The following is a 57671-nucleotide window of genomic DNA, read 5'->3' as shown; positions in this document are numbered from 1 at the left end:
ATCGTGCGCGCCCACAGCGCCACGCCGTCCGAGCCGCTGAGCGCGAACCGCCCGTGGTGGTGCCGGTACCAGCCCGCGTAGGCGGCCAGCGGCACCAGCCCGGCGAGGGCGAGCGCGACCACCTGCCGCCACCCCGCCCGCCGCAGTACCAGATAGAGCAGGACCAGGACGAGCAGCGGGACCGCGGCCGTGCGGGTGAGCCCGGCCAGCGCCAGCAGCAGGCCCGCCGCGGCGGCTCCCCGCACCGACAGCCGGGCCCGCCACAGCAGGACCGTCAGGGCGGCGACGACGAGGAAGGTGACCTGGGTGTCGGAGAGGATGGAGTGCTCAAGCCTGGCGAACGCCGGATCGAACAGGACGGGCAGGGGGGCCAGTGTCGCGCCCCACGCGGGAAGCGCGTTGCGGCGCAGCACCAGATAGATCATCAGGCCCATGCCGAGTCCCATGACGTGCTGCACGCCCACGACGAGCTCGACGCTGTGGAAGGGCCACAGCAGCCGGAGGAACGCGGAGTACCCGGCCGGGTGGAACGCGCCGGCGGGCTTGAGGTGGACGGCCGTGTCCAGATAGGTGAAGGAGTCGTACCAGTAGAGCTGGGCCGTGTCGTAGCCGAGCATGACGAGGCCGCGCAGCGCCGCGGCCAGGGCGAGCACGACGGCGAAGAGCGTGTGACCGGTGCGCAGGGCCCGGATCAGGGCGTGCCGTACGGCCCGGCGACCGCCGTGCGGCGCGTGGCCGTCGGGCGGTGCGGAGGGCGGTGCGGCGGGTGCGGTCCGGACGTCGCCGGGTGAAGCGGTCATGGACGGTCCCCCGGTTCGGGGCCGGGGCCGGGCGGTTCCCGGCTCGGTGGGGAGCAGTCCAGCGACTGATCGATAACCTCGCCGTCACCGCATCCGGTTATGCCTGCGTTATGCCTTCCGTGGCATGCTGGCGAACTCGAAGATCATGGAGGGGTTTTGCGAGTGCTGGTCACCGAGGACGAGCGGATGCTCGCCGACTCGATCGCGGAGGGGCTGCGCGGGGAGGCGTTCGCCGTGGACGTCGCCTACGACGGGGAGGCGGCGCTGGAACGGCTCCGGGTCCACGACTACGACGTCCTCGTCCTGGACCGGGACCTGCCGGGCGTGCACGGCGACGAGGTGTGCCGGACCGCGGTCGCCGACGGCCTTCTCGTGCGCGTCCTGATGCTCACCGCCGCGGGCGACGTGCGCTCCCGGGTCGAGGGGCTGTCCCTCGGCGCAGACGACTACCTGCCCAAGCCGTTCGCCTTCGAGGAACTGGTGGCCCGCGTCCACGCCCTGGGCCGCCGGGCGCGTCCGGCCGACCCGCCGATGCTGGAGCGGGCGGGCATCCGCCTGGACCGGGCGCACCGGCAGGTCTTCCGCGACGGGCGGTACGTGCCGCTCTCCCGCAAGGAGTTCGGCGTGCTGGCCGAGCTGCTGCGCGCCGACGGGGCGGTGGTCTCCGCCGAGACGCTGCTGGAGAAGGTCTGGGACGAGCACATCGACCCGTTCACCAACACGGTGCGGACGACGATGACGAAGCTGCGCCGCAAGATCGGGGATCCGCCGGTCATCGAGACCGTCACGGGAGTCGGGTACCGGATCCCGTGAAGCGCAGTGTCCGTCTCCGCGCGGCGGTGGCCTGCGGCGGGATCTTCCTCCTCGTCGGCGCGCTCCTGCTGGTGGTCGTCGCCGTGATCGTCCGGCAGAGCCTGGAACCCCGGGACGGGCTCCGGCAGCCCCAGTGGATCCAGGCGGGAGGAAATCACTACTCGCCCTGGGAGCGGGAGTACTACGTCGCCCAGCAGCGGGTCGCGCAGGTCAGGCGCGTCTACCAGGCTGACGCGATCAAGAACGTGCTCATGGTGGGCGGCGTCGCGCTCCTGGTGACCAGCGGGATCGCGGCCGGGGTCGGCTGGCGGGCCGCCGGATGGACGCTCCGCCCCGTCCGCTCGATGACCGCGGGCGCGCGGCGCGTCGCCGAGAGCCACGACCTGTCCGGGCGCATCGACCATGACGGGCCGGACGCGGAGCTCAAGGAGCTCGCCGGCGTCGTCGATACCATCCTCGGCCGCCTGGCCCGCTCCTTCGACGGCCAGCGGCGCTTCATCGCCAACGCCTCCCACGAGCTGCGCACCCCGCTCACCATCAACCGCACCCTGGTGGACGTGGCGGTGCGGCGGCCCGACGCGACCGAGGACGTCAAACGGCTCGGCGAGTCCCTGCTGCTGGTCAACACCCGGCACGAGCGGCTGATCGACGGCCTGCTGGCGCTGGCCGAGGGCGAGCGGACCGTACTGGACCGGCGGCCCTTCGACCTGACCGACGTGGTCGAGCACGTACTCGACCTGGCCGCGGAGGAGGCGGGGGACCGGGAGGTGACCATCCACCGGCTGCTGGACCCCGCGCCGACCGAGGGCGAGCCGGTGCTGGTCGAGCGACTCGCGCAGAACCTCGTGGAGAACGCGATCCGGCACAACCACGCCGGGGGCCAGGTCTGGGTGTCCACCCGGCAGCGGGCCGACCGGGTGGAGCTGGTGGTGGCCAACACCGGGCTGCCCGTCCCGGCCTACGAGATCGACTCGATCTTCGAGCCGTTCCGGCGGCTCCACGGCGACCGATTGCACTCGGAGCGCGGCAGCGGCCTGGGATTGTCGATCGTCCGGGTCGTCGCCGAGGCGCACGGCGGCACGGTGAGCGCCAGTCCCCGGGAGGAGGGGGGCCTCAGCATCGCGGTGGAACTGCCGCGGGCGGAGGCCTGATCCGGCGGTCCGGATCCGATCATCCGGACCGGCGTGCGAGCACGCGGAGGACACGCGCACGCCGTACGGCCCGCGCTCCGGGTGGAAGCGCGGGCCGTACGGCGTCCCGCGACGGATCAGTGCGCCGGGGAGGCGCCTTCGCGGGCCTTCCTGGGGAGCATGAAGCCGATGACGAAGGCCGCCGAGGTGAGTCCGACGGTCAGCAGCGTGACCAGCCCGGCGGCGTCCAGGAAGCCGTGCAGGTGCGGGTGGTGGCCGACCGTACCGAAGAAGACGGTGCCGAGGGCGGCGACGCCGAGCGAGGCGCCGAGCTGCTCGAAGGAGGACACCAGGCCGGAGGCCGAGCCGATCTCACGCTCGTCGAGGTCGGCCAGGATGATGTCGAACAGCGGGACGAAGATCATGCCCATGCCGATCCCGAAGGCGACCATCGGGGCGGCCAGGTCCCACCCGCCCAGGCCCGCCTCGGCGGTGGAGAAGACCAGGTAGAGGCCGACGAGCCCGGCGGCCATCACGGCCAGGCCGAGGTGCAGGAGGTGCCGGCCGAGCCTGTTCATCATGGTGCCGCCGAAGATGGAGCCGACGAAGGCGCCGGCGGCCCAGGAGATCATCGTCAGGCTGGCGTCCAGCGGCGTGTAGCCCAGGCCGAGCTGGAGGAACAGGCCGACGGCGAGGGAGAAGCCGGTGATCGCACCGAAGAAGATCACGGCGAACGCCACGCCGGAGGTGTAGGAGCGCCTGGCGAGCACGCCCAGCTCGACCAGCGGGGTGCGGCCGGAGCGGGTACGGCGCAGCTGGTGCCGGACGAAGGCGGCGAACACCGGGACCGAGCCGGCGAGCATGATCAGTGACCAGGTGGGCCAGCCCAGCTCGTGGCCCTGGACCAGCGGGTAGACGAGCGTGAACATGCCGGTCGCGGCCAGCAGCGCGCCGATCAGGTCGAGCCGCTGCCCGCGGGCGACGGGCTCGGCCTCGGGCAGGACCTTCCAGCCGACGATCAGGGCGAACGCGCCGAGCGGCAGATTGATCAGGAAGATCATGCGCCAGCCGGTGCCGAGGACGTCGGCCTCGATGAGCAGCCCGGCGACCACCGGTCCGAGGATCGTGGCCATCCCGATGACCGGCCCCAGGGCGGCGAACGCCTTGCCGACCTCGGTTCCGAAAAGGTCGCGGATGAGACCGAAGGACTGCGGCACCATGATTGCGGCGAACACGCCCTGCAGGACGCGGGCGCCGATCAGCATCTCCGGTGACACGGCCAGCGCGCACGCTGCCGAGGTGACGAGGAACCCGGCGATGCCGGTCATCATCATCCGCCGGCGGCCGAACATGTCGCCGAGCCGCCCGCCGGTGAGCAGGCCCACGGCCATCGCCAGGGTGTATCCGGCGGCGACCCACTGCAGGGTGGCGAGCGAGCCGCCGAGGTCGGCGCGGATCACCGGGGCGGCCACGTTGGCCACGGTCGAGTCGAGGAGGTTGAGCAGGTCGGCGGCGAGGATGGCGAAGAGTCCCAGCCAGCGGTGCGGGTGCCGCCCGGCCGGCGCCGGGGGTGCGGTGGCGGGGACCGGAGCGGAAGGAGCGGTGACGGTCATGATGTGCGTCCCTCGGACGATGAAGCGCCGGATCGGAATGTTCTGTTCTGATTTTAACAGAACGGAACGCTTCATTCCATAATGAAAGAAGAATCATGGACCGCTTGCGCCGGGCCGGACGTGACTCCCCGGGCCGGGCGTGACTCCCCGGGCCGGACGTGATTCCCCGGGCCGGACATGGCTCCGCCGCACCGGGACCTTCGGCGGGTGCCGGTACGGCGGGGGGAGAACCGGATCAGCGGGAGGTGCGGAGACCGCGGAAGAACTGGCGGAGGTCGCCGACGAGGAGGTCGGGGGCGTCGTGGGCGGCCCAGTGGCTGCCGCGCTCGAACTCGTTCCAGGAGACGATGTTGCGGTGGTCGCGCTCGGCGAAGCGCCGTACCGGCGTGAAGTCGTGAGCGAAGGCGGCCAGGCCGATCGGGACGGTGGTCGGCCCGCCGGGGTGCTGCTCGGAGTGCTGGTCCTCGTAGTAGAGGCGGGCCGAGGACGCGGCGGTGTTGGTCATCCAGTAGATCGTGGCGTTGGTGAGGACCACGTCCGGATCGACCGCCTCCCCGAGCAGCTGGCCGATCCAGGCGAGCTGGCCCGCGGGCGAGTCGGCCAGGGCGTGCGCCAGGTTCTGCGGCTTGGTCGCCTGGAGCTGGGCGTAGGCCGACATCTCGGTGTTGAACGACTGGAGGAAGGCCAGCTTCTCCATCTCCTCGCCCGACAGGCCCTCGAACTCGGCCGGATCCCCGGAGGGGAACGAGAAGATCTGGTTCACGTGCACGCCGATCACGTGATCCGGATCGACGCGCCCGACCTCGGGGGAGATCAGCGCGCCCGCGTCGTTGCCGTGCGTGCCGTAGCGCTCGTAGCCCAGCCGCCGCATGAGCTCGGCCCAGGCGCGGGCGACGCGGTAGCGGTCCCAGCCCCGCTCCCGGGTGTGCCCGGAGAAGCCGAAGCCGGGGATGGACGGGATGACCACGTGGAAGGCGTCGGCCGGGTCGCCGCCGTGCGAGCGGGGGTCGGTGAGAGGGCCGATCAGGTCCAGGTACTCGACGATCGTGTTGGGCCAGCCGTGGGTGAGGATCAGCGGCGTGGCGTCGGACTCGGGGGAGCGGACGTGCAGGAAGTGCACGGTCTGGCCGTCGATCTCGGTGACGAACTGCGGGTGAGCGTTGATCTTCGCTTCCCAGGCGCGCCAGTCGTAGCCGGTGCGCCAGCGCTCGACGAGCCGCCTGACGTAGGCGACCGGGACGCCGTACTCCCAGCCCGGCGGGACCGGGCCGGGCTGTTCCTTCTTCTCGTCGGGCCCGGCCGGCAGCTCCTCGGCCCACCGGGTGCGGGCCAGCCGGTCCTGGAGGTCGTCGAGGTCGGTCTGGGGGATCTCGATGCGGAAGGGACGGATCTCGGTGCTCACGGCGTTCTCCTCTGCGATCATCGGATCGGAATGATCTGTTCCGATAGTATCAGAACGGAACGATTTATTCCACTACGGTTTCCCTATGCGGATCGCGCGGTCACGGACAAGTCTGGAGCGCCGGCGGGCGTGAAGGGGATCATGACTCGATGCGGTGCGCTCCGGCGTAGACGTTGAAGCGCTCGCCGCGCAGGAAACCGACCAGCGTCATGCCGAACTCCCTGGCCAGATCCACCGCCAGCGAGGAGGGCGCGGAGACCGCGCAGACCACCGGCACGCCCGCGGCCAGGGCCTTCTGCATGATCTCGTAGCTGGTCCGGCCGCTGACCATGAGGATGTGCCCGGCCAGCGGGAGCCGCTCGCCCAGCAGCGCCCAGCCGGTCAGCTTGTCCACCGCGTTGTGCCGTCCCACGTCCTCGCGGAGCGCCATCAGCGCGCCGTCCGGGGTGAACAGCCCGGCCGCGTGCAGGCCGCCGGTCCGGCCGAACACGCCCTGGGCGCTCCTGAGGGCGTCCGGCAGGCCGTACAGGATCTCGGGGGAGACCGCCGGGCCGTCCTGCGCGAGCGGCGCGAGGCACCGCTCGCGCAGGGCGTCCAGGCTCGCGGTGCCGCAGACGCCGCAGGCGCTGGAGGTCACGAAGTGCCGGTCGAGGGCGGGCAGGTCGGGCAGGCGATCGCCGCGCAGCCGTACGGTGATCGTGTTGTGGCGCGCCTCGGGCGGCACCTCCTCGTCCGTGCAGTAGGAGATGGACGCGATGGAGCCGGGCGCCGCGACGCCCTCGCCGTGCAGGAACCCGGCCGCCAGCTCGGTGTCGTGCCCCGGAGTCCGCATGGTGATCGCGACGGTACGGCGCCCGCCGCCCGCCTGGATCCGGATCTCCAGAGGCTCCTCGGTGGCCAGGTCGTCCCGGCGGTCCCGGACGGCCCCGCCGGAGAACTCCCGGATCCGGATCCGGCTGACCGGTCCCGGCCGCCGGACCCCCTCCGCGGGCGTTCCGGGAACGGGGCGCGGACGCGAGGGAGGAGGGTCCGAGGGGCCGGCGGTCATGAGGGCAGTCTCGTGATCGTGACCAGGGCGTTGTAGTCGGGGATGCGCGCGGCCGGGGAACGGCGGCCGGCGTCGAGCAGGACGTTGCCCTCGGGCCAGTGGATCTGCAGGTTGCCCGGGGTCAGCGGGGCGCGCAGCACCCGGCCGCGGAAGGCGCGGTCGCCGGTGACCGAGCGCAGCTCCACCGGGGTGCCGTCGGGCAGTCCGAGGCGGTCGGCGTCGTGCGCGCTCATCAGCACGGCCTCGCGGGTGGCGCCGTTGAAGCCGTCGCGGCGCTCGTGGACCATGCTGTTGAACTGCTTGCCGCGCCGGGTGGCGACCATGAAGGCCCCGTCCGGGCGCTCCAGGACGGGCAGCGGGACCGGCGAGAACCGCCCCAGGCCGTCGGCGGTGGGGAAACGGCCGTCCGGGCACAGGTGCCGCCCGCCGTACTGGACGTTGTCCCCGAACCCCGAGAGCCGGGAGATCCCCTCGTAGAACGGGACCGCCCGCTCGATGTCCGCGCGGATCTCGGCGGTTCCCGCGTAGCGGAGCCGGTCGGCCAGTTCCGGCCGGGCGCGGGCGGCCAGCTCGGTGAAGATCTGCCACTCGGGCCGGGCCTCGCCGATCCGGGGACCGGGGATCTCAGGGGAGAGGATGATGCGCCGCTCGGTGGTGGTCTCGGTGACGCCCCCGGCCATCTCGTAGCGGGTCTGGGCGGGCAGCAGCAGGACGTCGCCCCCGGAGCCGTCGGGACCCTCCGCGGGCACCAGCATCTGCGAGGACAGGACGATGTCGATGTGCACGCGGAGCTTCAGCCGGGACAGGGCCTCGCGGCAGTAGTCCGGATCCGGCAGGACCTCCAGGAAGTTGCCGCCGCTGGAGACCAGGACGTCCAGCTCCCCGCCGTGGGCCGCGTCGATCATGTCGGTCGCGGTCAGGCCGGGGGCGGTGGGCACCTCGAAGCCCCACAGCTCACCGAACCTGCGGGCGTTCTCCTCGGTGACCGGCAGGCCGCCGGGCAGGCCGGTGGCGTAGGCGCCCATCTCGGCGCCGCCCTGCACGCCGCTGTGCCCGCGGATCGGCATCAGGCCGCACTTGTCACGGCCGACGAAGCCCCGGGCCAGCGCCAGGTTCACGATCGAGCGGACGTTGTCCTCGCCGTAGGTGTGCTGGGTGATGCCCATCGACCACACCAGCACCGCCGAGCGCGCCTCGCCCAGCAGCCTGGCCAGCTCGAACATCTGCTCCCGGCTCGCCCCGGACAGCGCCTCCAGCGCCTCCCACGACTGCCCGGCCAGCTCCCGCCGTACGGCGTCGAAGCCCGTCGTGTGCTCCTCCACCCAGGCCTCGTCCACCCAGTCGTTCTCGATCAGGTGCTTGAGCACGCCGTTGAGGAACCCGATGTCGCCGCCGACGTTCACGCCGAAGAAGTGATCGGTGATCTTCGTGCCGAAGAGCGCGGACTCGGCGTTGGACGGCACCCAGTACTTGTCCATGCCGGGCTCGCGGTAGGCGTTGACCATCGCGATCCGGGTCCCGGCCTTCTTGGCGTGGTAGAGGTACTTCATCGCGACCGGCTGGTTGTTCGACGGGTTGGACCCGATGAACACGATCAGGTCCGAGCCGATCCAGTCGGTGTAGGAACAGGTCGTCGCGGCGGCGCCGATGGTCTCCTTCAGCGCGACGGTCGAGGGGGAGTGGCAGATGCGGGCCGCGTTGTCCACGGAGTTGACGCCCAGCGCCCGGACCGCCTTCTGCGCGGCGAAGTAGTTCTCGTTCGGCACGCCCCGGCTGGTCAGGTAGACCCCGAGCCGGGACCCGCGCAGGTGCGGCGCGGCCAGCTCCAGGGCCTCCTCCCAGCCGATCCGGGTGAACCCGGGCTCACCCGCGCGGCGCAGCATCGGGTACGGCAGCCGCCCGAGGTCGCGCAGCTGCGCGCTCCTGCGGCCCGCCAGGGCGGAGACGTCCTTCAGCAGGGAGACGTCCAGGGCGGGCATCGTGTTCAGCGGCAGGAGCCGGAGCCGGATGTTGCACAGGTGGATCTCGTCCATGGTCCAGTCGCGCATGCCCTTGGTGCCCAGCGCGCACCCGTCGCACGTCCCCCGGGTGAGGATCCGCCAGGCGTAACGGCGGTTGCCCTTCACCGAGCGGAACGCCTTGACCAGCTCCAGGTAGTTGTTCGGCTTGCGCTCGCCGATCCCGAAGGGCTTCCAGCTGGCCCAGTTGCGCGGGTCGAGACGTCTCTTCATGTGTCCATTTTCACCCCCCTCCGGGGGATGCGGATAGCCGGAACGCCTCTATCGGCTCAATCGGTGATCGCGGTATTCGCTGGTCATCGCCCTGTTTGTGGGGCAACAGGTCGTAAGGGGAGGGAAGATGGAGGGGTGCTGGACTCCCCCTTCACCGACCTCGACCGCCCGCCGCTCTCCCAGGCGGCCCTCAACCGCGCCCTGGTGCGCCCCGGCGGCCTGTGGTCGGACATCACCGTCGTCGACAGGACCGGTTCGACGAACGCCGACCTCGCGCAGGCCGCACGTGACGGCGCCCGGCAGGGAGCCGTCGTCGTCGCGGAGTCGCAGTTCGCCGGGCGCGGCCGGCTCGGCCGGGCCTGGTCCACGCCGCCGCGCGCCGGGCTGACGTTCTCGATGTTGCTCCGGCCCGATCCGCCACCGGCGCGGCAGGGCTGGCTGCCGCTGCTCGTCGGTCTGGCCGCGGCCTCGGCGGTGCGCCGATTGGCGGAGGTGGACGCCCGGCTGAAATGGCCCAACGACCTGCTGATCGGGGAGCGCAAGCTCGCCGGGGTGCTCGCCGAGCGGGTGGACAGCGCGGTGATCGTCGGCGTCGGGCTCAACGTCAGCCTCCGCGCCGGCGAACTGCCCGTCCCCACCGCCACCTCGCTCGCCGTCGAGAAGGCCGCCTGCACCGACCGCGACCCCCTCCTGCGGGCGGTGCTGCGGGAGGTCGAGACGCACTACCGCGAGTGGTCGGAGGCGGACGGCGACGCGGACGCCTGCGGGCTGCGGGCCGCCTACCTCGCGGCCAGCGGGACGGTCGGACGGCGTGTCCGGGTGGAGCTGCCCGGCGAACGCGTGCTCAACGGCCTGGCCACCGGCGTCGATCCCTCGGGGCACCTGATGGTGGAGGCCGGCGGGCGGGAGCACACGCTCAGCGCGGGTGACGTCGTGCACGTCCGCCCGGACGGCTCCTGACGGGGACGCGCGGACGGCTCCTGACGGAGGACGCGTGGTCGTGCCACGATGTGCCCCATGGGTCTCCCCGATCACCACCTGACGGAGGGGGAGCGGCGCATCCGGTCGTTTCACCCCCACTGGAAGCGCCTCGTCGTCCCCCTCCTGGCGTTGCTCGTCATCATCGCGGTGTCCGTCGCCGCGATGTTCCTCATGCCCGCCTTCCCCTACGAGGGGTACGCGCGCGCCGCGGTGGCCGTGATCGCCGTCGGGCTGCTGCTGGTGTGGTCGCTCGTGCCGTACCTGCAGTGGCGCGCCACCATGTACGTCCTGACCTCGCACCGGTTCACGATCAGCACGGGCGTGCTGAGCACCTCCCACGACGACATCCCGATGAGCAAGGTCAACACGGTCAGCGCCGACCAGACCCTGCTGGAGCGGATCCTCGGCTGCGGCACACTCGTCGTCGAGTCGGCCGGTGATCACGGCCGGATCGTCCTGCGGGACATCCCCGACCTGCAGGAGGTCCGCGCCGAGCTGTTCCGCGCCATCGACGAGGCCGACGACACGCCGGCGTCGCCGCCGTCCCAGGGAAGACGATGAGCGGCGATGAGGCGGTGGAGCGGCCGACCGCCGAGCAGATCGAGCGGCTCTTCGTGGGGCCCGAGCCCCGCTACACCCGGGTCGAGGTGGCCGAGCGCTCGGGGGTCCCCCAGGCGCTGACCGAGCGGATCTGGCGGGCGCTGGGCTTCGCCACGCTGCCCGACGACGCCGTGGCCTTCACCGAGGCCGACATCAACGCGCTGAAGCGGGTCCGGGCGATGATGGAGAGCGACCTGCTCGACGAGCGGACGGTCATCCGGATGACCCGGGCGGTGGGCCAGACCACGGCCAGGCTCGCGCAGTGGCAGGCGGAGATCATCGTCGGTGCCAAGCTCGATCCGGGGCACCCGCCCAGCCCCGCCGACCTGAAGATGATCATGGAGACCGCGCAGCGGCTCCTGCCCGACTTCGAGATGGTGCTGGCCCACGTCTGGCGCTCCCAGTTGGCCGCGGCCGGTACCCGGCTGCTGGCCATGGCCGACATGGCGCAGGAGGTCGTGCCCACCCGGCTGACCCTCGCGGTGGGCTTCGCCGATCTGGTCTCCTTCACCCGGGTCTCCCGGGAGCTCGACGAGAACGGCCTCGCCGAGCTGGTCGAGGGGTTCGAGTCGCGGGCCGCCGACGTGATCGCCGCGAACGGGGGGCGGCTGGTCAAGACGCTCGGCGACGAGGTGCTGTTCACCGCGGCCGAGCCCCGTACGGCCGCCGCGATCGCGCTGGAGCTGGTCGAGGCCATCAGGAAGGACGGGCCCGACGTCAGGGCGGGGCTGGCCTACGGCCCGGTGCTGCCCATGATGGGTGACGTCTTCGGGACCACGGTCAATCTGGCGGCGCGGCTGACGGCCGTGGCCCGTCCGGGGACCATCGTGATCGACGCGGAGATGGCCGGCGCCGTCGCGGCGGAGCCCGCCTTCGCGACGCACCGCATCCGGCGCAGGCCGGTTCGGGGGCTGGGGGTCATCCAGCCGTACGTGCTGCGCGGAGCCTGACACCGGGAACGAGGACGGGATCGAGGACGGGAGCCAGGGCGAGGGTAAGGGTGAGGGCGGGGGTGAGCCCCGCGTTCCCGCGCGGCGGCATTGATGTTTCCCGGGGAAACGGGAATCTAACGTGCCGCGTGTCGCAAGTGGCCTTGCCCCCGAGCTGGGCATATGTGTCCTGCATCACATAGGCAAGCCTTACCAAAGTGCGCTACCTTAGGTATGCCTTACCTATGTGCTACTCTTCTCGAGAGGTCCTTCCTCGCCATGTACGTGTGTGTCTGCCGCGCAGTGACTGAGAACGAGGTGCACGACTGCATCGCCGCTGGGGCGAAGAGCGCGCGGCAAATCCGCGACACCACCGGCGCCGGCGGCGACTGTGCTTCTTGCGTGCGCAAGATCTGTGCGATCCTGAAGCGGTCTGAAGAGTTGGCGACCGCATAGGCAAGGAGCCCGTCGATGCAGGGCGACAAGCAGATCATCGAATTGCTGAACGAGCAGCTCACCGCCGAGCTGACCGCGATCAACCAGTACTTCCTGCACGCCAAGATGCAGCAGAACTGGGGCTACACCAAGCTTGCGAAGTACACCCGCGAAGAGTCCATCGACGAGATGCGCCACGCGGAGAAGCTCACGGATCGGATCCTTTTCCTCGAAGGGCTGCCCAACTACCAGAGGCTGGGCACGCTGCACATCGGGCAGACCGTCACCGAACAGCTCCGTGCCGACCTCACCGTCGAGCTGGAAGTCGTCAACCGCCTGCGGCCGGCGATCGCCATCATGCGCGACAAGGGTGACATCACCTCCGCCCGTCTCTTCGAGGAGATCCTGGAGGACGAGGAGCACCACATCGACTACCTGGAGACCGAGCTCTCGCTCATCGAGAGCCTCGGCGAGCAGCTGTACCTCGCCCGGTACGCGGAGCCGCCGTCGGCCTCCTGAGGGATTCCCGGAAACGCCGAGACACGCCCATCGGATCCGTTCCGATAGGGCGTGTTCTTTTTGTCGATAATGTTCTGAGGACTCTGTCCTTTCGGGAGGCTCGCGAGGCGGGAGCCGTACCCCCTCCTCGTGAACCGGTGCGGGATGACTATCCGGGATTTATCAGTGTTTGCCCAGGTCAATAGATAGGTCAACGGCAAGTCAAACCGCGCGCTATGCCGGGGAAACGATCGCTTAAGGTCCTACTCTCTCAACATGACCTGCGTACTTCTCGCCGAGGATGACACCTCGATTTCCGAGCCGCTGGCGCGTGCGCTGCGCCGTGAGGGCTATCAGGTGGAGGTGAGCCCCGACGGCCCGCAAGCCCTGGAGAGGGCTCTGTCGGGTGGCATCGACTTGATCGTTCTTGACCTGGGGCTGCCGGAGATGGACGGCCTCGAAGTGGCCCGGCGCATCCGGGCCGAGGGGCACGGCACTCCCGTGCTCATCCTCACCGCCCGCGTGGACGAGGTGGACACCGTCGTGGGCCTCGACGCCGGGGCCGACGACTACGTCACCAAGCCGTTCCGCCTGGCCGAGCTGCTGGCCCGGGTCCGCGCCCTGCTGCGGCGCGGCACCTCCGAGACGCCCGTGGTGCAGGGCGTGCGCATCGACGCCGACTCCCGCCGCGCGTGGATGGGGGACAAGGAGCTGCACCTGACCACGAAGGAGTTCGACCTGCTCCGCGTCCTGGTCCGCGACGCCGGGAAAGTGGTCACCCGCGAGCAGATCATGCGCGAGGTGTGGGACACCAACTGGTGGGGTTCCACCAAGACCCTGGACATGCACATCTCGTGGCTGCGCCGCAAGCTCGGCGACGACGCCGCCAAGCCGCGCTACATCACCACGGTTCGAGGGGTCGGCTTCCGTTTCGAACGCGAGTAGGGATGCGCCGCCGTCTGCTCTCCTCCACTCTGCTCGTCGCGGTCATCGCGGTGCTGCTCCTCGGCATCCCGCTGGGCGTGGCGGTCAACCGCCTGATCCATGAGGAGGCGACCCAGGAACTCTCGGGAGAGGCCAAGAGCCTGGTCGGCGACGTGGAGTACGCCCGGGGCCAGGAGCAGCCGATCGATCCCGAGCAACTCGCGAAGAAATATCCCGAGCGCTACATCCAGATCTACGCCAGGGGAACACCCCCCCAAGTGATCACGGTGGGCACCGAACCCCCCATGGACCGCCGGCTCGACGCGAGCGCCCAGTCGGAGAGCGGGGTCTACGTCGTGGTGGTCCGCGACAAGACCCAGGTCGAGCAGCAGGTCCACGCCTGGCTCCTGCTGATCCTCGCGCTCGCCGCGGTGGCCCTCGCGGTGGCGGTGGGGCTCGCCGTCGTGCAGTCGCGCCGCCTGACGCTCCCGCTCCGCGATCTGGCCATGATCGCCGAGCGGCTCGGCTCCGGGGAGGCCCGGCCGAGCAAGCACCGCTACGGCATCCAGGAACTCGACCGGGTGGCCGAGGTGCTGGACCGCAGCGCGACCCGGATCGCCGACCTGCTGGCCAGGGAGCGCGAGTTCGCCACCGATGCCTCCCACCAGCTCCGCACCCCGCTCACCGGCCTGACCATGAGACTGGAGGAGATCGTCGCCGCCGCGGACGACCCCAAGGTCGTCAAGGAGGAGGGCGAGGCCGCGATCGTGCAGGCCGAGCGGCTGACCGCGGTGATCGACGAGCTGCTCGCCGCGGCCCGGCGGCAGCGCCATGCCCAGACCTCGGTGGTCGAGCTCGACGCCCTGCTGGACCAGCAGTTCATCGAGTGGGGCCCGGCGTTCTCCCGGAGCGGGCGCAAGCTGATGCTGAGCGGGACGCGCGGCCTCAAGGCGCTGGGCACCAGCGGGGGGATCAGCCAGGTGATCTCCACTCTGCTGGAGAACTCCCTCAAGCACGGCGGCGGCCCGGTGACGGTGACGACGAGCAGCACGAACAAGTCGATCGTGATCGAGGTGGCGGACCAGGGGAACGGCATCCCCGAGGACATCGCCCCCCGCGTCTTCGAGCGCAACATGAGCGGAGCGGGCGGCACCGGGCTCGGGCTGACCCTCGCACGGGCGCTGGCCGCCGCCGACGGCGGCCGTCTGGAGCTGGTACGGCCCCGCCCCGCGGTGTTCGCCGTCTTCCTGCGCCCGGTCGGCGACTCCGGCCGGTACCGGGTGGTCAGCGGCCCCGCGTGAGGGCGGATCCCGCGTGAGGGCGGATCCCGGGTGGGGACGGGTCTCGCGTGAGGACGGTCAGCGGGTCTTCGTGGTCGTTCCGGGCAGTTCCCTGGGGATCTCCTCGGTGACGGCCGTGGCGGCGAGGAAGACCCACTTCTTGTACGACCAGAACCGGAACAGCGTGCCCAGGGCCGTGCCGACCAGGAGGGCGACGTTGTAGCTGATCGGGTCCTGCAGGTCGAGCGTGTAGGTCACGAAGCCGATCACCAGCATCGAGATGAGCAGGCCGATGCCGTTGAGCAGGAAGAACAGGAAGTACTCGCGGGCGAGCCCGCTCTGCTCCCGGTGCCGGAAGGTCCAGTAGCGGTTGCCCAGGTAGGCGAAGGTCGCCGCGATGACCGTGGCGATGACCTTGGAGGTCAGCGGGCCCCAGCCGAGGCCGAAGCGGAGCAGGTTGGTGGCACCGAAGTCGATCACGAAGGCGACGGCCCCGATGGCCCCGAACTTGGCCAGCTCGTGCACCAGGTCGGCGAACCGTTTGTAGGCGTGTCGGAGGAACTGCACGTCTGCTGCACGGTCCTTTCCGGGTCGGCTGCGGATCCCCCGTCTGGTGGATCTCGGGCGTTCTCCCCAGGCTACCGGGGTGCTCCGCGTCGCCGTGCGGGAGCCGGTCGGATCAGTTCATCACCGGTGCTCAAGAACATTTACATAAATGTCGCACAACGACGGATAAATCCGGGAATCTGACGCTACCCTGATCGGATAGATCGCGGGAAGGTTTCAGGGGAAGCTCACCTTCCGTGATCGGTTCCAGACGGATCGCCGACCAGACGGCCAGAACCCCGGGACCATCGTTTGCCTCGCCGACTGTTCGCCCTGCTCCTCGGCCTGTGCGCCGTGACGGGCTGCGGCGTGCCGAGCGAGGAGCGGGCGGTTCCCGAGACCGGGGCGTCTCCGAAGGCATCCGCCCGCACGATCGAGCGCGCCGAGGCGGTCCAGGCGTTCGAACTGCTCCAGCAGCTCGACGACGCCTGGCGGGACCGGGACTGCGCGGCGGTCGAGCAGCTGACCACCTGGGCGGAGAATACGCTGGGCGGCCGTGCCTGCGAGGCAACCCGGAACGGCCGCCCGGCTCCCACCCGCGAGGAGTACGGCGACCCGGAGTTCTTCCTGCCCGCCGAGGCGGGAGAGGACCGCTGGTTCGTGGCCCTGGCCCGGGAGCCCCGCCCGGCCTACTTCCTCTTCGTCCACGAGGACGAGCGCTGGCGGCTCGCCGCGGGTCCCATCCCGGCGGACGGCGGTGACGCCCCCGAGCCCCGCGGCGGCGCCGTACCCTCCGGCGACCCCTCCACCGGGGTCAAGGCCCGCCTGGTGCCGCAGCGCTACCTGACGTACCTCACCGACCCCGCCGGGGTCAGCGGCGTGAGGTTCCCCAAGGGCGACGTCGCCGCGGAACTGCTCGCGGAGCTGGGCAGGCGGCCGGGGACGGTCCGGCCCGACCGGCTCACCACCGACGTCCGGCTGCTCGTCGGCCCGCAGCGCGCGCTGCTGCTGCCGGGCGGAGGCGCGCTGGTGGTCCACGCCCTGGAGATCGAGTACCGGCAGCGGCCGGGGGCCGGACGGTCCTCCCTCGCCCGCCCGATCTACGGCAAGGACGACCTGCGCGGGTTCACCGGCAGCGTCAGGGCCCCCGAGCTGACCGGGACCGAGATCGTGCTTCTCGTCACCGAGATCACCGGAGAGGGGAAGGTCTCCACCGTCGCCGTCCGCCGCGGCCTCGCCTCCCTGACCACCGGCTGACCCCTCCCTCACCACCGGCTGACGCGGAGGCCCGCCGCTGCCTGCGGCCGTACCGGGGGGCGGTAAGCTCAGCGGACGTGAGCAGCACTTCTCCGGCCGGTCACCCCATCGGCCCCGTCGTCGGCATGATCGGAGCGGGCCAGCTGGCCCGGATGACCCAGCAGGCGGCCATCGCGCTCGGTGTGGAACTGCGGGTGCTGGCCGAGTCCGCCGGTGACAGCGCGGCCCGGGTGGTCGCCGACGCGCGTCTGGGCGACTACCGCGACCTGGCCGACCTGCGCGCGTTCGCCCAGGGCTGCGACGCGATCACCTTCGACCACGAGCACGTCCCCACCGAGCACATCGCCGCACTGGCCGCGGACGGCCACGCCGTGCACCCCGGCGCCCAGGCGCTCGTGCACGCCCAGGACAAGGCCGTGATGCGCGAGCGGCTGACCGCGATCGGCGCCCCCTGCCCGGCCTGGCGGCGCATCGCCGCGGCCGCCGAGGTGGAGGAGTTCGCCGCCGAGCACGGCTGGCCGGTCGTGCTCAAGGCCGTGCGCGGCGGCTACGACGGCCGGGGCGTGTGGGTCTGCCGGTCCGGGGAGGAGGCCGCGGAGGTCCTCGCGAGCGGGGTGCCGCTGATGGCCGAGGCGTTGGTGCCGTTCGAGCGGGAGCTGGCCGTGCTCGTCGCCCGCTCCCCGCACGGGCAGGGCGTCAGCTATCCGGTGGTGGAGACCGTGCAGAAGGACGGCATCTGCGTCGAGGTCCTCGCCCCCGCGCCCGGCCTCGACCCCGAGCGGGCCGCGGTCGCGCAGGGGATCGCCCTCAAGATCGCCACCGAGCTGGGCGTGACCGGGCTGCTGGCGGTGGAGATGTTCGAGACCTCCTCCGGGCTCGTGGTGAACGAGCTGGCCATGCGCCCGCACAACAGCGGCCACTGGACCATCGACGGCGCCCGTACCTCCCAGTTCGAGCAGCACGTGCGTGCCGTCCTGGACCTCCCGCTCGGCTCGCCCGCGCTGGCCGCGCCCGTCGTCGTGATGGCCAACCTCCTCGGCGGCGACGACCCGGACGTCTTCTCCCGGTACGAGCACGTGATGGCCCACGACCCGGGAATCAAGATCCATTTCTATGGCAAGGACGTACGGCCCGGCCGCAAGATCGGGCACGTCACCGCGCTCGGAACGGACCTCGACGAGGTCCGCGCCCGGGCCCGGCACGCCGCCGCCTACCTGGCCGACGGCGTCTACACCTGACCACCACCCGACCGTGCACGGGTGACCGGGCCCGGGACGGTCACGGACGAGAGACGCCCGTCATGACCGGGCACGACACGATCGGGCGAGCGCCCGGTGAAGGAGGGCGCATGGCCACCGTCGGCATCGTGATGGGCAGTGACTCCGACTGGCCGGTGATGCGGCTGGCCGCCGAGGCGCTGGCCGAGTTCGGCGTGCCGTTCGAGGCCGACGTGGTCTCCGCGCACCGCATGCCCCAGGAGATGATCGAGTACGGCACGCGGGCGGCGGAGCGCGGGCTGAAGGTGATCATCGCCGGGGCCGGGGGCGCCGCCCACCTGCCCGGCATGCTCGCCTCGGTGACCCCGCTCCCGGTGATCGGCGTTCCCGTCCCGCTGAAGTACCTCGACGGCATGGACTCCCTGCTGTCCATCGTCCAGATGCCGGCCGGGGTGCCGGTCGCCACCGTCGCCATCGGCGGTGCCCGCAACGCCGGGCTGCTGGCCGTACGGATCCTCGCCGCCGCCGACGCGGAACTGCGGGCGAAGATGGAGGAGTTCCAGTCCGCCCTGCGGGACCAGGCCCACGCCAAGGGCGCCAGGCTCCGGGAGGAGGCGGCCGGTCTCGGCGGCTGAGCCCGGCGGGCTATGGCCCCGGCGGGCCGGCTGGGATAGTTTCACCAGCTGGGACAGTTTCAACGCCCGAACGCCGCCGGGCGCTCCGGATGATCCGAAGGCGATGAACGCCGCGGACGTTCCGGATGCCCTGGGCGATCCCGGTGATCCGGTGATCTCGACGATACCGGCGATCCCGGCGATCCCGGGCGAGGAGAGCCGAAGGAGCCCGCCATGACCGCGACCTCCCTGGAGATCTACCAGCGTTACGTCTGGCTCACGATGGTCCGCGACGCCGACGCGCTGGCCGAGATGTTCACCTCGGACGGCGTCCTGGAGTCGCCGCTCCTCCCTGCCGGTCGCGCGTTCCCCCGGCGGATGGAGGGGCGCGAGGAGATCCGTAAGGGGCTGGCCGCGTACTACGAGCGCCCCCCGGCGCGCACCGACCGCGTGTTGAACGTGGACAGGTCCCGCTATCTGGTCCACACCACCGCAGATCCCGACGTGTTCGTCGTCGAGATCGACACCGCCTTCGACACGCCCGGAGGCGCCACGGTCATGTCGCTCCTGAAGATCTTCCGCATGCGGGACGGGAAGATCGCCCTGCTGCGCGACTACTTCGCGCCGGAGGAAGTGGACTGAGGGAACTCCGCCGTGGTGAACGCGGGGGAACGGCCCGGCCCGCCGATACTGTGTATGCCGACTGCTGACGAAGGTGGTGGTGACGTGGAAGCTGACCTGAGCGAGGCGATCTGGCACCGGGCGGCTCCGGGCGACGACGGCGGGAGCTGCGTCGAGGTGGCCGTGGTGGACAACCCCGGTGACGGCCACAAGGCCGGCCCCGGCCCCCTGTACGTGCTGCGCGACTCCAAGGATCCCGACGGTCCCAAGCTCTTCTTCACCCAGGCCGAGTGGGACGCCTTCGTCGGCGGCGTGAGACTCGGCGAGTTCGACGTCTGACGTCGCCCGTACGGGAAAGAACGCCTGCGGAGAGAGCGGGGACCCCGGCCACGCAGGACCGGGGGCGCGCTACGGGCGGCCGAGGGCGCGGTAGTGCCAGCCGGCGGCGCGCCAGGTCTCGGCGTCGAGGGCGTTGCGGCCGTCGACGATCTTCCGCTGGGCGACGACGGACCCCAGCTCCTCGGGGTCGAGGTCGACGAACTCCTGCCACTCGGTCAGCAGCAGCACGACGTGGGCGTCGCGGGCGGCGTCGAGGGCCGAGGTGCCGTAGGCCAGCTCGGGATGGGCACGGCGGGCGTTGTCCAGCGCGATGGGGTCGTAGACGGTGACCCGCCCGCCCTGGGCCGCGATGCTGGTGGCCACGTCCAGCGCGGGGGAGTCGCGGATGTCGTCGGAGTTGGGCTTGAAGGCCGCCCCCAGCACCGCCACCGTGCAGCCGGCGAAGGAGCCCCCGGTCAGCTCGCGGGCCAGGTCCACCATGCGGGCCCGGCGGCGCATGTTGATGGCGTCCACCTCCCGCAGGAACGTCAGCGCCTGGTCGGCGCCCAGCTCCCCGGCCCGGGCCATGAACGCCCGGATGTCCTTGGGCAGGCAACCTCCGCCGAACCCGAGTCCCGGGTTGAGGAAGCGCCCGCCGATGCGCTCGTCGTACGACAGGGCCTGCGACAGCTGCTTGACATCGGCGTGCGCGGTCTCGCACACCTCGGCCATCGCGTTGATGAAAGAGATCTTCGTGGCCAGGAAGGCGTTGGCGGCGACCTTGACCAGCTCGGCGGTGGGATAGTCGGTGACCACCAGCGGCGTGCCGGCCTCCAGCATGGAGGCGTACACCTCCCGCATGACTTTTTCGGCCTTCTCCGAGCGCACACCCAGCACGATCCGGTCGGGGCTCATGGTGTCGCTCACCGCGAAGCCCTCGCGCAGGAACTCGGGATTCCAGGCCAGCTCGGCGCCTTCGCCGGCGGGCGCCAGGCGGGCCAGCTTGTCGGCCAGGCGGGCGGCGGTGCCGACCGGGACGGTGGATTTACCCACCACCAGGCACTCGCGCTCCAGGTGCGGGGCCAGGGACTCGATCACCGCGTCCAGGTAGGAGACGTCGGCGGCGTACTCGCCCTTCTTCTGCGGGGTGCCCACGCACACGAAGTGCACCTCGCCGAAGGCCGCGGCCTCGGCGTAGGAGGTGGTGAAGCGCAGCCGGCCGTTGGCCAGGTTACGGCGGAGGATCTCCTCCAGGCCGGGCTCGTGGATGGGCAGGTGCCCGGCCTGCAGGCTGGCGACCTTTGCTGCGTCGACGTCCAGGCCGAGCACCTCGAAGCCCAGCTCGGCCATGCAGGCCGCATGCGTGGCGCCCAGGTATCCGGTCCCCAGCACAGTCAGGCGGTAGGCCACTGCGGATCCTTTCGGTTCTCCCAATCCGTCGCGGACAGGGTACCGGCATCCTTGACATTCTCTTTTAGTACCTATGCTTGCGGCCTTTGACAGGAAGATCGGGAGCCGTCCCCGGTCCGCCGTGCGGGCCGCCGCGGAAGACGGATGGAAGGCGGAGGCGACCCGGGCGCGCCGGCAGCGGCCGGTCAGGACGGACCCGGAGGGTCGGGAGGCCGTCCCCGGAGAGCGCACCTTCCCCCGCTCACCTGCGCAAACACGGAGCGGCACATATCACACCCGTGAGTCGGTCCACGGTTTGTTGGACGTCCTACTATTTTCTCATGAGCTTCCCTCTCTACGCGCTGCCCGAGGAGCACCAGATGCTCCGGGAGACCGCCCGCGCCCTCGCCGACGAGAAGATCGCCCCCCGGGCCGCCGAGGCCGACGAGACGGGGGAGTTCCCCTGGGACGTCTACAAGGCGCTCGTCGCCGCCGACCTGCACGCCGTGCACATCCCCGAGGAGTACGGCGGCGCGGGCGCCGACGCGCTCGCGACCGTGATCGTCATCGAGGAGGTGGCGCGGGCCTGCGCGTCGTCCTCGCTGATCCCGGCGGTCAACAAGCTCGGCACCGTGCCGCTGCTGCTGTCGGCGTCGGAGGAGCTCAAGCAGCAGTACCTCGCGCCGGTCGCGCGGGGTGAGGCGATGTTCTCCTATGCCCTGTCCGAGGCCGAGGCGGGCAGCGACGCCGCGTCGATGAAGACCCGCGCGGTGGCGGACGGCGACCACTACGTGCTCAACGGCGCGAAGATGTGGATCACCAACGCCGGGGTGTCGGAGTACTACACGGTGATGGCCGTGACCGAGCCCGGCGTCGGCGCCCGGGGCATCTCCGCGTTCGTCGTGGAGAAGTCCGACGAGGGCGTCAGCTTCGGCCCGAAGGAGAAGAAGCTCGGCATCAAGGGCTCCCCGACCCGCCAGGTCATCCTGGAGGACGTCCGCATCCCGGCGTCCCGGATGATCGGCGAGCCCGGCACCGGTTTCAAGACCGCGCTGGCCACCCTCGACCACACCCGCATCACCATCGCCGCGCAGGCGCTCGGCATCGCCCAGGGCGCGCTGGACTACGCCGTCGGCTACGTCAAGGAGCGCAAGCAGTTCGGCAAGGCCATCGCCGAGTTCCAGGGCGTGCAGTTCATGCTCGCCGACATGGCGATGAAGCTCGAGGCCGCCCGCCAGCTCACCTACGCCGCCGCCGCCAAGTCGGAGCTGGCCGCCCACGGCCAGCCCCAGGCCGACCTGACGTTCTTCTCCAGCGCCGCCAAGTGCGCCGCCTCCGACGCCGCGATGGAGATCACCACCGACGCGGTCCAGCTCCTCGGCGGGTACGGCTACACCAGCGAGTTCCCGGTCGAGCGCATGATGCGCGACGCCAAGATCACCCAGATCTACGAGGGCACCAACCAGATCCAGCGCATGGTGATGGCCCGCCAGCTCCTGAAGTAGGCCGCTGAACAGCGGAGACGCTTTTCCTGCCGAGATCGCCCCGAGGCTCCGCCGTCCTCGGGGCGATCTTCATGAGGGTCCTGTTCCGTCCCTGTTCCGTGAGACGTGGAGCAGGGACGGAACAGAAGGCATCCTGTGCCCCTTGGAGGGAGCCCGCGCGATGGACGAGGTCACCGGAACGGTCGTGTCCTGGGATGGCGAGGAGGGCTGGGGAGTCCTGGCCTCCCCGGGCGTCCCGGGGGAGGTGTGGGTGCACTTCTCCGCGATAGAAGCCCTGCCTGGCCGGTACTGCACGTTGAATGAAGGTGAGGAGGTCCTGTTCACCTGGGAGCACGCCATGCAGGACGGCTTCGCCTGCCGGGCCGTCGCCGTGACGCGACAGGGAACGGCCGCCGGTCCCGGCGCCGGAGAGGTCGAGGAGGACACCGCTGCGTACTCGTCCTCGCTGGAGATCATTTTCGACGGCCCGCATGCGGGAGCCGACACAGAGGAGCGGGGCGGACGACGGCGCCCGTAGGATCGGAGACCGTGCGGCGCCTTGCTCTCTTCGATCTGGACAACACGCTCGTGGACCTGGATGAGGCGTTTCAGGTATGGGCCGGGGAGTTCGCGGCCGAGCAGGGCCTTGGACATGAGGCGGTTGACTGGCTGATCGCTCTCGACAGGGCCGGCTACCCGCACCGCGAAGAGTTCTTCGCCAAGGTCCGCGCTCACTTCGCCCTGTCCGACCCGGTCGACGAGTTGTGGAGGCGGTACCGGGAGCGGATGCCGTATCTCGTCCACTGCCGCCCCGAGGTCATGGACGGCTTGTCGCGGCTGCGCGCGGACGGCTGGAAAGTTGCGATCGTCACCGACGGGACCGCGGACAACCAGTTCGGCGAGATGGACCGCGCCGGGGTCGGTGGAGACGCTTCGGGCGACGGGCTGGGAAGGCCGCTATAGGCGAGTGGGAACTCGTCTGGGTAGGAAACCGGCCATGATCCTCGGGATCGTGAAGCTGTCTGTGCTGGACGACCATGTGGGAAGACCTCGCCGGTCTTGTTGTCCACGCAGCGCTTTCGGGAGGACTGCAGAGAAGCTCCACCGGTTACTCTCTGTAGCAATAAATCGGGAAATCGGATCTTCCCGATACATTTGGGATACACGCCTCATTTCCCTCATATTTGTATCTTGTCGCTCAAGTCTCCCTTGTGTACCTTCTGATCGTTTGCTGTGTTGATCACTCCAAGCCGTTGATTCCTGTCCGTTTCGCAGGAGGTGGCGGGGCGGGGCGGTGCGAGGGCGACAGCCGTTCGCGCCGGCGGTTCGGAGGGTAACGGCGCATGGGTTGGTCTGGCTGGCCGCGGAGAAGCACGCGTCTGCCGCGCTGGATAGCGTTGATCACGGTGCCGCTGGCACTGCCGGGCCTGACGCAGTTGAGTGCGGAGCCTTCTTGGGCGAAGGTGAGTCCTGCGGCGCAAGTTGTACCTGACACGCCGGATCAGCTGACAGGTTCGGCCCAGAGGCTGCCCTCACTGGTCGACACCAAGGCCACTCAGCCGGATGGTGCTGCGACCGAGGGCAAGAAGAGGACTGTCGGGCCGAGGGCGGCCAAGTCCCACAGGCTCAAGGAAGCACTGCCGCTGGACGTGCGTGGGCTTCGTCCGGCCAGGAAGCCGGAGGGGCCCTTGCCGCTCGATGAGCCGTCGGCATCCTCGGAGGCACGGCGGAAGCCTTCGGGCGCGGCACGGGTGCAGTTTTCCAGTTTGCGGACCACCGCTGGCGCAACGACTGCTGCCAGTGCGACTGCCAGCAATATCTGGATCCCCTACTACTACCCTGAAGACCAAGCCCAGGTCGACACTCTCACGCCGGAGCTGAACGCCCACGGCTACAACGCCGGAGCCGGATACGGTCCGTACCAGTACCGCTACAAGGTCTGCCTGCTGTCGGACGACTGGAGCACGGGGTACTGCGAGGAGTCCGGGTGGCGTTGGTGGACCGAGTCCGGGTGGAAAGTGCCCGAAGGTGTACTGGAGTGGGGTAAGCAGTACACCTGGGAGGTGTCGGTGCGCGATACCGGCACCCAGGAAGTCGGAACCATCGAGGACCTGACCTTCACCACCGGTGTGCGCCAACCGCTGGTGAGTTCTCAGCTCGCCGCCCGTGGTGTCAACGGGCAGGAGTTCCATCAGCTCGCGGGCAACTATACGACCGCCTTCATGGACGCCTCGATCGCCACCGCGGGTCCGCCGCTGTCGGTGGTCCGCTCCTACAACAGCCTCGATCCCCGTACTGACGGGATGTTCGGGGCCGGCTGGTCGACGCGCTTCGACATGAAGGTCCAAGCCGGCGGTGACTCCCCGCGGACGCTGCTGGTCACCTATCCCGACGGCCGCAAGCTCCGCTTCGCCGAGAAGCGGGAACGCCCCAACCCGGAGGCTCCACCGCCCACGGACACCACCGTCTACTTCCAGCCCCCGCCCGGTGTGCACGCCACATTGGCCACGGTCGAGGGCGGCGGCTGGCGGCTGATGGACAAGTCGTCGACCTCCTACGTCTTCGACGCGCAGGGCCGCCTGACCAAGCTGACCGACAGCCGGGGCCGTACCCAGGACCTGGTCTACGGGAGCGACGGAAAGCTGTCGAAGGTCACCGCGACCGGCGGCCGGTCGCTCACCTTCACCTGGACGGGCGGGCGCGTCACGGCCGTGGCCACCGACCCGGTCGACGGGCAGCCGCTGACCTGGACCTACCACTACGACGGTCAGCGCCTCAGCCAGGTGTGCTCGCCGGTGGCCGCCCCCAACTGCACCACCTACGGTTACATGACCGGCTCCCGCTACCGGGAGGTCGTGCTGGACGATCGACCCGTCGGCTACTGGCGGATGGGAGATGTCCGCTCTATCAATGACAGCGAGCTCGGTACCTACACCTGCTTGCCCGACGAGACCAACCAGACTGATTGCGCATACCTTCCCTCGGGAGCGCAGACCGGTAGGCCCGGCGCTTTGACCGGTACCTCGAACGCTGCGGTCAACTTCCAGGGCAGCGGCACTTCCTCGGGCATCCAGCAGTGGGGACTCTTTCCCAAGCTGGGCAAGAGTCTGTCCATCGAGTCATGGTTCAAGACCAATGGCTCCGGGTTCATCTTCTGGAGCGGCGGTACCAACGGCTGGGATCCCACCTCGCCGGAAAACGGAGTCCCCGGTCTCTACGTCGGTGTCGACGGCAAGCTCCGCGGGCAGATGGAAGCCCCGTTCGAGATGCCCTACACCCCTGTCACGTCCCAGCGGGCGGTCAACGACGGCCAGTGGCACCACGCGGTGATCACCGTGGCCGACGGCGTCACCAAGCTGTACGTCGACGGTGAGGTTGCGGGCTCGGCCAACGTGGGCGTCGAGCACCTGGACTGGATGGCTTCCAGCGTCATCGGCAGTGGCGGCGCGGATTCGCGTCTGCCTGGGTCGCCCGCCGGACGTTCCGAGCCCGCCGAGTTCGGTTTCACCGGGTTGATCGACGAGTTCGCGGCCTACGACCGGGCTCTGAGCGCGGAGGAGGTCCGGTCTCACTATGAGGCACGTGCCGAGGCGCCCTTCAAACTGAACAAAATCACGCTGCCTTCCGGGCGGGTGTGGATGTCCACTACCTACAACCCGGCAAACGACCGGGTCGTCACCCACACCGACCAGCACGGCGGCACCTGGAAGCTGGGCGAGCCCGTCTACACCGGCATCGGCGAGTCGATCAACGACCGCGGGCTGATGACGATCAGTGTCACCGATCCCCACAACGGCGTGATCAAATACGAGCACGACTCCTGGCGCGGGTATCGCCTCGTGTCGGAGACCGACCAGCTCGGTAAGAAGACCGTCAACGGGTACGACAGCGGCGGGTTCCTCGCCAAGGTGACCGATCGCAACGGCAACGTGGCCCAGAAGTCCTACGACGAGCGCGGGAACGTGATCAGCAGCACGACCTGCCGGGAAACGGGGAAGTGCCAGACGGATTATTTCGATTACTACCGCGACAGCACCAACGAGTTCGACCCGCGCAACGACCAGCTGCTGGCCACCATGGACGCGCCCTTCCCCGATCCTGACGCCTACGCCAGGGCGACCCGCTGGGAGTACAGCGAGTTCGGGGAGATTCTCAAGGAGACGTCGCCGGCGACCCCCGACTTCCCCGACGGCCGGTCCACGACCTACACCTACACCACGGGCGCCGAGCCTGCCGTCGGCGGCGGCACCACGCCCGCCGGCCTGCTCAAGTCGGAGAAGGACCCCAAGGGCAACGAGACGACCTACCGCTACACCGCGGCCGGGGACCTTGCCGAGGAGAAGGACCCGTCCGGCCTGGTGACGAGGTACGGTCACGACGCGCTCGGCCGGGTTGTCTCCCGTACGGAGATCTCGGACGCCCATCCCGACGGCGTGACCACGACCTTCACCTACGACGGCGTGGGCCGGGTGCTGACCCATACGGGAGCCGCGGTGAAGAACGAGGTCACCGGGGTCACCCATACCAGCCAGACCCGCTACGCCTACGACGCGGACGGCCGCAAGCTCACCGACACCGTGGTCGACCTGACCGGCGGAGATCCGGAGCGGAAGATCACCTATACCTACGACGCCTATGGCCGGGTGGAGACCGTCACGGGCCCCGAAGGGGGTGTGGTGCGCTACGCCTGGGACCACACCGGGGCGCGTACCAGCGTCACCGACGAACTGGGCAACGTCTTCCACTACGGCTACACCGCCCGGGGCGAACTGGCCACCCGCACGCTCAAGAACTGGACGGGGAGCCCGCTCAACCCGCAGCCCGCCAAGGACCTGGTCATCGAGTCCTATGCGTATGACCCCGAGGGGCGCCTGGCCTCCGAGGTCGACGCGATGGGCCGCAAGACCTCCTACACCTACTTCGGTGACGACCTGTTGTCGAAGGTGATCGCCGACGACGTGCGGCTCAACGGGTCCACCACACCCCGTGACGTGGTCATGGAGGAGAACACCTACGACGACGCGGGCAACGTGATCAAGCGCGTCCTCGGCGGCGGCACCCAGCAGCTGTTCTACGAGTACGACGCCGCGGACCGGTTGCTCTCCACGGCGCTGGAAGCCCCGTTCACCTCCGAGATCCCGACGTTCTCACGGGGAACGGAGTACGTGTACGACGCCAACGACAACGTGATCAAGGAGACGCACTCGGCCTACGGCACCGACCGCACCGAGGTGACCGAGTACGCCTACAACGCCGACGACATGATGACCCGGCGGACCGTGGAGAACGGCGCGCAGGACATCGTGACCACCTGGACGGTCGATGACCGGGGCCTGGTCGTGGAGATGACCGACCCCCGGGGCAACCTGCCTGGAGCCGACCGCGCCCGTTTCACCACCTCCTACCGCTACGACCTCGCCGATCAGTTGGTCGAGGTCAAGACTCCCGAGGTGACGGTCGAGAAGGCCGGTCAGGCGTCGAACGCGCGTCCCACCGTCCGCTACGGCTACGACAGCGCGGGCCGCAGGACCCACGCGGTGGACGCGGAAGGCCGCACGACCGTGACGGCTTTCGACCGGCTGGGCCGTACCGTCTCGGTGACGGCGGCACCGTACACGCCACCGGGTGGTGGCAGCACTCTCACGCCGAAGAACAGTTACGTCTACGACGCCGCAGGCCGGGTCACCAAGTACACCGATCCGCGCGGATCGGTGTGGACGACCGAGTACGACGCGCTGGGCAACCGGGTGCGGGCCGTCGAGCCTGGGCCGAACGGCCAGCCCGGCGCGCAGTGGACCTACGAGTACGACACCGTGGGTGAACTCCTCAAGACCGTGGACCCCACGGGCGCACAGAGTGAGGCGACCTACGACGACCTGGGCCGGCAGATCACCGCCACGCTCATCGAGCGCAAGCCGACGCCCAGGGCGCTGATCACGAAGATGGAGTACGACGACGCCGGACGCAAGACGAAGGAGGTCTCGCCCGGCAACCGCACCGTCGAGTACACCGTCAACCCGGCCGGTGAGGTCACAGCCATCAAAGACCCGCTGGGCGATGTCACGCAGTACGAGTACGACCTGGCGGGCCGCACCACGAAGTCGACCGACCCGCTGGGCAACGCCACGGTCACCGAGTACGACCTGGCGGGCCGGCAGGTAGCGATCAAAGATCTGGATGCGTCCGGAACGCTGCAGCGCACCTTCCGCACCGCTTACGACGTGGCGGGCAACCCCACCACGGACACCTCCGCCGAGGGCCATGCCGTACGGCGCGCCTACGACGCCACGAACGCGATGGTGGAACTCATCGAGCCGGTCGCGGACGGCAAGACCATCACCACGACCTTCGGCTACGACGCCACCGGCGAACTGACCCGCTCCACCGACGGCCGCGGCAACACCGTCTGGACCACCTACAACAGCCTCGGCCTGCCCGAAGCGGTGGTCGAGCCCGCCACCCAGGCCCATCCGCAGCCGGCCGACCGGACCTGGACCAGCGTCTACGACGCGGGCGGCAACGTCACCGCCGTCATCAACCCCGGCGGGGTACGTGTCGACCGTCAGTACGACCAACTGGGACGCCTGGTCAAGGAGACCGGCTCGGGGGCGCAGGTCGCGACCCCGGAGCGGACCTACGGCTATGACCTGGCCGGCCGCGAGACGGCCATCGGCGACTACACCCTGGAGTACAACGACCGGGGTCTGCTGACCAAGGTGTCGAAGGGATCGAACCAGACGGCCGCGTTCACCTACGACGACATGGGCAACGTGACCCAGCGCGTGGACGCCAGCGGTACCGCGACCTTCGGCTGGGACAACGACGACCGTCTCAAGACGGCGGCCGAGCCGGTGACCGCCCGCTCCTTCACCTACGGCTACGACAAGGCGGATCGGCTCACCTCGCTGAGCTCGGCCAACCCGACCAACGCCCAGTCCTTCACCTACGACGCGATGGACCGGATCACCAGTCACACGCTGAAGAACAGTTCCGGCGCCCAACTCGCGAAGATCACCTACGGCTGGGACAAGGACGACAACCTCATCTCCAAGATCACCGCGGGTACGGCCGGCGCGGGGACGAACACCTACGGCTATGACCGGGCCGGCCGGCTCACCTCGTGGAAGGCCCCGGACGGAAACGTCACGACCTACGAGTGGGACGCCTCGGGCAACCGGACCAGGGCCGGGACGGAGACCTTCACCTACGACGAGCGCAACCGCCTGGTCTCCGGCGGCGGCGTCGACTACACCTACACCCCGCGCGGCACGCTGGCCAGCGAGACCACCGGGGGAGTCACCCGGAACCTGACCTTCGACGCCTTCGACCGTCTGGTGGCCGACGGCGACGCCGCCTACACCTACGACGGGCTGGGCCGCTTGGCCTCCCGGACCCAGGGCGGCTCGGTCGAGAACTTCGCCTACTCCGGTCTGGAGAACGACATCGTCGCCGTCACCGACGGGGCGGGCGCCGTCCAGGCCAGGTACGGCCGGGACCCCTCCGGCGGCCTGCTCGGCCTGAAGGAGGGCACGGGTCCCGCGCTGGGCGTGATGTCGGACCAGCACGGCGACGTGGTGGGGACCTTCTCCGGGACCGCGCTGGTGGACTCCACCGCCTACGATCCGTTCGGCGAGGTCATCACCCGGACCGGGACCCAGCGGAGACTGGGCTTCCAGGGCGAGTACACCGATCCTGTCACCGGCAAGGTCAACATGCTCGCCCGGTGGTACATGCCGGGCACCGGCGGTTTCGCCTCGCGCGACGACGTGACGCTGAGCCCGTACCCGTCGATCAACCTCAACCGCTACACCTACGTGGGCGGAGATCCGCTCTCCCTCACCGACCCGTCGGGCAACTGCCCGTTCTGCATCCCGCTGCTGTTCCATGCCGCCCGGATCGCCGCGCAGGTCATCGCCCGGCAGATCGCCCAGCGTATGGCAGCCGAGGCGGCCAAGCGGCTGGCGGCTGAGGCGGCCAAGCGGCTGGCCACGGAAACCGCCAAGAAACTCGCTCAGCAGACAGCGAAGAAGACGGTGCAGCAGGGCGTCAAACAGGCCGCCAAGCAAGGGGTGAAGCAGGGCACCAAGCAGGGGGCGAAACAGGGCGTCAAGCAAGGGGTGAAGCAGGGCGTCAAACAGGCGGCCAAAAAGGTCGCCAAGCAGGGTGTGAAGAAGACCCTGCGGCAGGCCGGAAAGAAAGTCACGAAGCAGGCCGTCAAGAAGGCCGCGAAACAGACGGTCAAGAACGCCAAGAAGACCGTCAAGAACGCCAAGAAGACGGTGAAGAAGGTCACGAAGAAGGCGACCAAGGAGGTCAAGAAGCAAGCCGGCAAGGTCAAGACGAAGGCCAAGTCCAAGGCCAAGTCCACCAAGTCGACCACGAAGAACGAAATCTCCATGGAGCTGAGCGGCGACGCAATCGGCGATCTCACGGCCGGCCTCGGTGATGCCGCCGGTGTCGAGCCGCCGGACTTCGGCGACTGGGGAATGCCCTGCTTCGGTCTTGCGAAGTGCGCCAAGGACCTGGTCGAGAACTTCGTCGAGAACACCACCGACAAGCTGGTGGACGACCTCATCGACCAGACGGCCCCGGACCTGCCGATGATGGACCCGCCGGGTATGGGCGGTGACGGCTGTGACACCAGCAGGCGCAAGCCCAACAGCTTCGTTCCGGGCACCCGTGTCCTCATGGCGGGCGGTTCCACCAAGGCGATCGAGGACGTCAAGGTCGGCGACTACGTCATGGCCACCGACCCGCAGGCGGGTGTCACCGCGGCCAAGCCGGTCATCACCCTGATCACCGGCGACGGCGTGAAGAACCTCGTTGAGGTCACCGTCGACATCGACGGCGATCGTGGCAAGGCCACCGACCTCATCACTGCCACAGACGAGCACCCGTTCTGGGTCCCGGCCCTACGCAAGTGGCTGACGGCCGGCGAACTCCAGCCCGGCATGTGGCTGCAGACCTCGGCTGGCACCCATGTCCAGATCACCGCTGTCGAGAAGCGGACCGCTACCCAACGCGTCCACAACCTAACAGTCGACGACCTGCACACCTACCATGTGGTAGCAGGCAATCAGGCGATCCTTGTCCACAACGATGATCCTTTTGAGACTAGGCGGGTTTTCGGTCCCTTCCATCGGAAGGAGTCCAAGACTCAGACGGATGAAGTTGCGCGGATGATTGAGGAATCGGGAGAGCTCTGGGGAAGGACTCCCACGGGCGGTTTCACGCCAACTGTACAGGCCCATCGAGGGCCATTGCCTGAAGGGGCGAGAGGGGTGGAATTCTATTCAGATTATCCGCCCAGGCCTAATGATCCTGTATATGCCCAATGGTATGCAGGTGATGACGGTGTTACGGTGGATGGAGACTTCGCAAAGATATCCTGCACTGTGACAAAAAATACCCAACGCTGAATCCGAAGAATCGCCCCTCTTTGAAGGGGGGCGATTCTTCTTTGTGGATGGATGGTCTGAGTATTCTATCCCCATGCTCTGGTCTGGATTTTAGCGATAGATAGCAAATATTATTTTCGTTCCTTCTGTCTGGCGGTTTCGGATCGCAGAGATTGTCTGACAATATATGTGCACTTGCCGTTCTTGATAAAATCCAATAGTCTTGCTATATGGAAGAAATCACCCTCCGACTGGATCGCAGGACTGCGCTGCTCCTCCGTGATCACCTCTATATGGTTGGCGAACACTTCGCTGCAGGCACTCCTGTCGAGAAGTTTCCGCAGGAGGACGAGGAGAGGTTAGCCAGGGTCATGTGTGATCTCGATAAGGCTCTTGGCGGTCCTGGATGCATGGTGTGTGTAATGGGTGGATCGCATCGTTAGGGGGTGGGAGGGTCAGTGGGCCGCCGTAGATTCCCTGATTCGTGTATCCGGCACTGCATGAATAGGCGTTTTCTGGGCGGGTTCGGTGATATCGTAGCTCGTTTTGACTGGCAAGGCCCTAACGGCTCCCTTCGAATTGAACTCGTTATTCCAGTTGGCCGGATGGGAAGGTTTAACGAACTGGCTAAAGGTCGGATGTGGATGCGGTGAGCGGGAGTGGTGGAGGCTGATTAGGGATTCGATATCCTGGCGGTGTGTGACCGATATAGCCCCATGGGGAATCTCTGTGCAGCCGGATACACATCCGTTAGGGGGTGCTGCATTTATCGACAATTTCAAGCTCCCTCAATGGCTCGAGGGTGAAATGTTTCCACCCTTGAGTGCTGTCCTTCTCTCCACCGTTATAGACGCCAGCAGGGAGCCTATTAGATGAGTGCCCTGGATTCAGATATCGCGATAGCGAAAGGGTGCGTTGCTGACGGTCGGTAGTGGCCTCAGGGGTATCGTTTCGATAGATAATTCACGTCCTGCCGCGTAGATATCAAATCCAACCGAAGTCCCGCCGATTTACGCTTGGCGGGGCTTCTTGGGCTCTTCTGACGGCTACAGCAGTCGTGATCGTTTTTTGATGGCTATGGTTCGGGGCCGTCGAGGGCGTCGCCCATGCGTTCGATGGCGTCGCGTTGGAGGTGGAGCCGGACGTGGGCGTAGGTATTAGCGGTGATAGAGATATGGGCGTGGCCGAGCAGCTCCTTGATCACTACCAGGTCCACGCCCTGATCGAGTAGGAGCGAGGCACGCGAGTGCCTCAGGTTGTGGAAGCGGATCGTGCGCTGATCACCCTGATGAGCATCAAACCTGTTCGTAAGAAGCCACCGAGGCCGTACGGCGGTCACACTTCTTCATGGACGCGTCCCGGCAGGTGACGTATGAGGAACTGAGCCAGTTGCACCCCATGAACCTGCGGGGTCAGTTCAGGCGCGACTGCCCAGCCGGTGAGGCACCGTGTTCCGTCGTAGTTCCGTGAGAACGCCGAAAACAGTGAGAAGTGACGCGATGCGATCACAGGCGTAATCCCTGCTCAGCGGCGTGATCGAGCGATTTTCGCAGGTGGCCGGATCCGGGGTCTGAGATCACCCAGATCTACGAGGGCACCAACCAGATCCAGCGCATGGTGATGGCCCGCCAGCTCCTCAAGTAGGCCCCTGCGTGGTGCGGACCCGGCTCGGAGCACGTCTCCGGGCCGGGTCCCATGCGCCGTCACGGCCCTGCCGATCACGGAGCCGAACGGAGCCGAACGGGGCTGAGCTGAGCTGAGCACTACCCGGCCGTCGCGGTCAGTCCTTCGTCTCCTCGGCCGTCCGCGATGAGCGCTTCGATCCTCGCCGCCACCGCCGGGAGCCCGCCGTCGCCGAGTCGCCCGCCGCTCCGGAGCTCGATGAGGTGGCGGACGACCGTGAGGTGCTCGGTGAGGGTGGCGGGGCCCGCGGGGTAGGCGGCCTGGAGCAGTTCCGAGACCGCGGTGGGGATCCCGGTGACCACGTGGCCGAGCTGGGTGGCCGCGGTGTCGGAGAACTCGGCGATGTCGATGCCGGTCTCCCGTACGGTGTCGAGGGCGCGCAGCAGGCCGAGCTGGGCGTCGTACCAGACGCCGAACAGGGCGAGGTCCCAGACGGCGGCCGCCTGCGGCGCCTCTCCCACGAAGCGCGGCCTGCTCAGCAGTTCGAGGGTCGTACGGTGCCGCTCGAAGGCGGACCGGGAGCCGCTGTACAGGATGGTCGCCGCGTCGGTGCCGATCATCTCGGGCGCGGCCTGGATGCCCGCGTCGAGGTAGTGCGCCCCCAGAGCGGTGACCCGCCGGGCGGCCCGTCGGGCGTCGTCGGCGGTCCCGGTGTACATTCCGATGACCGTCCGTTCGGACAGGTCCGTGTCCAGCGCGGCGAGGCACTGCCGCACCGCCGCGTAGTCCGTGAGGGTGAGCAGGATCAGGGTGCCGGAGGACGCGGCCTCCCCGATCGATCCCGCCGGCAGGGCGCCCTCGGCCACCAGTCCGGCTGAGCGGCTCGCCGTACGGTTCCACACCACGACCTCGTGTCCACCGGTGAGCAGCCGGCGCGTCACCGCGCTGCCGACGGCTCCGGTGCCGATCACCGCGACCCGGTGCGCCGGGCTTTCGATCTCCGTCATGCCGACGATCCTCGGACATCAACCAATCTTGAGGTCAAGGCGGCGGTTCCGCCGCCGCCCGCCGGGCGTCCCCGCCGCCTGCGGAACGGCGGCGGAGGGGACTCCCGGCGGGCGGCTCCACGTGAGGGCCAGCGCCATGCTGAGCAGGGGGATGGCGGGCAGCCAGTATCTGCTGTCGTACGAGGTGACGAGCACCGGGGTGACGGTGAGCGCGACGCCCATGACCAGCGGTAGGAACACGACCCGGTGGGTCCGCCTGCGGGAGCGGACGGCACGGACCACCGTATGGATCAGGAGGACGCCGAAGACCGTTCCGGGCAGGAAGACGAAGGACTGGTAGGCGCGCATGATCCCTGCGAACGGCTCGCGGAACCGGGTGGCCGCCGGGCCTCGTTCGTACGCTCTCAGATCCTGCTGGATGGTTCCCCCGGCGATCCGCACGCCGTCGGGCAGCGGGCCGGTGACGTTGGGGAAGACGTAGCGGTTGTAGACGACCGGCGCGGGGTTCGGGCCTCTGCTCCAGGCCAGGGTGCGGCCGAGGTCCCAGTCGGCCAGCCCGAGATAGTCCAGCGGCTGACCGGCGACGGCCCGCCGGGCGAGGGCGCCGGCCCGTCCGTCGATCTCGGGGTGGAACAGGTCGGCGTGGGTCGTGACCGGATGGCCGGGGACCTCGCGCAGGGGCGACCAGTCCGCCCAGATGAAGAAGGGGGAGGTCGGGCGGCGTTCCCGGGGCTGGGGCGGGCACAGGACGGCCTCGTCCGGGGGTGGGCCGATTTTCTGGCAGTCGGCGAACGGCATCACCCGGGCCCAGAGCCATACGCCGCTCCCCCCGGTGATGGCCGGGGATCCGTGCCAGGAGCCGTACCAGAGGGCGTACCCGCCGAGAGGGAGCACCGCGGCCACGAGGGCGGCGGTGACCGCGCGCCGGCCCGAGCGGTTGATCAGGAAGTGGCAGGCGAGCAGGGGAAGCAGGACGAGGCCCACCGAGCGGGTGAGTGTCGCTGCGGCGAGGAGCAGCCCGGCCAGGGCGGCGCGGCGGAGGGAGATCTCCGGAGACCAGAGCGCCAGTGTCACCGCGGCCGTCACCAGGAAGGAGAAGAGGACGTCGCTGAGGACGGTGTGCTCGAAGAAGATCTGGTAGGCGTCGAGAAGGGCCGGAGCGGCGGCGAGCGCCGCCCACCGATGGGACAGCGCGCTCACCCTGCGGCGGATGAGCACGTAGATCATCACACCCGTCGCCAGTCCCATGAGGTGCTGGACGGCCGTGACGGCGGCGAAGCTGTGCAGGGGGCGCAGCGCCCACAGGAGAAAGGAATAGCCGCTGGGGCGGACGGGGTAGGGCTGCATCCGCTCGGCGACGCCCACATAGTCGAAGGAGTCCTCGAACCACACGGCCGGCGAGTAGCCGATCATGGTGAGAACGCGAAACACCGCCGCGACGGTGAGAACGGCGATGAAAAGCCGGTGCGGAATCAGCCGCCGCATGGGCGCGCCCTCCGGAGTCCGCCGGGGTCCCGGGCGAGGTCGTCCGGGTGCCGCGTCGGAGCGTGCGGGTGCCGGCGGGACATGGAGGGGGCCTGATTCTCTGTCGGCGCACCGTCGGCACACCCGGCGGTCGAACGATGATCTTTTTCAGATTACATTCGCGGGGTAAGGGGAATCCGACCGGATCCAGCCCGTTATTTACTTGTTGTGTGGGAAATGTGCCGGGTGTCTCACTCTCCGGAGCGGGACGTGGATTTCCCGCAGGATGCGGAGGCGTCAGGCGGTGGCGTTCTTCAGATCGGGGTGGCGGCGTTCCCCAGGTCGGCCAGCCAGCGTTCGTGGTTGGCGCGGAGCTTGCGCTCGCTGTAGACGAGCGGCGCCAGCGGCCCGGCGAACGACTCCTCGACGGTGACCCTGGTCCGTCCGTCGTCCAGCGGCTCCAGCACGTGCCGGTCCACCGCCCTGTAGGCGAGGAAGACGCCCGTCCAGGTCAGCTCGCGTCCCGGGTCCACCACGGCGAACCGGGACCGGATGGAGACGCCGTTGAGCTTCCACCGGAACGGCGCGCCGGGCCGTACGGCCCCGAGTTCGACGATCTCCAGGTTCGACCAGGACGGCCATGCGGCCAGGTCCGCCATGATCTCCCAGACTCGTTCCGCGGGAGCGTCGACGACGAGCGTGGAGGAGGAGATCAGCTGAGCCTCCCGGTCGATGCGGCCGTGAGCGGCGTACTCGTCGTGCAGGACGGCGAGCGACGGGCCCCGGTAGAACAGCTTGCGCACCATGGGGGCTCCTTCGGGACGATCGAATCAGAGATCGATGCTCTCTATAGAGGACAATGCTCCAGCTTCCCTCCGGGCATGTCAAGAGCACCGCTCTCGTTTTCTGGTCGGTCTGCGTCAGCCGCCCGCGCACGCGGCCGCGCGGTCGAGGAGGACGGCGCGTTCCGGAGCGTTGCGGGTGAGGGCCGCCGCGCGCTCGAACTCCGCGCGGGCCTCCTCCAGACGGCCGAGCCGGGCCAGGAGATCACCGCGTACGGACGGCAGAAGGTGATAGTCCTTGAGCGCGGCGTCCGAGACGAGCGCGTCCACGAGCCTCAGCCCGCGCTCCGGGCCGTACGCCATCCCGACCGCGACCGCGCGGTTGAGCTCCACGACCGGTGACGGGGTCAGCCGGACGAGCAGCTCGTAGAGGGCGGCGATGCGCGTCCAGTCGGTCTCCCCGGCGGTGGGGGCCTGCGCGTGGCAGGCGGCGATCGCGGCCTGCAGCACGTACGGGCCCGGCGGCCCGCCGAGCTTCTCGGCGCGCAGCAGCGCCTCGAAACCGCGCCGGATCAGCAGCCGGTCCCACAGGCCGCGGTCCTGGTCGAGCAGTTGGACGGGCTCACCGGACGGGCCGACGCGCGCCCGGGCACGTGAGGCCTGGATCTCCATCAACGCGACGAGCCCGTGGACCTCGGCCTCCTGCGGGGCGAGCCCGGCCAGGATCCGGCCCAGGCGCAACGCCTCCTGGCACAGGTCCAGGCGCATCCACTCGGTGCCTCCGGTCGCCGCGTACCCCTCGTTGAAGATCAGATAGATGACCTCCAGGACCGAGGCCAGCCGTCCGGCGCGCTCGGGGCCCTCGGGCACCTCGAACGGCACGCCCGCCTCGGCGAGCGTGCGCTTGGCGCGGACGATCCGCTGGGCGACGGTCGGCTCGGGGACCAGGAACGCCCGCGCGATCTCCTCGGTCGTCAGCCCGCCGAGCATCCGCAGAGTGAGCGCGGCGCGTGCCTGCGCGGACAGGACGGGATGGCAGGCGGTGAACACCAGCCGGAGGATGTCGTCCTCGATGGGCTCGGTGTCGAGGGCGTCGAGGACGGCGTCGAACTCCGGGGCCGGATCCGCGCTCTCCAGACCGTGCCCGATCTCCTCCAGTTTGCGTTCCAGCCGCTCCTGCCGGCGGATGCGGTCGACGGCCCGGCGCTTGGCGACGGCCATGAGCCAGGCGCCGGGGTTGTCCGGCACGCCCGACTCCGGCCACTGCTCGAGCGCCGCGACCAGGGCGTCCTGCGCCAGCTCCTCGGCCAGGCCGATGTCGCGCACCAGGCGCGCGAGGCCGGCGATGATGCGGGCCGACTCGATCCGCCAGACCGCATCGATCACGCGGTGGGTGTCAGAGGCCGTCACGCCGACGATGAGAGCATCCGGGCCTCCCCCGACGCAAGCCCGGAGGCTCACGACGCCCGGGTGGACCGCCACCCGGGCGTCGTCCTCCCGGAGCCCGCCGGGATCGGTTCCCCGGAGCCCGCTGCCCGCCTACTGCCCGGCCGCCAGGTCCTCGGGCCCGAACACCTGGTGGATCACGCCCTTGCCGTCACCGACGATCTGCCAGAAGCGCTTGGACAGTTCGATCGCCTCCTCCTTGGTGCGCGTCTCGATGAGCGCGAACCCGACGACGACCTCCTTCGCCTCGGCGTACGGGCCGTCGGTCACGGTGATCTTGCCTCCGGAGGACTCGATCCGGGTGGGAAGAGGGTCCAGCCCGCCCGTCGCCAGCAGCACTCCCGCCTTGCTCATCTCCTCGATGAACCGGCCCATCTCGGCCGCCACCCGCTCGTCCGGAGGGCTGCCCGCGGAGGAGCTGTCGTCCGTGGTCATCATGAGGAACCGCATCGTGGTGATCCTTCCGTTGCCGGCCGGTCCGTCCCGGCCTCCGCTGACGCGTCGAACGGAGGGACATCCGATCGACACGGGCCACAAGATTTTTCTGAATTTTCTTTCCGGGGTCCACTCACGCGGTGCGGCGGGGCGGATGACCGCGGGCGGGCCCGTACGGCCTCCGCCCCGTCACCGCGCCCGGTGGACGCTGAAGTCGTCGAAGGAGACGGTGAGGACGTCGGCACCGCCCTCCGGCACCTGGGCGATCACACCGGCCTGGCTGTTGCCGTCGCCGGGCAGGCCCCGGGCGTCGGTGACGTCGAGCACCCGGGTCCCGTCGACCCAGAAGGTGAGGCGGGTCCCGGCGTCGGTCCGGCGGCACGCGGCCCGCAGACGCACCGTCTGCCCCACACCCGGCGCGTCCGCCCGTACGGCGGGCGTCACGTTCAGGCGGTCGCCCTGCGCGGTCCTGACGACCCGGGCCGTGCCGTCGAACCCGAGGAGGAACTGGTATCCGTTGGGCACGTTCTCGTCCCACCAGCACAGGAGCCCGAGCGCGCCCGTACCGGTCGAACCCTCCCGCACCTGGGCGGTCGCCCCGACCAGCACGTCGCGCTCCGGGGACGACAGGGCGACCGGCGTCTTGGCCGGGATCGGGGAGAGCGCGGGACTGGTCGGGTAGGAGGAGTCGGCCCGGAGCGAGAAGACCCCGCGGCCGATCTCGTGGCCCCGGTAGGTGCGTTCCTCCGGCGGGCCGTCGGGGTTGAAGGTGTAGCCGTCCCACCCGGTCCGCTCGCTGAAGTCGTCGACGTGCAGCGGCGTGCCCGCCACCTCGGACGCGGGGTCACCGGACCCGGACCCGGGCCGCAGGACGAGGACCGCGACCGTGACCACCAGCGCCACGGTGACGGCGGCGGCCCCCCAGATCCATCGCCGCGCCCCCGGACGGCCGGGGGCCGGGTTCTCCGGCGGGACCCGGGTCTCCGGCTGGGCGTGCGGCTCCAGCCGGGCCCGTGTCTCCGGCTGGACCTGGGACTCCAGCCGGGTACGGGTCTCCAGGCGGGTCTGTGCTTCAAGCCGGGGCCGAGGTTCCGGCGGGACCCGGGTCTCTGCCTGGGTCTGCGTCTCCGGCTGGACCGGCGCCTCTGCCCGGACCTGTGCCTCGGACCGGGCTCGCGTCTCCGGCCGTCCCAGGAGAGCCGCGCCGCCGCCTCCGGTGTCATCCCCGATCAGGCGCAGCAGCACCTCCCGCGCGGTCGGGCGCAGCTCCGGATCCCGGGTCAGGCAGGCCGCCACCACCTCCCGCAGGTCGTCCGGGAGCGAGGGGAGCGCGGGGTCGGCGTGCAGGATCCGGTACATGATCGCCGGAACGGTGTCCTGCCCGAAGGGGGCCTCCCCGCCCGCCGCGTAGGCCATCGTGGCGGCCCAGCTGAACATGTCGGAGGCGAAGTCGACACGGGCGCCGGCCACCTGCTCGGGCGACATGTACGCGACGGTGCCGACCACGTGCCCGGTCGTCGTGGCGGCCGTGTCCAGCAGCCGGGCGATCCCGAAGTCGATCACCCGTGGCCCGTCCGGCCCGAGCAGCACGTTGGGCGGCTTGACGTCCCGGTGCACGATCCCGGCCTGGTGGACCGCGGCCAGCGCGGTCACGGTGCCCACCGCCAGGCGCCGCAGGGCGCCTCCCGTCCGCGGCCCGCCGGTCTCCACGGCGGTCTTCAGGGAGGGGCCATCGACGTACTCGCTGACGATGTACGGCCGCTCGCTGTCGAGGTCGGCGTCCAGCACCTCCGCCACGCAGAACGACGACACCTGCCGGATCAGCTCCGCCTCGCCCGCGAAACGCCGCCGCCGGACCGGGTCGGAGCTCGCCGCGGCGTGCAGCGCCTTCACCGCCACGGGCGTCCCGGCACGGTCTTCGGCGAGGTAGACCGTGCCCTGCCCGCCCTCGCCCAGGCGGCCCAGCAGCCGGTAGTCGCCCAGCTGCTCCGGATCACCCGGCTGGAGGGGGTTCATCGCCGCTCCCGTTCATGACATGGAGCGGCACCGTGGACGCTCCATCACGAAGCGTGGCAGGAAACGGTCCCCACGGGAAGCCGGTTGCCCTCTTGCCGGACGTCGGAGTCCGTCCCGAGTGGTGCACCCGCCCTCCCCCCGGCCTTCCCCGCCCTCCGTTCGGTTCTCCGCCGGGCCTCCGCACCGCCGGGTCCGCGGTTGTGCGACAGAGTGTCACCAGATCCTCCCCATCGGTTACTGCCTGCGGATTGTCCGAGACGGCACCGGATCCGCAAGCTGATCGGCAACACGATCAGAAAGGCACCACCCCCCATGCCGCGAACGTCCTCCCTCCGCGCGCTCCAGCGCATCGCCGCCGATCACCACGCCGCCCGCCGTCTCGGCCTCCCCGTCGACGAGCTGCGCGGCCTGCGCGCCGAGGCGGCGGCCGAGCCCGATGGCATCGCCCGGCGCGAACTGCTCAGGCGGGCCGCGCTCCTCGGTCTCGGCGCGGCAGCCTTCGGCGCACAGGCCGCGACTGCCCGTACGGCCCGCGCCGACACCGTCACCCCGCAGGCGGGCCGGCTCAAGCCCGCCCGCGTCGCCGTGATCGGGGCGGGCATCGCCGGGCTCACGGCGGCGCTCACCCTGCGGGACGCCGGGGCGACGCCCGTCGTCTACGAGGCCAACCCCTCCCGAGTCGGCGGCCGGATGTACTCCCAGCGCTCGCTCTGGGCCGGCGGCCAGACCTCCGAGATCGGCGGGGAGCTGATCGACGTCGAGCACAAGAAGATGCTGGAGTTGTGCCGCCGCTTCGACCTGCCCACCCGGAACTTCGCCGGGGCCGGGCCGAACGGGGCCGAGGAGATCCTCCACGTCAACGGCGCCTACTATCCGCGCTCCCAGGCCGACGAGGACTTCAAGGACGTCTACCACGCCCTGCACTCCGACCTGATGGCGGCTGGCGAGGTGATGTGGAACCAGACCACACCCGAGGGTACGGCGCTGGACAACATGTCGATCCGGGAGTGGATCGACTCACGGGTGCCCGGCGGCTACGCCTCCGACCTCGGCCGCTTCCTCGACGTCGCCTACAACGTCGAGTACGGCGCCGAGACGGTGGACCAGTCGTCCCTGGCGCTGGTGCTGCTGATGGGCTACCAGCCCAACCCCGGACACTTCAACGTCTGGGGACTGTCCGACGAGCGCTACCACATCGTCGGCGGCAACGACCAGCTGCCGCAGGCGATGGCCGCCTCGCTGCCGCCCGGCTCGCTCCAGCTGGGGTGGGAGCTGCTGGCCGTACGGGCCAACTCCGACGGCACCCAGACGCTCACCTTCGACGAAGGCGGCACCACCAGGACCGTCACCGCCGACCACACGATCATCACCGTGCCGCTCCCGGTCCTGAAGGGCCTGGACCTGTCGCGCGCCGGGTTCGACACCCGCATGACGAACCTGCTGCGTGACGCGCGGATGGGCCACGTCACCAAGCTCAACATGCAGTTCTCCGCCCGCACGTGGCTGGGGACCGGCCCCTGGCCGGGGGTGTCGGCCGGTGACTGCTTCACCGACCTGCCGTTCCAGCAGTGCTGGGACACCACCAAGGACCAGGCGGGCACGACCGGGGTGCTCATCCAGTACGGCGGGGGCGACGCGGCGTTCGCGCTGAACCCCGCCACGCCGTTCCCCACCCACACCGACGCCTACGTGCGCACCCTGGTGCCCACGGTCCTGACCCAGATCGACAAGGTCTTCCCCGGAACCAAGGCCAAGTGGAACGGGCGGGCGCAGCTGTCGGCCTGGCACAGGAACCCCTACGCGCTCGGCGCCTACTCCTACTGGCCCGTCGGCTACCTGCACCGGTACGCGGGCTACGAGGGAGTACGGCAGGGCAACGTCCACCTGGCCGGGGAGCACTGCTCCTACGACTTCCAGGGCTTCATGAACGGCGGCGCCACCGAGGGCGAGAGGGCGGCCGACGAGGTCATCGCCGACCTGCGGTAGACGTCCCGGCGGGAGCGGGCCGTCACGGTCCGCTCCCGGACCTCCCGGACGAGCGCGCCCGGTCTTCACGAAGACCGGGCGCGCGCCGTGCCGGGAGACCCGCGGGTCCCCGGGAGAGAAGGCTTCCCCGGGGAGAGAAGCTTCCCGGAAGGCTCCTCCGGGAGAAGGCTCCTCCGGAGAAGACCTCAGCTGTCGACGGTGTCCTGCAGAGTCGGCCGGTCGACGGCCGCTTCCTCGGCCGGGTCGCGCTCGGCGGTGTCCTCCAGGACGATCCGGCCGATGATCGCGTACTTCTCCGGGTTCCTGAACCGCAGGTAGAGCGCCAGGGCGGCGCCGAGCACGGCGAAGCCGAGCACGATCCACGGGATCAACGTGAAGAACAGGGACTTGGAGGCGTCCCCGGCCGCGGTCTCCTGGTTCTGGAAGAGCAGCAGCACGACATAGGCCATCGCCAGGCCGCCGGCCAGCGGGGCGAGCAGGGTGCGCCACCAGGAGGCGGTCTCGGGATGCTTCTTCCTGACGTGGAAGTAGCCGACGACCGCGAACGAGCACATGGTCTGCACGATCAGGATCGCCAGCGTGCCCAGCACCGCGAGCAGCGTGTAGATGTGCAGGTAGGGGTCCATCCCCGCGAGGGCGAACGCCGCGATGAGCACGATCGAGATGCCGGTCTGGACGAATCCGGCGATGTACGGCGAGCCGTGCCTGGGGTGGGTCGCCCCCAGGGTCCGGCGGGTGCCGGGGACGAGGTCCTCGCGGCCGATGGCGTACAGGTAGCGCGAGGCGCAGTTGTGGAAGGCCATCGAGCAGGCGAACGAACCGGTCAGGATGAGGACCTTGAACAGGTCGACCGCCCACTGGCCGACGAGCTCGCCGGTCGGCACGAAGAAGATCCCGGCGTACTGCTCCGCCGCGATCTCCGGCGCCTTGACGCCGTTGGCCGCCACCGTCATCCAGGAGACGAAGGTGTAGAACAGGCCGATGCCGACCACGGAGACGAGGGTCGCGATCGGGATGATCCGCTTGGGGTCGCGGGACTCCTCGCCGTACATGGCGGTGGACTCGAAACCGACCCAGGACCAGAAGCACATGAACAGGCCGAGCCCGACGGCCCCGCCCGTCAGGCCCGTGGTGGTGAAGGCGTTGGCCGGGTTGAGGGTGCCGGCCATCAGCCCGTCCGGCCCGCCGCCGTTGAGCAGGGCGGCGACGGCGGTCAGGCCGAGCATGAGGATCTCGGTGATCAGGAAGACGCCCAGGACCTTCGCGGTCAGATTGATGTCGAAGTAGGTGAGGATCGCGTTCAGGGCGAGTCCGAGGGCGGCGAACCAGAGCCAGTGGACGTCCACTCCGGCCAGGCTCTTGAAGGTGTCGTTGGCCGAGTAGGCGAAGAAACCGATGATGGACGCCTCGAAGACCACGTAGGCCATGGTCGCCAGCAGTCCGGCGACCATGCCGGCGACCTGGCCGAGGCCGTGGGAGATGTAGCCGTAGAAGGCGCCGGCGGAGGTGATGTGCTTGGCCATGGCCACGTACCCGACGGAGAAGATCGTCAGGACCGCCGTCGCCACGAGGTACGCCGCGGGTACCCCGAGCCCGTTGCCGAAGCCGACGACCATCGGGACGTTGCCGGTCATGGCGGTGATGGGGGCGGCGGTGGCGACCGCCATGAATATGACGCCGGTGAGACCGACGGCGTCCTTGCGGAGCCGGCTGATGCCTCCGGCCGCTTCCACGGGCCTCTCAGTGATGCTCAATCGCGTGCGCCCTTCTGTAACCAGCGCCTGACGGGGGGATGGCGGTGATGATGGCATTCACGCAGGGCGACGAGATAGAGGCATTTCTCCCGAAACGCTTACGAGATGTCAGCCTCACGGAGGCGCGCGCGGGCATGTGAGGGTCCGGAGACATCCGCGAGAAACGGGCGGCGATCCGGCGTCATGGACGAGACGGGCGCGGCTTTCAGGCGGCGGCGTCGAACGCCTCGTGCAGGGTGCCGCAGGTCTCGAAGTGACGGTCGAGACTGGTGATCGCGAGCAGGCGAGTGATCATCCCCGGGGTGAGGACGAGGATGAGGCGCCCCTGGGAGTTCCGCAACTTGGTCAGGGCGCCCACCAGGGTTCCCAGTCCCACCGAGTCGCAGAACGGCACCTGGGTCAGGTCCATCACCAGGCAGGGCCGGTGCCCGGTCTCCAGCTGCCCGGTCTCCAGCACCCGGTCCACCTCGGCCCCGAGGCGGGGGGCGACGGTCATGTCCAGCTCGCCCGTCGCCCGGATAACCACACATGGACCGTTTTTCCATGTCTGGACGTCGAATGCCGGAATCATGCTCGTCACCTCCGTCTGCTGTCTCCACTGCCCCCGCTGGCAGGCGTTATGCGACTTGGATTACTTTTTACAGATGTTCTGCGTCGCGGTTCTCGCCGTCGGCGTGGCGACCGGAGAGGCGGCGGGGGTGGGCGCCGCCTCCTCGACGGTGACCTTCTTGACCTGCGGATGCTTCCGGCCGACGATGACCTCGATCCGGTCTCCGAGATCCTCGATCGGGCGGACGTCCGCGCCCGGGAGGGCGGCGGCCAGGGTCCGGGCGGAGTCCTCGCGGCCGGGGCCGTAGCGGATGACCGTCTTGTCGTGGTCCCTGCGCTGGGTGTCCCCGGCGGGCTCGGGCACGAGGAAGCCGGCCTTCAGCAGGTCGTCCCTGGTGCGTCCGCCGAGACCGGTGATCAGGGTGCCGTTGAGGACCTTGACCGCGATCCGCGAGGGCGGCACGGTCAGCGGAGCGGTCGAGGGCGTCGGGGTCGCCCCGGCGGGCTCGGGGGTCGCCGACGGCTTGGTCGACGGCTTGGCCGACGGCTTGGTGAGCTCCTCGTCGGCCGCGATCCGCTGGAACAGCTGGCGCGCGGCGGGCTTGTCCCAGAGCACCGCGGACTCGCCGGTCGGCGTGCGGTAGTCGACGTCGGCGAGCGGCACGGTGGCGAAGGCCACGTCGTCGGTGGAGACGGTCTTGAGCTGGTCGGCCAGGCCGAGCAGGTTCCCGCGGAGCGAGTCGTCCACCCGGAGCGTGCCCAGCGTCGTGTTGACGAAGCTGGTGAGCTTGACCGGGTTGGTCAGCGTGTCGCTGCTCAGCGCCTGGTTCAGCAGGGCCGAGATCACCTGCTGCTGGCGGTCGATCCGGTCGAGGTCGGAGCGGGCGGTGGCCCGGGTGCGGGCGTAGGCGAGGGCCCTGACGCCGTCGAGGGAGTGGGTGCCCGGCTGGAGCTGCAGGGCGGTCTTCGGGTCGTTGATCGCGACCGGGGTGCAGACCGAGATCCCGCCGAGCGCCTCCACCACGTTGATGAAGCCGAGCACGTTGACCTCGACGTAGTGGTTGATCATCAGGCCGGTGGCGTTCTGCACCGTGCGCACGGCGAGCTTGGGACCGCCGAGCTGGTAGGCGGCGTTGATCTTGTGCTCGCCCTTGCCGGGGACGGTCGTCCAGGTGTCGCGGGGGAGGCTGACCACGGTGACCTTGCGGTGGTCCTCCGACAGATGGATCACCATCATGGTGTCGGTGCGCTCGCCGCTCTCACGGCCCAGCTTGAGCTGGTTCTGCTGCTTGCGGGTGAGGTCGTCGCGCCGGTCCACGCCGACGAGCAGGATGTTCATCGCCCCGGTGGACCGCGATCCGGGCACGCCCGCGTCGACGGACTCGATCTTGCTCGCCGCGTAGTTCGGCACCGACCACGCGGCCCCCGAGCCGATCAGGACCAGGCCGGAGAGCGCCCCCGCGACGATCAGGTTGCGCCGCCGGGAACGAGCACCCCGGGCGGACCTGTGGTCACGCCGCGGAGTCACCCGGACGACGCCGTAGGCGTCGCCGCCCACGTGCACACCCGAGTCCTCGTCTTCCGGGTCGCGCATCAGCCCCCCTACGGGTGTGTCCGGCTCTGGCCAGAGTCCGTTCAGGCTCCAACATGGGTCGATGAGGTACCCGTTCGTACAGTAGCGTGAGCGACGCCATGAAGCAGTTCCCCGACTCGCCAGCGCCGGCCCCGTCTTCCGAGTCTTCCAAGACGCGTGTCTGGCCCCCCATCTCCGTCGTCATCCCGGTGCTGAACGAGGAGCGCCACCTGCGGGAGGCGGTTGACCAGGTCCTGTCGCAGCACTACGAGGGGCCCATCGAGGTCGTCCTCGCGATCGGCCCCTCACAGGACCGCACCCAGGAGGTCGCCGACGCGATCGCGGCCGAGGACCCCCGCGTGATCGTGGTCCCCAACCCCACCGGTCGCACGCCCAACGCGCTCAACGCCGCCATCGCCGCATCCCGTAACGGAATCGTCGCCCGGGTGGACGGTCATGCCATGCTCCCGGAGAACTACCTCCGGATCGCGGTGGAGACACTGGAGGAGACCGGCGCCGACAACGTGGGCGGCATCATGGCCGCCGAGGGGATCACCCCCTTCGAGCAGGCGGTCGCCCGCGCCATGACCTCCAAGATCGGCGTCGGCGGCGCCCGGTTCCACACCGGCGGCACCGCGGGCCCGGCCGACACGGTCTACCTGGGGGTGTTCCGCCGTGAGGCGCTGGAGCGGGTCGGCGGATACGACGAGCACTTCCAGCGCGCCCAGGACTGGGAGATGAACCACCGCATCCGCCAGACCGGCGGCCTGGTCTGGTTCCAGCCCCGGATGCGGGTCTCCTACCGGCCGCGCCCGAACCTCAAGGCCCTCGCCAAGCAGTACTTCCACTACGGCCGCTGGCGGCGCGTGGTCGCCCGCACCCACGAGGGCACGATCAACCTGCGTTACCTGGCACCGCCGATGGCGGTCCTGGCCATGCTCGCGGGTCTGGTGGTCTCGCCGTTCTTCTGGCCGGGTCTGCTGATCCCCGGCGGCTACGCCGCGGCGATCCTCGCCGGCTCGGCGGTGACCGGCAGCGGCCTGCCCCCCGCCGCGCTGGCACGGCTCCCGCTCGTCTACGCCACCATGCACATCTCCTGGGGCTGGGGCTTCCTCACCAGCCCGCCGAGCCTCGGCAAGCCGGACGCCTGACACGGGAGGGGCCGGAACGTCAGCTGTCCGGCCCGCCCGAGCCGTCGTCGGACTCGGAGCCGGACCCGGACTCGGAGCCGTCGCCGGAGCCGTCGTTGTCGCCGGAGCCCGAGCCGGAGCCGTGGCCGAGGCGCAGGAGCGTCTCGGCGACGAGGACGTCCACCGGGTGGGTGACCTTCATGTTGCGCTCGCTGCCCGGCACGATGTGGATCGGCACGTCGGGCAGGTAGCGCAGCACCACGCCGCAGTCGTCGGTGGCCTGCCGCCCGGCGAACCCGGGATCGGCGAAGGCCCGCTCGTAGGCCTCGCGGATCAACGGGAGCCGGAAGCACTGCGGCGTCTGGGCGCGCCAGATCCGGGCCCGGTCGGGCACCTCGCTGACGACTTCCCCGTACGGCCCCGGCGTGGTCACCACGACCGTGTCGGAGCTCGGGATCGCCACCTCCACGGCCGCGTGCGTGCGCAGCGCCGCCACGCACTCGGTGATGATGCGCGGCTCCAGCAGCGGGCGCGCGGCGTCGTGCAGGAGCACGTCGCAGTCCTGCCCGTCCAGCGCCCTCAGCGCCCGCCAGGTGGTCTCCGTACGGCTCGCACCGCCCTCCAGCACCCGGCTGACCTTCGTGAACCCGTTACGGGCGACGAGCCGTTCCGCCTCCCCGGTGAAGCCCGGCGCCATCATCACGATGACCTCGTCGATCTCCGGGGCGGTGTCGAACGCGGCGATCGCGTGCTCCAGGATCGTCTTCCCGGCGATCTCGATGAGCTGCTTGGGGGTGCCCCGGCCGACCCGCTGGCCGACCCCGCCCGCGAGGACGACTCCGACGGCGCGGCGATGGGGTTCACGAGCGGTCAAGGCGGGCTTCCTCCGGGAGAGGGGCATCGGTGCGGAAGTCGGTGCAGGGAGTCGGGTGGTCGATCGGGGAGTCGGGTGGTCGATCCGGGAGTCGGTGTAGCGCGAGGGTAGCGCTTCCGGGGCAGCGCGCCGTACGGCGGCCGTCGTGCCGGTCGTACGGGCGCGGAGGGGATGGACCAGCGGGGATGTGAGTGACCGTCGCGTCATCCGTGATATCGCGTCAGGATCTCGCTACGCTGGGTGCGCGCTCCCCGACTCGTGCGGCGATCCCATCGGATGCGAAGGAGCTCCGCTTGCACGACACCACGTCTTCTTTGTCCTCCCTCTCCGGGTCCGCCACCCCTCGGACCTCCGCCGTCGTCCTCGCCACCGCCGCCGCGACCACGCTGCGCTGCCACGAGGGCACTCTGCTCGACCGGCTGACCGGTCAGCTGTCCGAACTCGCCGTCGAGGATGTGCACGTGGTGGGCGGATCCGGCGACGTCGTCCACGCGTCCGGCGGGGCCTGCGCGACCGGCTCGGAGGGGTCGCGCGGGATCGCCGACGACCTGCGCCGGATCGCCCGGGTGGCGCGCGGCTCCGCGGGGCCGGTGGCCGTGCTGGCCGGAGACCTGGTGGCCCACACGGAGGCGCTGGCCGAACTCCTGGACCATCCCGCCCGCGGCACCGGTGCGATCGTGGCCACCGGCGGCGCCCCGGAGGGCCCGCTGCGTCCGCCGGTCCGCGTCGAGGACGGCCGGGTGGTCTCCGCGGGCAGCTCGTTCCACCAGGTGACCGGCGCCAACGGCACCTTCCGCGGTGTCCTCCGGGTCGGCGAGGCCGATCTCGGCGGCCTCGCCGCGACCGCCGAGCACCTGGCGGAGCTGGCCGAGGCGGGGTTCCTCGGCCGGGTGGACGGCTCCGAGGCCGGTCACCTGCTCCTGGTGGGACTGGTCCGCTCGGGCGTCGCCGTCCGCGCGGCCGGGACGGGGGAGCTCCACTGCGACCGGGTGGCCGGGCAGGTCGCCGCCGAGGTGGCACTCGCCCGGATGGCCGAGGCGGACGTGACCGGGGCCCGGCTGGACGCGGCGATCAAGAGGGACGACGGCTTCTTCACCACCTACTTCGTCAGCTCCTGGTCCCGGTACCCGGTCGCGCTCGCCGCCTGGTTGCGGCTGACGCCGAACGCGGTCACCGGGATGTCCGTCGGCCTGGCCGTGCTGGCGGCGGTCTGGTTCTCCGCGGGCACCCGCGCGGCGATGATCGCCGGGGCGGTCCTGTTCTACCTGTCGTTCGTGCTCGACTGCGTGGACGGCCAGCTCGCCCGCTACACCCGGGTGTTCTCGCCGCTCGGCTCGTGGCTGGACGCCACCTCCGACCGGGTCAAGGAGTACGCCGTCTACGCGGGCCTGGCCGCCGGCTACGCGGTGACCGCGGGCCCGGGTGCGCCGGCCCGGGAGATCTGGGCGCTGGCCACGGGCGCGATGATCCTGCAGGCGCTCCGCCACATGATCGACTTCTCCTACGACGGGGCCCGCTCCGACGCCGTCCGGGCCCGTGCGGCGCGGCCCGCTGCGGCCGTCCCGCTGACCGCCCGGGCCGACACGGGCAGTTCGCTGGTCCCGGCGCAGGCGCCGCCCCTGGGCGACTCCGCCGGTCCCGGGACGGGCGAGACCGGTGCGGTGGCGCGGCTCTCGCGCCGCCTGGAGCGGGACGCCTTCACCCGATGGCTCAAGAAGATCGTCATTCTGCCGATCGGGGAGCGCACGGCGTTGATCGCGGTGACCGCCGCGGTCTCCGACGCGCGGGTGACGTTCGCCGCGCTCATCGGCTGGGGCGGCCTCGCGGGGCTCTACACGCTCGCCGGGAGGATGGGCAGGTCGCTGGCATGACGAAGACGCCTTCCGGACCTTCCGGACCCTCTGAACCTTCAGGGCCTTCCGGGTCCTCCGAGCCTTCCGGACCCTCCGGATCCCCCCGGTTCTCGGCGCGCATGACGCAGGTGCCGCGCAGCGCCGTGGCGGCCTACCGCGACGACGGGCCGGCGTCCCGGATGATGGGCAGGCCGGTGTCCGGGCAGCTGCCCCCGCTTCCCCCCGTGCTCGTCGGCGTGTTCGTCGCCGGCGTGCTCCTGGCCCTCGGTGGGGCCGGGACCGACGGCCTGACGGCGTTCGCCCCGGCGGTGGCGTTGCTGCTGGCCGGTCCCGGCAGCTCGCACCCGCACGGCGGGCGGCTCGACTGGCTGGTCCCGCCGATCCTGCGCCTGGCCGAGTACGGCTTCACGGCCGCGGCCGGGTTCGCCCACGGGGTGCCGCCGTGGCTGGTCTTCACGCTCCTCGGCGCGCTGGCCTTCCACCACTACGACGTCGTCTACCGGGTGCGTCAGCGGCTCTACCCGCCGACCTGGCTGGCCGTGGCCGGGCTCGGCTGGGACGGGCGGACGCTGCTGCTGAGCCTGGGCGGTCTCACCGGGCAGATGACGCTGCTGTTCGCGCTGCTGGCGATCTACCTGTGGGTGTTGTTCGGCTGGGAGAGCCTCACCTGCTGGCTGGCGACGTCGCGCCCGGAGACGGACTCCGTCGGGCTCCCAGGGCTCCGCGGACTCCGGGGGCTCGGCGCGGACGACTGAGCGGCTCGGCACACAGATCGAGAACGCCCGGCAAACCTCGGATTACACGATCAGGGGCCAAAGGCAACTAACCTTTGGGCCAGGAGTGCCCGCAGAGGGGCTCATTCGAACGAGGAGTGCACGTTGCTGGGAATGGTGCTGGCCGCCGGGGCCGGACGACGCCTGCGGCCGTACACCGACACGCTGCCCAAGGCGCTCGTGCCGGTTGACGGTGAGACCACGATCATGGACATCTCGCTGCGGAACCTCGCGGCGGCCGATCTCCGCGACGTCGTGGTCATCGTCGGATACCAGGCGCAGGCCGTACACGAGCGCAAGGCCGAACTGGAGCGGCGGCACGGTGTGAAGCTCACCCTCGTGCACAACGACAAGGCCGAGGAGTGGAACAACGCCTACTCCCTGTGGTGCGCCCGCGACTACTTCGACCAGGGCGTGCTGCTGGTCAACGGCGACACGGTGCACCCGGTCTCGGTTGAGCACACGCTCCTGTCGGCCCCGGTCACCAGCGACATCCTGCTCGCGGTGGACGACGTGAAGAAGCTCGCCGACGAGGAGATGAAGGTCACCCTCGACGAGAACGGCCACCTGAAGCAGATCACCAAGCTGATGGACCCCGCGTCCGCGGCGGGTGAGTACATCGGCGCGACCCTGATCCGCCCGGGCGTCGGCGGGCGCCTGGCCGACGCGCTCCAGGCCACCTTCGAGCGCGACCCGCAGCTCTACTACGAGGACGGCTACCAGGAGCTGGTCGCCCGCGGCGAGAAGATCGCGGTCGCCCCCATCGGCGACGTCGCGTGGGTCGAGGTCGACAACCACGACGACCTCGCGAAGGCGCGGGAGATCGCGTGCCGATACTAGCCAGGATGCTGCCCGCCCCGCTGACCATGGAGGTACGGCGGGGCGCCATCGCGCAGCTCGGCTCGCTGCTGGCCGACAGCCGGGTGGCGACCTCCGGGCGGGTGGCGGTGGCGGTGGGCGCCGGTCAGGGGGACAGGATCGCCTCGGTGATCGCCCCCTCCCTCGGTGAGGCCCAGGTCTTCCGGGTGGCCGACGGCTCGGTCGACGCGGCGGTGACGCTCGGGGCCGACCTGCGCAAGGGCGCCTACGAGGCGCTCGTCGGCATCGGCGGCGGCAAGACGATCGACGCGACGAAGTACGCCGCGTCCCTCGCGGGGATCCCGATGGTGGCGGTGGCCACCAACCTGTCGCACGACGGGATCTGCTCGCCGGTGGCGTCGCTGACCCACGAGAGCGGCAAGGGCTCCTTCGGCGTTCCCATGCCGCTGGCCATCGTCGTCGACCTCGACTTCGTGCACGACGCGCCGCCGTCGCTGGTCCGCTCCGGGGTCGGCGACGTGGTGAGCAACCTGTCGGCGATCGAGGACTGGCAGCTGGGCAACGCCGAGCGGGGCGAGCCGATCGACGGCCTCGCCTGCTCGATGGCCCGCACCGCGGCGGAGGCGGTGATCGGCAGGCGTGACTCGATCGAGTCCGATGCTTTCCTCACCGTTCTGGCTGAAGCGCTCATCCTGTCCGGAATGTCGATGGTCATCGCCGGGTCATCCCGGCCCTCCAGCGGCGGGGACCATGAGATCCTTCATGCCGTGGACCAGCTCTTCCCCGGCACCTCCAACCACGGCGAGCTCGCCGGGATCGGTGCCGCCTTCTGCTTCTTCCTCCGCGAGGACGAGCGGCGGCTGACCCAGGTCGTCGAGTGCCTGCGCGGACACGAACTGCCGGTCACCCCCGGAGACGTCGGGCTGACCGCCGAGCAGTTCACCGCGGCGGTCATGCTGGCGCCCTCGACCCGCCCCGGGCGCTACACGATCCTGGAGCACCTGCGCCTGTCGGAGTCGGAGATCAGGGATCGGGTGGAGGACTATGTCCGGGCCGTCGGTCGCTGAGCTGCGCGCGGTCGCACAGCCGCACTCGACCATGGACCGCGCCAGCGGTGAGCACTGGGCCGGCGTGCTCTACATGCGCAAGCTGTCGATCTACGTCACCTGGTTCCTCGCCAAGACGCCGATCACGCCCAACCAGACCACCTGGCTGATGATCCTGTTCGGCCTGGCGGCGGGCGGCGTCATGGCGCTGCCCGGTCTCGGCGCGGCCGTGGGCGCGGCCGTGCTCATCCAGGTCTACCTGCTGCTCGACTGCTCCGACGGGGAACTGGCCCGCTGGACGGGGCGCACCTCCATCACGGGCGTCTACCTCGACCGGGTCGGCCACTACTTCGCCGAGGCGGCCCTGCTGATCGGGCTGGGCTTCCGGGCCTCCGGGACCCTCCCCGACTGGTACACCGTGGCGGGCTTCGCGGCGGCGCTCGGCGCGATCCTCATCAAGGCGGAGACCGACCTGGTCGACGTGGCCCGGGCCCGTTCCGGGCTGGTGGCGGCGACCGAGGCCGCCGCCGGGCAGTTCCAGTCGCGCGGTCTGGGGCTGGCCAGGAAGGCCGCGGCGGCGCTGCGGTTCCACCGCATCGTCCAGGCGGTGGAACTCTCGCTGCTGGTGGTGGCCGCCGCGGTGTGGGACCTGGTCGCCGGGGGGCTCACCGCGACCCGGGTGCTGGTGGTGGCCTGCGTCGCGGTCGCCGTCCTGCAGACGGTCCTGCATCTGGTCAGCATCCTGGCGTCCAGGCGGCTCTCATGAGGAACCGGACGGCGTCGCGGTGCGTCGTAGGTGCGGACACCTCACTGTTCGGTGGGTGTTCGTTGACGGTTCCGATACGCTTGTCCTCTGGTGAACCCCGGAGCCACGCCTCCGTCAGAACAGCCCGACCCAGCAGACTCGGTGATCATGAAAGTATGTCCCGCACGTGCTCTCGACGCGTCAAGGCGATGACGCGTTGAAGATCTCGTGCGTCATCCTCACCATGGGCAACCGGGTCCCGGAGCTGGGCCGGGCGGTCGAGTCCGCCCTGAACCAGGACGACGGCGACGTCGAGGTGGTGATCGTCGGCAACGGGGCCGACGTCCCGGAGCTCCCGGTCACCGTGCCGCCGGGCTCGGGGGCCTCGATCAAGACCGTGCGGCTGGCGCACAACGCGGGAATCCCGGCCGGGCGCAACCGCGGTGTCGAGGAGTGCTCCGGCGACGTGGTGCTCTTCCTCGACGACGACGGGTGGTACGGGACGATGGACGTCGTCTCCCACCTGCGTGAGCGTTTCTCCACGGAGCACGACCTCGCGGTCGTCTCCTTCCGGGTGATGGACCCCGACGGCGGCGTCGGACAGCGCCGCCACGTCCCCCGCCTGCGCGCGGGCGACCCCGAGCGGTCCTCGCCGGTCACCACCTTCCTCGGCGGCGCCTGCGCCATCCGTCGCTCCGCCTTCCTCCAGGTCGGGGGCCTGCCCGAGCGCTTCTTCTACGCGCACGAGGAGACCGACCTGGCCTGGCGGCTGCTCGGCGAGGGCTACCGGATCGAGTACGACGCCAAGACGATCATGTACCATCCGCAGGTCCCGCCGACCCGTCACGCCGACTTCTACCGGCTCAACGCCCGTAACCGCGTCTGGCTGGCGCGTCGTAACCTGCCCTGGTCCCTGGCCATCCTCTATCTTCTCAACTGGGTGGTCCTCACCCTGCTCCGCGAACGCTCTCGTCCGGCCCTGCGTGCCTGGTTCAAGGGCTTTCGCGAGGGTCTGCGCGAACCCGCGGGGGAGCGCCGTCCCATGGGCTGGAACACGGCCTGGCGCATGCTCCGTCTGGGCCGCCCGCCCATCGTCTGATCCTCCGCACGGGAGGATCTTCCGTACGGATGTTGCGAAGGGGCCTCGACGTGGACGTCTACACCCTCGGCGAGGCTTTCGGTGTCGTCACCAGTGGCCGGGTCCGTCATGAGCACGAGGCACGACTGGACGTGACCGGAGCCGAGCTGACCGTCGCCATCGGAATGACCCGGCTCGGGCACACGGTGAGCTGGCTGGGCAAGGTCGGCGCGGACGAACTGGGCGTCAGAATCCTGTCGGTGTTACGCGGCGAGGGCGTGGACGTCTCCGACGCCCGCGTGGAGGAGGGCACGCCGACCGGGATGATCCTGAAGGAGTCGCTGATCGGACAGGCCGCCCGGCTCACCTACTACCCGACGGCCGTCCGGCTGGCGCAGGGGAACGTCCCCGTCGACCGGGTCACCCAGGCGGGCATCCTGCACGTCAGCGGTATCACCGCCGCGCTGAACGCGCGTGACGCCATGAACGCCGCGGTGCGGACCGCGCGGACCGCCGGGGTGCCCATCTCGGTGGCCGTCGATTACGACGAGCGGCTCTGGCCTGATCTGAAGGAGGCCGAGGAGATCCTCAACATGCTGGCCTGCGCCGCCGACGTGCTGTTCGTCCGGCAGTGCGAGCTGGACCTGGTCAAGCCCGCCCTCACCGGTGACCGGGAGGTCATCGTGAACCGGGGCACCCGGGGCGCGAGCGTGCGGGTGAACGGCGTGCGGCACGACGCGCCCGGTCTCGGCGCGCCCGTGGTCGATCCCGGCGGGTCGAGCGCCGCTTTCGTCGCCGGCTATCTCAGCGCGCTGCTGGAGCGCCTGCACCCCGCCGACCGCCTGCGCCGCGGCGCGCTGCTGGCCGCCTTCGCCGCCTCAGGCCCGAGCGACTGGCAGTCCCTGCCCACCAGGGACGAACTGCCCCTGCTGGACCTCGACAAGTAACCAACGACAAGTAACCGACCGGCCCGCCGCGGCCCGCCGCGAGGACTTCGGCCCCCTTCCCCGGCTCCCTTCTACAGCTCCTTCGCCTCGCCGAAGGACATCGCGGTCCGGGAGCAGGTGGCGGTCATCACCGCCCGCTTGGGCAGGCCCAGCTCGCTCAGCTCCCTGGCGACGGGATGGTTGCCGAGACGGACCAGCGCGCCGCCGGGGCGGACGCGGATCCCGCGCGGGGACGCGGTCCAGGGGATGTGCCGGGTGACGCCGTCCAGGTGGCTGTAGGCGTCGAGGGCGAACGTGGCGCCGGCGGCGGTCACCGGGACCCCGGGCCTGACCAGCAGGTCGATCACCAGGCGGTCGTCCTTGCGCACGATGCACCGCTTGTACGGCGAGGACAGCCGGAGATCGATGGCGGCCAGCTCCTTGGGGAAACCCCAGATCGTCCGCCCGGCCTCCAGGGTGAACCCCTGGTCGACGGGGAGCCAGTGGACGAACACCCCGGTACCGGACCGGCGCAGCTCCGCCAGGTTCCTGATCGGTCCCTTGGGGGACACCGGCCCCGACCCGGGCGGCCGGACCATGAAGGCGACCCCGAACTCGTGGTAGGTGTCCAGGTCGCCGTCCACGTAGTCGACGAACGCCAGCGAGCAGACGGTCCTGCCGGGCAGGACCTCGGCGATGTCCATCCCCGAGTACGCGATCACCGCCCGGGCCGCGTCGGCCCGCACGAGGTAGGCTGCGGTGCAGATCGTGGCATCCCGGACACGCACCGGCATGGCCACGTCGCGACCTTGGATCAGATGGCGTGCCATGGTTCAAGTAGACCAAGCTCACGGCCGCTCGTCACGGGTTTGCCCGCCCATTCCTCCAGCAGGCCGACGAAGCCCTCCGCCTGCTCGGGCCAGTCGTAGCCGCGTACCGCCTCGGCGTAGCCGCGCGCACCCATCGCCGAGGCCCCGCCGGGATCGTCCCGCAGCGCCAGTACGGCCTCCACCGCCGCGTCCACGTCCCCGAAGGGCACGACGACACCGCAGTCCACCCGGCGGACCAGGTCGGCCGCGGCCGGGAGCGGGGTCGTGACCACCGGGATCCCCCTGGACATGTACTCGACGACCTTGGCCGGCATCGCCCGGCGGTGGGCGGGGAGGTCGTGCAGGAACGACAGCCCGGCGATCGCCCCCTCGGCCATCCGCAGCGCGTGCCGGTGGGGGACGTGCCCGTACCAGTCGAGCACGCCCTCACGCTGCGCGTCCCGCAGCAGCGGCCGTACCTCGGCGTCGGCGGGACCGACCAGATCCAGCCTGACCCCGTACGGGGCGAGCCTCCGGGCCAGCTCGATCTGCTCGGCCACACCCCGTTCCCGGGAGATCCGGCCCACGTAGACGACCCGGTTCCGGCCCGGCGGGGGAGGCTGGCGCCGGGGCATGGGGGGGATGTTGAGGACCACGGGGTGCGGGGCGGTGAACCGCTCCCGGTGCGACTCCTCGGCCAGGATCAGGCGGAGACGGCGCTCGGCGCGGGCCTCGATACGGCGGACCAGCGCGGGCAGCGCCCGGCGCAGGAGGCCGGGGAGGCGGTCGTCGGCCACGAGGGACGCGGCGGTGTCACCGTGCACGTCCCAGACGGTGACGGGGCGGCGCCTGGGGAGCCGCAGCAGGAGTTCGATGTCGTGGACGAGCAGCAGGTCCGCGCCCTCGACCCCCCGCCTGAGCGCCCGCCGCGCCGCCCTCATGGCCCGCCAGCGACGCCGCCCCACCGCCCGGGGCACGTCCACGGCCCGGATCCCCGGATCCGGGGTGACGTTGAAGTCGGTGAAGGGCGCGACATAGGTGATCTCATGTCCGGCGTCGAGGAGCGCGCGGATCTGCCGATGCATGATCCGGGCGTCTTCGGGGTGGTGGACGATGGTCCCGACACATACCCTCATGCGCGAACCTGCCTTCCGGACGGGTGCGGCTCAGCAGCGATGCTAGGTACGACCTGGCACGACGGGCGGAAGTGCGAGTGTCCCGTACATGAACGAATCAGGTCATCCAGGTTTAGTACGGCTCGGCTGGCGCCGGTACGGCGTGCATCCAGGCAAGGGGCCGACGCCGGTACGGCGAGACGTAGGACGGCGGTGTTCGGCGCCGCCGTGCGGTGCCCGGCTCGGGCTGGGCGGGTGCTTCTCCGGTGGGAGCTTCGGTGGGGCTTCGGTGGGGCTTCGGTGGGGACATGGTCGTGCTGTGCGGGCGGGTTCTCCAGCC

The 57671-nt window shown here is 70.1% G+C and carries 47 protein-coding genes (1 of these 47 running past the window's edge); 27 read left to right on the top strand and 20 right to left on the bottom strand.

From position 1 onward, the window contains the following. Positions 1-800, bottom strand: the 5' portion of a protein-coding gene (locus IEZ08_RS28140) for a hypothetical protein (protein WP_229803573.1). The gene continues 691 nt to the left of window position 1, outside the view; 800 of the gene's 1491 nt are visible here — the first part of the coding sequence; it begins with the start codon at positions 798-800; its stop codon lies beyond the left edge, outside the window. Between the two features lie 156 nt (positions 801-956). On the opposite strand from IEZ08_RS28140, the gene IEZ08_RS28135 reads away from it, so the two are divergent. Then, entirely contained in the window at positions 957-1613 is a 657-nt protein-coding gene (locus tag IEZ08_RS28135) for a response regulator transcription factor (protein ID WP_176728388.1), read from the top strand. Further along, on the top strand, positions 1610-2764 hold the full coding sequence (locus tag IEZ08_RS28130; RefSeq protein WP_068921376.1) for a sensor histidine kinase: 1155 nt from the start codon (positions 1610-1612) through the stop codon (positions 2762-2764). The genes IEZ08_RS28135 and IEZ08_RS28130 overlap by 4 nt, the downstream gene beginning before the upstream one ends. 116 nt (positions 2765-2880) lie before the next feature. Here the strand turns inward: IEZ08_RS28130 and IEZ08_RS28125 are convergent, their stop codons facing one another. The 4 genes from IEZ08_RS28125 to IEZ08_RS28110 all read right to left on the bottom strand — a co-directional run bounded on the left by IEZ08_RS28125 (position 2881) and on the right by IEZ08_RS28110 (position 9037). After that, positions 2881-4356, bottom strand: a complete 1476-nt coding sequence (locus IEZ08_RS28125) for an MFS transporter (RefSeq protein ID WP_068921377.1) — start codon at positions 4354-4356, stop codon at positions 2881-2883. Positions 4357-4591: 235 nt separating this feature from the next. Next, complete coding sequence (locus tag IEZ08_RS28120; RefSeq protein ID WP_068921378.1) at positions 4592-5779, bottom strand: epoxide hydrolase family protein; 1188 nt, start codon at positions 5777-5779, stop codon at positions 4592-4594. 118 nt (positions 5780-5897) lie between these two features. After that, complete coding sequence (gene fdhD, locus IEZ08_RS28115; protein WP_189243316.1) at positions 5898-6806, bottom strand: formate dehydrogenase accessory sulfurtransferase FdhD; 909 nt, start codon at positions 6804-6806, stop codon at positions 5898-5900. Further along, positions 6803-9037, bottom strand: a complete 2235-nt coding sequence (locus IEZ08_RS28110) for an FdhF/YdeP family oxidoreductase (RefSeq protein ID WP_068921379.1) — start codon at positions 9035-9037, stop codon at positions 6803-6805. Before IEZ08_RS28110 ends, fdhD begins: the two co-directional genes overlap by 4 nt. A gap of 135 nt (positions 9038-9172) precedes the next feature. On the opposite strand from IEZ08_RS28110, the gene IEZ08_RS28105 reads away from it, so the two are divergent. From IEZ08_RS28105 to IEZ08_RS28075, 7 genes are all read left to right on the top strand, one after another. Then, on the top strand, positions 9173-9997 hold the full coding sequence (locus tag IEZ08_RS28105; RefSeq protein ID WP_176728389.1) for a biotin--[acetyl-CoA-carboxylase] ligase: 825 nt from the start codon (positions 9173-9175) through the stop codon (positions 9995-9997). 57 nt (positions 9998-10054) lie between these two features. Further along, positions 10055-10579 carry a PH domain-containing protein gene (locus IEZ08_RS28100; RefSeq protein WP_068921380.1) on the top strand — a complete coding sequence of 175 codons (525 nt, stop codon included), beginning with the start codon at positions 10055-10057 and terminating at the stop codon, positions 10577-10579. Beyond that, complete coding sequence (locus tag IEZ08_RS28095) at positions 10576-11568, top strand: adenylate/guanylate cyclase domain-containing protein (protein WP_068921381.1); 993 nt, start codon at positions 10576-10578, stop codon at positions 11566-11568. Before IEZ08_RS28100 ends, IEZ08_RS28095 begins: the two co-directional genes overlap by 4 nt. Positions 11569-11730: 162 nt before the next feature. Continuing rightward, a complete protein-coding gene (locus tag IEZ08_RS40540; protein WP_307815515.1) occupies positions 11731-12003 on the top strand; it encodes a (2Fe-2S)-binding protein in 273 nt (90 codons plus the stop codon). A 15-nt stretch (positions 12004-12018) separates the two neighbouring features. Further along, positions 12019-12501 carry a bacterioferritin gene (gene bfr / locus IEZ08_RS28085; RefSeq protein WP_068921382.1) on the top strand — a complete coding sequence of 161 codons (483 nt, stop codon included), beginning with the start codon at positions 12019-12021 and terminating at the stop codon, positions 12499-12501. Between the two features lie 255 nt (positions 12502-12756). Beyond that, positions 12757-13425, top strand: coding sequence for a response regulator transcription factor (locus IEZ08_RS28080; protein WP_012888073.1), 669 nt, complete (start codon positions 12757-12759; stop codon positions 13423-13425). Positions 13426-13427: 2 nt separating this feature from the next. Beyond that, positions 13428-14705: an ATP-binding protein gene (locus tag IEZ08_RS28075; protein WP_084779572.1), complete on the top strand. Its 1278-nt coding sequence runs from the start codon at positions 13428-13430 to the stop codon at positions 14703-14705. 57 nt (positions 14706-14762) lie between these two features. Here IEZ08_RS28075 and IEZ08_RS28070 read toward each other — a convergent pair whose 3' ends face one another. Next, positions 14763-15251, bottom strand: coding sequence for a GtrA family protein (locus tag IEZ08_RS28070; protein ID WP_068921383.1), 489 nt, complete (start codon positions 15249-15251; stop codon positions 14763-14765). 291 nt (positions 15252-15542) lie between these two features. On the opposite strand from IEZ08_RS28070, the gene IEZ08_RS28065 reads away from it, so the two are divergent. The 5 genes from IEZ08_RS28065 to IEZ08_RS28045 all read left to right on the top strand — a co-directional run bounded on the left by IEZ08_RS28065 (position 15543) and on the right by IEZ08_RS28045 (position 19278). After that, the gene (locus IEZ08_RS28065) at positions 15543-16487 is read left to right on the top strand and encodes a DUF8094 domain-containing protein (RefSeq protein ID WP_068921384.1); all 945 of its coding nucleotides are present in this window, start codon (positions 15543-15545) and stop codon (positions 16485-16487) included. Between the two features lie 77 nt (positions 16488-16564). Then, positions 16565-17725 carry a 5-(carboxyamino)imidazole ribonucleotide synthase gene (locus tag IEZ08_RS28060; RefSeq protein ID WP_268249369.1) on the top strand — a complete coding sequence of 387 codons (1161 nt, stop codon included), beginning with the start codon at positions 16565-16567 and terminating at the stop codon, positions 17723-17725. Between the two features lie 110 nt (positions 17726-17835). After that, positions 17836-18339, top strand: a complete 504-nt coding sequence (purE, locus tag IEZ08_RS28055; RefSeq protein ID WP_141703585.1) for a 5-(carboxyamino)imidazole ribonucleotide mutase — start codon at positions 17836-17838, stop codon at positions 18337-18339. A gap of 213 nt (positions 18340-18552) precedes the next feature. Beyond that, positions 18553-18960, top strand: a complete 408-nt coding sequence (locus tag IEZ08_RS28050) for a nuclear transport factor 2 family protein (RefSeq protein WP_068921386.1) — start codon at positions 18553-18555, stop codon at positions 18958-18960. 84 nt (positions 18961-19044) lie between these two features. Next, positions 19045-19278 (top strand): DUF397 domain-containing protein, encoded by a 234-nt coding sequence (locus IEZ08_RS28045; protein ID WP_229803570.1) that lies wholly within the window; start codon positions 19045-19047, stop codon positions 19276-19278. A 69-nt stretch (positions 19279-19347) separates the two neighbouring features. Here IEZ08_RS28045 and IEZ08_RS28040 read toward each other — a convergent pair whose 3' ends face one another. Then, positions 19348-20667, bottom strand: coding sequence for a UDP-glucose dehydrogenase family protein (locus IEZ08_RS28040; protein WP_068921388.1), 1320 nt, complete (start codon positions 20665-20667; stop codon positions 19348-19350). A gap of 320 nt (positions 20668-20987) precedes the next feature. Between IEZ08_RS28040 and IEZ08_RS28035 the strand changes: the two genes are divergently transcribed. From IEZ08_RS28035 to IEZ08_RS28020, 4 genes are all read left to right on the top strand, one after another. Beyond that, positions 20988-22151 (top strand): acyl-CoA dehydrogenase family protein, encoded by a 1164-nt coding sequence (locus IEZ08_RS28035; protein WP_068921389.1) that lies wholly within the window; start codon positions 20988-20990, stop codon positions 22149-22151. Between the two features lie 160 nt (positions 22152-22311). Further along, positions 22312-22668 (top strand): cold-shock protein, encoded by a 357-nt coding sequence (locus tag IEZ08_RS28030; protein WP_189243315.1) that lies wholly within the window; start codon positions 22312-22314, stop codon positions 22666-22668. An 11-nt stretch (positions 22669-22679) separates the two neighbouring features. Further along, positions 22680-23093, top strand: a complete 414-nt coding sequence (locus IEZ08_RS28025) for an HAD family hydrolase (protein WP_068921391.1) — start codon at positions 22680-22682, stop codon at positions 23091-23093. Positions 23094-23896: 803 nt separating this feature from the next. Continuing rightward, a complete protein-coding gene (locus tag IEZ08_RS28020) occupies positions 23897-31549 on the top strand; it encodes a polymorphic toxin-type HINT domain-containing protein (RefSeq protein ID WP_189243314.1) in 7653 nt (2550 codons plus the stop codon). A gap of 1054 nt (positions 31550-32603) precedes the next feature. Here the strand turns inward: IEZ08_RS28020 and IEZ08_RS40680 are convergent. From IEZ08_RS40680 to IEZ08_RS27985, 7 genes are all read right to left on the bottom strand, one after another. Then, positions 32604-32867, bottom strand: a complete 264-nt coding sequence (locus IEZ08_RS40680) for a tyrosine-type recombinase/integrase (protein WP_189243313.1) — start codon at positions 32865-32867, stop codon at positions 32604-32606. Positions 32868-33291: 424 nt separating this feature from the next. Continuing rightward, entirely contained in the window at positions 33292-34158 is an 867-nt protein-coding gene (locus tag IEZ08_RS28010; protein WP_189243312.1) for an NAD(P)-binding domain-containing protein, read from the bottom strand. Positions 34159-34176: 18 nt separating this feature from the next. Further along, positions 34177-35643, bottom strand: coding sequence for a hypothetical protein (locus IEZ08_RS28005; protein WP_189243311.1), 1467 nt, complete (start codon positions 35641-35643; stop codon positions 34177-34179). Positions 35644-35936: 293 nt separating this feature from the next. Beyond that, positions 35937-36428, bottom strand: a complete 492-nt coding sequence (locus IEZ08_RS28000; protein ID WP_189243310.1) for an SRPBCC family protein — start codon at positions 36426-36428, stop codon at positions 35937-35939. A 114-nt stretch (positions 36429-36542) separates the two neighbouring features. After that, positions 36543-37814 (bottom strand): RNA polymerase sigma factor, encoded by a 1272-nt coding sequence (locus IEZ08_RS27995; RefSeq protein WP_189243309.1) that lies wholly within the window; start codon positions 37812-37814, stop codon positions 36543-36545. 129 nt (positions 37815-37943) lie between these two features. Then, the gene (locus IEZ08_RS27990; RefSeq protein WP_068921399.1) at positions 37944-38300 is read right to left on the bottom strand and encodes a YciI family protein; all 357 of its coding nucleotides are present in this window, start codon (positions 38298-38300) and stop codon (positions 37944-37946) included. Between the two features lie 174 nt (positions 38301-38474). After that, positions 38475-40301: a serine/threonine-protein kinase gene (locus IEZ08_RS27985; RefSeq protein WP_189243308.1), complete on the bottom strand. Its 1827-nt coding sequence runs from the start codon at positions 40299-40301 to the stop codon at positions 38475-38477. 312 nt (positions 40302-40613) lie between these two features. Between IEZ08_RS27985 and IEZ08_RS27980 the strand changes: the two genes are divergently transcribed. Further along, a complete protein-coding gene (locus IEZ08_RS27980; RefSeq protein WP_068921401.1) occupies positions 40614-42287 on the top strand; it encodes a flavin monoamine oxidase family protein in 1674 nt (557 codons plus the stop codon). Positions 42288-42472: 185 nt separating this feature from the next. On the opposite strand, the gene IEZ08_RS27975 is transcribed toward IEZ08_RS27980, so the two are convergent. The 3 genes from IEZ08_RS27975 to IEZ08_RS27965 form a co-directional block, all read right to left on the bottom strand. Continuing rightward, complete coding sequence (locus IEZ08_RS27975) at positions 42473-44020, bottom strand: APC family permease (RefSeq protein ID WP_203863504.1); 1548 nt, start codon at positions 44018-44020, stop codon at positions 42473-42475. Positions 44021-44246: 226 nt separating this feature from the next. After that, positions 44247-44612, bottom strand: a complete 366-nt coding sequence (locus IEZ08_RS27970; protein WP_068921403.1) for an STAS domain-containing protein — start codon at positions 44610-44612, stop codon at positions 44247-44249. Between the two features lie 60 nt (positions 44613-44672). Then, positions 44673-46184, bottom strand: coding sequence for an LCP family protein (locus IEZ08_RS27965; protein ID WP_189243307.1), 1512 nt, complete (start codon positions 46182-46184; stop codon positions 44673-44675). Positions 46185-46282: 98 nt separating this feature from the next. Between IEZ08_RS27965 and IEZ08_RS27960 the strand changes: the two genes are divergently transcribed. Next, complete coding sequence (locus IEZ08_RS27960; RefSeq protein WP_203863506.1) at positions 46283-47314, top strand: glycosyltransferase family 2 protein; 1032 nt, start codon at positions 46283-46285, stop codon at positions 47312-47314. 19 nt (positions 47315-47333) lie between these two features. On the opposite strand, the gene IEZ08_RS27955 is transcribed toward IEZ08_RS27960, so the two are convergent. Then, a complete protein-coding gene (locus IEZ08_RS27955; RefSeq protein ID WP_229803567.1) occupies positions 47334-48167 on the bottom strand; it encodes an IspD/TarI family cytidylyltransferase in 834 nt (277 codons plus the stop codon). 293 nt (positions 48168-48460) lie between these two features. Between IEZ08_RS27955 and IEZ08_RS40365 the strand changes: the two genes are divergently transcribed. The 7 genes from IEZ08_RS40365 to IEZ08_RS27920 all read left to right on the top strand — a co-directional run bounded on the left by IEZ08_RS40365 (position 48461) and on the right by IEZ08_RS27920 (position 55428). Further along, positions 48461-50038: a CDP-alcohol phosphatidyltransferase family protein gene (locus tag IEZ08_RS40365; protein WP_068921405.1), complete on the top strand. Its 1578-nt coding sequence runs from the start codon at positions 48461-48463 to the stop codon at positions 50036-50038. Between the two features lie 101 nt (positions 50039-50139). After that, on the top strand, positions 50140-50775 hold the full coding sequence (locus tag IEZ08_RS40360) for a DUF5941 domain-containing protein (protein WP_068921406.1): 636 nt from the start codon (positions 50140-50142) through the stop codon (positions 50773-50775). Between the two features lie 123 nt (positions 50776-50898). Then, positions 50899-51633 carry a phosphocholine cytidylyltransferase family protein gene (locus tag IEZ08_RS27940; RefSeq protein ID WP_068921407.1) on the top strand — a complete coding sequence of 245 codons (735 nt, stop codon included), beginning with the start codon at positions 50899-50901 and terminating at the stop codon, positions 51631-51633. Between the two features lie 5 nt (positions 51634-51638). Continuing rightward, positions 51639-52679 (top strand): iron-containing alcohol dehydrogenase family protein, encoded by a 1041-nt coding sequence (locus IEZ08_RS27935; RefSeq protein ID WP_068921408.1) that lies wholly within the window; start codon positions 51639-51641, stop codon positions 52677-52679. Next, positions 52657-53424 carry a CDP-alcohol phosphatidyltransferase family protein gene (locus IEZ08_RS27930; protein ID WP_068921409.1) on the top strand — a complete coding sequence of 256 codons (768 nt, stop codon included), beginning with the start codon at positions 52657-52659 and terminating at the stop codon, positions 53422-53424. Before IEZ08_RS27935 ends, IEZ08_RS27930 begins: the two co-directional genes overlap by 23 nt. A gap of 196 nt (positions 53425-53620) precedes the next feature. Further along, the gene (locus tag IEZ08_RS27925) at positions 53621-54502 is read left to right on the top strand and encodes a glycosyltransferase family 2 protein (RefSeq protein ID WP_068921410.1); all 882 of its coding nucleotides are present in this window, start codon (positions 53621-53623) and stop codon (positions 54500-54502) included. 29 nt (positions 54503-54531) lie between these two features. Beyond that, positions 54532-55428, top strand: a complete 897-nt coding sequence (locus tag IEZ08_RS27920; RefSeq protein WP_068921411.1) for a sugar kinase — start codon at positions 54532-54534, stop codon at positions 55426-55428. Between the two features lie 71 nt (positions 55429-55499). Here IEZ08_RS27920 and IEZ08_RS27915 read toward each other — a convergent pair whose 3' ends face one another. Beyond that, positions 55500-56237 (bottom strand): acetoacetate decarboxylase family protein, encoded by a 738-nt coding sequence (locus IEZ08_RS27915; protein WP_068921412.1) that lies wholly within the window; start codon positions 56235-56237, stop codon positions 55500-55502. Beyond that, positions 56222-57352, bottom strand: coding sequence for a glycosyltransferase (locus tag IEZ08_RS27910; protein ID WP_068921413.1), 1131 nt, complete (start codon positions 57350-57352; stop codon positions 56222-56224). The genes IEZ08_RS27915 and IEZ08_RS27910 overlap by 16 nt, the downstream gene beginning before the upstream one ends. Positions 57353-57671: the final 319 nt, after the last annotated feature.

Source organism: Planobispora rosea, from assembly GCF_014648175.1.
In the GTDB taxonomy this organism is placed as follows: domain Bacteria; phylum Actinomycetota; class Actinomycetes; order Streptosporangiales; family Streptosporangiaceae; genus Planobispora; species Planobispora rosea.
Note: the sequence above shows the minus strand (reverse complement) of the source record. Positions and strands in the feature narration are given on the sequence as shown.

What these genes read in the sequence shown, in the direction of transcription:
- IEZ08_RS28125 (WP_068921377.1), bottom strand. Translation starts at nt 4,356, where the DNA reads ATGACCGTCACCGCTCCTTCCGCTCCGGTCCCCGCCACCGCACCCCCG.
- IEZ08_RS28120 (WP_068921378.1), bottom strand. Translation starts at nt 5,779, where the DNA reads ATGATCGCAGAGGAGAACGCCGTGAGCACCGAGATCCGTCCCTTCCGC.
- fdhD (WP_189243316.1), bottom strand. Translation starts at nt 6,806, where the DNA reads ATGACCGCCGGCCCCTCGGACCCTCCTCCCTCGCGTCCGCGCCCCGTT.
- IEZ08_RS28110 (WP_068921379.1), bottom strand. Translation starts at nt 9,037, where the DNA reads ATGAAGAGACGTCTCGACCCGCGCAACTGGGCCAGCTGGAAGCCCTTC.
- IEZ08_RS28100 (WP_068921380.1), top strand. Translation starts at nt 10,055, where the DNA reads ATGGGTCTCCCCGATCACCACCTGACGGAGGGGGAGCGGCGCATCCGG.
- IEZ08_RS28095 (WP_068921381.1), top strand. Translation starts at nt 10,576, where the DNA reads ATGAGCGGCGATGAGGCGGTGGAGCGGCCGACCGCCGAGCAGATCGAG.
- IEZ08_RS40540 (WP_307815515.1), top strand. Translation starts at nt 11,731, where the DNA reads ATGTGTCCTGCATCACATAGGCAAGCCTTACCAAAGTGCGCTACCTTA.
- bfr (WP_068921382.1), top strand. Translation starts at nt 12,019, where the DNA reads ATGCAGGGCGACAAGCAGATCATCGAATTGCTGAACGAGCAGCTCACC.
- IEZ08_RS28080 (WP_012888073.1), top strand. Translation starts at nt 12,757, where the DNA reads ATGACCTGCGTACTTCTCGCCGAGGATGACACCTCGATTTCCGAGCCG.
- IEZ08_RS28075 (WP_084779572.1), top strand. Translation starts at nt 13,428, where the DNA reads ATGCGCCGCCGTCTGCTCTCCTCCACTCTGCTCGTCGCGGTCATCGCG.
- purE (WP_141703585.1), top strand. Translation starts at nt 17,836, where the DNA reads ATGGCCACCGTCGGCATCGTGATGGGCAGTGACTCCGACTGGCCGGTG.
- IEZ08_RS28050 (WP_068921386.1), top strand. Translation starts at nt 18,553, where the DNA reads ATGACCGCGACCTCCCTGGAGATCTACCAGCGTTACGTCTGGCTCACG.
- IEZ08_RS28035 (WP_068921389.1), top strand. Translation starts at nt 20,988, where the DNA reads ATGAGCTTCCCTCTCTACGCGCTGCCCGAGGAGCACCAGATGCTCCGG.
- IEZ08_RS28030 (WP_189243315.1), top strand. Translation starts at nt 22,312, where the DNA reads ATGGACGAGGTCACCGGAACGGTCGTGTCCTGGGATGGCGAGGAGGGC.
- IEZ08_RS28010 (WP_189243312.1), bottom strand. Translation starts at nt 34,158, where the DNA reads ATGACGGAGATCGAAAGCCCGGCGCACCGGGTCGCGGTGATCGGCACC.
- IEZ08_RS28005 (WP_189243311.1), bottom strand. Translation starts at nt 35,643, where the DNA reads ATGCGGCGGCTGATTCCGCACCGGCTTTTCATCGCCGTTCTCACCGTC.
- IEZ08_RS28000 (WP_189243310.1), bottom strand. Translation starts at nt 36,428, where the DNA reads ATGGTGCGCAAGCTGTTCTACCGGGGCCCGTCGCTCGCCGTCCTGCAC.
- IEZ08_RS27990 (WP_068921399.1), bottom strand. Translation starts at nt 38,300, where the DNA reads ATGCGGTTCCTCATGATGACCACGGACGACAGCTCCTCCGCGGGCAGC.
- IEZ08_RS27985 (WP_189243308.1), bottom strand. Translation starts at nt 40,301, where the DNA reads ATGAACCCCCTCCAGCCGGGTGATCCGGAGCAGCTGGGCGACTACCGG.
- IEZ08_RS27980 (WP_068921401.1), top strand. Translation starts at nt 40,614, where the DNA reads ATGCCGCGAACGTCCTCCCTCCGCGCGCTCCAGCGCATCGCCGCCGAT.
- IEZ08_RS27970 (WP_068921403.1), bottom strand. Translation starts at nt 44,612, where the DNA reads ATGATTCCGGCATTCGACGTCCAGACATGGAAAAACGGTCCATGTGTG.
- IEZ08_RS27965 (WP_189243307.1), bottom strand. Translation starts at nt 46,184, where the DNA reads ATGCGCGACCCGGAAGACGAGGACTCGGGTGTGCACGTGGGCGGCGAC.
- IEZ08_RS27960 (WP_203863506.1), top strand. Translation starts at nt 46,283, where the DNA reads ATGAAGCAGTTCCCCGACTCGCCAGCGCCGGCCCCGTCTTCCGAGTCT.
- IEZ08_RS40360 (WP_068921406.1), top strand. Translation starts at nt 50,140, where the DNA reads ATGACGCAGGTGCCGCGCAGCGCCGTGGCGGCCTACCGCGACGACGGG.
- IEZ08_RS27935 (WP_068921408.1), top strand. Translation starts at nt 51,639, where the DNA reads ATGCTGCCCGCCCCGCTGACCATGGAGGTACGGCGGGGCGCCATCGCG.
- IEZ08_RS27930 (WP_068921409.1), top strand. Translation starts at nt 52,657, where the DNA reads ATGTCCGGGCCGTCGGTCGCTGAGCTGCGCGCGGTCGCACAGCCGCAC.
- IEZ08_RS27920 (WP_068921411.1), top strand. Translation starts at nt 54,532, where the DNA reads ATGTTGCGAAGGGGCCTCGACGTGGACGTCTACACCCTCGGCGAGGCT.
- IEZ08_RS27915 (WP_068921412.1), bottom strand. Translation starts at nt 56,237, where the DNA reads ATGGCACGCCATCTGATCCAAGGTCGCGACGTGGCCATGCCGGTGCGT.
- IEZ08_RS27910 (WP_068921413.1), bottom strand. Translation starts at nt 57,352, where the DNA reads ATGAGGGTATGTGTCGGGACCATCGTCCACCACCCCGAAGACGCCCGG.